The 55611-nt window shown below is 67.4% G+C and carries 54 protein-coding genes and 1 tRNA gene (2 of these 55 only partly in view); 26 read left to right on the forward strand and 29 right to left on the reverse strand.

The annotated features are described in order from the left end of the window. Together AC3ANU_RS00540 and AC3ANU_RS00545 are read left to right on the forward strand one after the other, a co-directional pair. On the forward strand, window positions 1-473 hold the 3' portion of the coding sequence (locus tag AC3ANU_RS00540; RefSeq protein WP_488315234.1) for a M23 family metallopeptidase. Its footprint begins 145 nt before the window's first position; 473 of the gene's 618 nt are visible here — the last part of the coding sequence; its start codon lies off the left edge, out of view; it ends in the stop codon at window positions 471-473. Between the two features lie 129 nt (window positions 474-602). Next, complete coding sequence (locus AC3ANU_RS00545) at window positions 603-989, forward strand: VOC family protein (protein ID WP_488316003.1); 387 nt, start codon at window positions 603-605, stop codon at window positions 987-989. Between the two features lie 110 nt (window positions 990-1099). Here the strand turns inward: AC3ANU_RS00545 and AC3ANU_RS00550 are convergent. Further along, a tRNA-Lys gene (locus AC3ANU_RS00550) sits at window positions 1100-1172 on the reverse strand. A gap of 210 nt (window positions 1173-1382) precedes the next feature. On the opposite strand from AC3ANU_RS00550, the gene AC3ANU_RS00555 reads away from it, so the two are divergent. The 4 genes from AC3ANU_RS00555 to AC3ANU_RS00570 all read left to right on the forward strand — a co-directional run bounded on the left by AC3ANU_RS00555 (window position 1383) and on the right by AC3ANU_RS00570 (window position 4651). Next, window positions 1383-2042, forward strand: a complete 660-nt coding sequence (locus tag AC3ANU_RS00555) for a hypothetical protein (RefSeq protein WP_018770922.1) — start codon at window positions 1383-1385, stop codon at window positions 2040-2042. Between the two features lie 361 nt (window positions 2043-2403). Beyond that, window positions 2404-3021 (forward strand): DUF47 domain-containing protein, encoded by a 618-nt coding sequence (locus tag AC3ANU_RS00560; protein ID WP_018770923.1) that lies wholly within the window; start codon window positions 2404-2406, stop codon window positions 3019-3021. Between the two features lies 1 nt (window position 3022). Further along, a complete protein-coding gene (locus AC3ANU_RS00565; RefSeq protein ID WP_018770924.1) occupies window positions 3023-4033 on the forward strand; it encodes an inorganic phosphate transporter in 1011 nt (336 codons plus the stop codon). Window positions 4034-4243: 210 nt separating this feature from the next. Then, window positions 4244-4651 (forward strand): hypothetical protein, encoded by a 408-nt coding sequence (locus tag AC3ANU_RS00570; protein ID WP_488315235.1) that lies wholly within the window; start codon window positions 4244-4246, stop codon window positions 4649-4651. A 27-nt stretch (window positions 4652-4678) separates the two neighbouring features. Here AC3ANU_RS00570 and AC3ANU_RS00575 read toward each other — a convergent pair whose 3' ends face one another. The 5 genes from AC3ANU_RS00575 to pstS all read right to left on the reverse strand — a co-directional run bounded on the left by AC3ANU_RS00575 (window position 4679) and on the right by pstS (window position 9312). Then, complete coding sequence (locus AC3ANU_RS00575) at window positions 4679-5098, reverse strand: hypothetical protein (protein ID WP_018770926.1); 420 nt, start codon at window positions 5096-5098, stop codon at window positions 4679-4681. Between the two features lie 92 nt (window positions 5099-5190). After that, the gene (gene pstB, locus AC3ANU_RS00580; protein WP_018770927.1) at window positions 5191-5970 is read right to left on the reverse strand and encodes a phosphate ABC transporter ATP-binding protein PstB; all 780 of its coding nucleotides are present in this window, start codon (window positions 5968-5970) and stop codon (window positions 5191-5193) included. 72 nt (window positions 5971-6042) lie between these two features. Further along, window positions 6043-7155, reverse strand: a complete 1113-nt coding sequence (pstA, locus tag AC3ANU_RS00585; protein ID WP_018770928.1) for a phosphate ABC transporter permease PstA — start codon at window positions 7153-7155, stop codon at window positions 6043-6045. Continuing rightward, the gene (gene pstC / locus AC3ANU_RS00590; protein WP_018770929.1) at window positions 7156-8088 is read right to left on the reverse strand and encodes a phosphate ABC transporter permease subunit PstC; all 933 of its coding nucleotides are present in this window, start codon (window positions 8086-8088) and stop codon (window positions 7156-7158) included. Between the two features lie 102 nt (window positions 8089-8190). Next, window positions 8191-9312: a phosphate ABC transporter substrate-binding protein PstS gene (pstS, locus tag AC3ANU_RS00595; RefSeq protein ID WP_018770930.1), complete on the reverse strand. Its 1122-nt coding sequence runs from the start codon at window positions 9310-9312 to the stop codon at window positions 8191-8193. 250 nt (window positions 9313-9562) lie between these two features. Here pstS and AC3ANU_RS00600 point away from each other — a divergent pair, with 250 nt between their 5' ends. The 3 genes from AC3ANU_RS00600 (at window position 9563) to AC3ANU_RS00610 (ending at window position 13941) form a co-directional block, all read left to right on the forward strand. After that, entirely contained in the window at window positions 9563-10690 is a 1128-nt protein-coding gene (locus AC3ANU_RS00600) for an FUSC family protein (RefSeq protein WP_018770931.1), read from the forward strand. Window positions 10691-10755: 65 nt separating this feature from the next. Next, the gene (gene radA / locus AC3ANU_RS00605) at window positions 10756-12129 is read left to right on the forward strand and encodes a DNA repair protein RadA (protein WP_018770932.1); all 1374 of its coding nucleotides are present in this window, start codon (window positions 10756-10758) and stop codon (window positions 12127-12129) included. 123 nt (window positions 12130-12252) lie between these two features. After that, a complete protein-coding gene (locus tag AC3ANU_RS00610) occupies window positions 12253-13941 on the forward strand; it encodes a sensor histidine kinase (RefSeq protein ID WP_488315236.1) in 1689 nt (562 codons plus the stop codon). Between the two features lie 67 nt (window positions 13942-14008). On the opposite strand, the gene AC3ANU_RS00615 is transcribed toward AC3ANU_RS00610, so the two are convergent. Continuing rightward, entirely contained in the window at window positions 14009-14248 is a 240-nt protein-coding gene (locus tag AC3ANU_RS00615; protein WP_018770934.1) for a hypothetical protein, read from the reverse strand. A gap of 135 nt (window positions 14249-14383) precedes the next feature. Here AC3ANU_RS00615 and AC3ANU_RS00620 point away from each other — a divergent pair, with 135 nt between their 5' ends. Next, window positions 14384-14872, forward strand: coding sequence for an NUDIX hydrolase (locus tag AC3ANU_RS00620; RefSeq protein ID WP_018770935.1), 489 nt, complete (start codon window positions 14384-14386; stop codon window positions 14870-14872). A 12-nt stretch (window positions 14873-14884) separates the two neighbouring features. Here the strand turns inward: AC3ANU_RS00620 and AC3ANU_RS00625 are convergent, their stop codons facing one another. Genes AC3ANU_RS00625 through AC3ANU_RS00640 form a run of 4 tightly spaced genes read right to left on the reverse strand, consistent with a single transcriptional unit; the run spans window position 14885 to window position 18428 of the window. Further along, window positions 14885-15286 (reverse strand): universal stress protein, encoded by a 402-nt coding sequence (locus tag AC3ANU_RS00625; protein WP_488315237.1) that lies wholly within the window; start codon window positions 15284-15286, stop codon window positions 14885-14887. Then, on the reverse strand, window positions 15283-16827 hold the full coding sequence (locus tag AC3ANU_RS00630; protein WP_377204388.1) for a tripartite tricarboxylate transporter permease: 1545 nt from the start codon (window positions 16825-16827) through the stop codon (window positions 15283-15285). Before AC3ANU_RS00630 ends, AC3ANU_RS00625 begins: the two co-directional genes overlap by 4 nt. A gap of 9 nt (window positions 16828-16836) precedes the next feature. Then, window positions 16837-17412, reverse strand: coding sequence for a tripartite tricarboxylate transporter TctB family protein (locus AC3ANU_RS00635; RefSeq protein WP_051081421.1), 576 nt, complete (start codon window positions 17410-17412; stop codon window positions 16837-16839). A gap of 5 nt (window positions 17413-17417) precedes the next feature. After that, window positions 17418-18428 carry a tripartite tricarboxylate transporter substrate binding protein gene (locus tag AC3ANU_RS00640; protein ID WP_018770939.1) on the reverse strand — a complete coding sequence of 337 codons (1011 nt, stop codon included), beginning with the start codon at window positions 18426-18428 and terminating at the stop codon, window positions 17418-17420. Window positions 18429-18578: 150 nt separating this feature from the next. Here AC3ANU_RS00640 and AC3ANU_RS00645 point away from each other — a divergent pair, with 150 nt between their 5' ends. The 5 genes from AC3ANU_RS00645 (at window position 18579) to AC3ANU_RS00665 (ending at window position 24948) form a co-directional block, all read left to right on the forward strand. After that, complete coding sequence (locus tag AC3ANU_RS00645) at window positions 18579-19463, forward strand: LysR family transcriptional regulator (protein WP_377204386.1); 885 nt, start codon at window positions 18579-18581, stop codon at window positions 19461-19463. Between the two features lie 141 nt (window positions 19464-19604). After that, window positions 19605-20519, forward strand: coding sequence for a 5-dehydro-4-deoxyglucarate dehydratase (kdgD, locus tag AC3ANU_RS00650; RefSeq protein WP_377204385.1), 915 nt, complete (start codon window positions 19605-19607; stop codon window positions 20517-20519). A gap of 28 nt (window positions 20520-20547) precedes the next feature. After that, complete coding sequence (locus tag AC3ANU_RS00655) at window positions 20548-22152, forward strand: aldehyde dehydrogenase (NADP(+)) (protein WP_377204384.1); 1605 nt, start codon at window positions 20548-20550, stop codon at window positions 22150-22152. After that, window positions 22149-23477 (forward strand): enolase C-terminal domain-like protein, encoded by a 1329-nt coding sequence (locus AC3ANU_RS00660; protein ID WP_488315238.1) that lies wholly within the window; start codon window positions 22149-22151, stop codon window positions 23475-23477. The genes AC3ANU_RS00655 and AC3ANU_RS00660 overlap by 4 nt, the downstream gene beginning before the upstream one ends. Before the next feature lie 118 nt (window positions 23478-23595). Further along, the gene (locus AC3ANU_RS00665) at window positions 23596-24948 is read left to right on the forward strand and encodes an MFS transporter (RefSeq protein ID WP_134165293.1); all 1353 of its coding nucleotides are present in this window, start codon (window positions 23596-23598) and stop codon (window positions 24946-24948) included. On the opposite strand, the gene AC3ANU_RS00670 is transcribed toward AC3ANU_RS00665, so the two are convergent. Then, entirely contained in the window at window positions 24945-26174 is a 1230-nt protein-coding gene (locus tag AC3ANU_RS00670) for a beta-ketoacyl-[acyl-carrier-protein] synthase family protein (protein ID WP_488315239.1), read from the reverse strand. The two genes, AC3ANU_RS00665 and AC3ANU_RS00670, sit on opposite strands and share 4 nt — an antisense overlap. A 6-nt stretch (window positions 26175-26180) precedes the next feature. Continuing rightward, entirely contained in the window at window positions 26181-27794 is a 1614-nt protein-coding gene (locus tag AC3ANU_RS00675; RefSeq protein ID WP_134165294.1) for a peptide chain release factor 3, read from the reverse strand. A 195-nt stretch (window positions 27795-27989) separates the two neighbouring features. On the opposite strand from AC3ANU_RS00675, the gene AC3ANU_RS00680 reads away from it, so the two are divergent. The 3 genes from AC3ANU_RS00680 (at window position 27990) to disA (ending at window position 30181) form a co-directional block, all read left to right on the forward strand. Further along, window positions 27990-28232 carry a hypothetical protein gene (locus tag AC3ANU_RS00680; RefSeq protein WP_056388374.1) on the forward strand — a complete coding sequence of 81 codons (243 nt, stop codon included), beginning with the start codon at window positions 27990-27992 and terminating at the stop codon, window positions 28230-28232. A 75-nt stretch (window positions 28233-28307) separates the two neighbouring features. After that, window positions 28308-28808 (forward strand): 2'-5' RNA ligase family protein, encoded by a 501-nt coding sequence (locus AC3ANU_RS00685; protein ID WP_018770948.1) that lies wholly within the window; start codon window positions 28308-28310, stop codon window positions 28806-28808. 296 nt (window positions 28809-29104) lie between these two features. Further along, window positions 29105-30181: a DNA integrity scanning diadenylate cyclase DisA gene (gene disA, locus AC3ANU_RS00690; RefSeq protein ID WP_018770949.1), complete on the forward strand. Its 1077-nt coding sequence runs from the start codon at window positions 29105-29107 to the stop codon at window positions 30179-30181. A 49-nt stretch (window positions 30182-30230) separates the two neighbouring features. Here disA and AC3ANU_RS00695 read toward each other — a convergent pair whose 3' ends face one another. After that, the gene (locus AC3ANU_RS00695) at window positions 30231-30935 is read right to left on the reverse strand and encodes a hypothetical protein (RefSeq protein ID WP_056388599.1); all 705 of its coding nucleotides are present in this window, start codon (window positions 30933-30935) and stop codon (window positions 30231-30233) included. A gap of 177 nt (window positions 30936-31112) precedes the next feature. Between AC3ANU_RS00695 and AC3ANU_RS00700 the strand changes: the two genes are divergently transcribed. From AC3ANU_RS00700 to AC3ANU_RS00710, 3 genes are all read left to right on the forward strand, one after another. Next, window positions 31113-32039: an HhH-GPD family protein gene (locus AC3ANU_RS00700; RefSeq protein ID WP_056388601.1), complete on the forward strand. Its 927-nt coding sequence runs from the start codon at window positions 31113-31115 to the stop codon at window positions 32037-32039. Between the two features lie 65 nt (window positions 32040-32104). Then, window positions 32105-32536, forward strand: coding sequence for a DUF3592 domain-containing protein (locus tag AC3ANU_RS00705; RefSeq protein WP_488315240.1), 432 nt, complete (start codon window positions 32105-32107; stop codon window positions 32534-32536). Between the two features lie 78 nt (window positions 32537-32614). Beyond that, a complete protein-coding gene (locus AC3ANU_RS00710) occupies window positions 32615-33115 on the forward strand; it encodes a hypothetical protein (RefSeq protein WP_488315241.1) in 501 nt (166 codons plus the stop codon). Window positions 33116-33135: 20 nt separating this feature from the next. On the opposite strand, the gene AC3ANU_RS00715 is transcribed toward AC3ANU_RS00710, so the two are convergent. The 7 genes from AC3ANU_RS00715 to AC3ANU_RS00745 all read right to left on the reverse strand — a co-directional run bounded on the left by AC3ANU_RS00715 (window position 33136) and on the right by AC3ANU_RS00745 (window position 41506). Beyond that, window positions 33136-33309 (reverse strand): hypothetical protein, encoded by a 174-nt coding sequence (locus AC3ANU_RS00715; protein WP_018770954.1) that lies wholly within the window; start codon window positions 33307-33309, stop codon window positions 33136-33138. 36 nt (window positions 33310-33345) lie between these two features. Continuing rightward, window positions 33346-34095: an HPr family phosphocarrier protein gene (locus AC3ANU_RS00720; protein ID WP_018770955.1), complete on the reverse strand. Its 750-nt coding sequence runs from the start codon at window positions 34093-34095 to the stop codon at window positions 33346-33348. Continuing rightward, window positions 34092-34724: a dihydroxyacetone kinase subunit DhaL gene (gene dhaL / locus AC3ANU_RS00725; RefSeq protein WP_026266016.1), complete on the reverse strand. Its 633-nt coding sequence runs from the start codon at window positions 34722-34724 to the stop codon at window positions 34092-34094. Before dhaL ends, AC3ANU_RS00720 begins: the two co-directional genes overlap by 4 nt. Window positions 34725-34726: 2 nt before the next feature. Next, the gene (gene dhaK / locus AC3ANU_RS00730) at window positions 34727-35728 is read right to left on the reverse strand and encodes a dihydroxyacetone kinase subunit DhaK (protein WP_134165299.1); all 1002 of its coding nucleotides are present in this window, start codon (window positions 35726-35728) and stop codon (window positions 34727-34729) included. 270 nt (window positions 35729-35998) lie between these two features. Further along, window positions 35999-36508 (reverse strand): amino-acid N-acetyltransferase, encoded by a 510-nt coding sequence (locus tag AC3ANU_RS00735; protein ID WP_018770958.1) that lies wholly within the window; start codon window positions 36506-36508, stop codon window positions 35999-36001. A 169-nt stretch (window positions 36509-36677) separates the two neighbouring features. Then, the gene (locus tag AC3ANU_RS00740; RefSeq protein ID WP_488315242.1) at window positions 36678-38801 is read right to left on the reverse strand and encodes a S9 family peptidase; all 2124 of its coding nucleotides are present in this window, start codon (window positions 38799-38801) and stop codon (window positions 36678-36680) included. A 212-nt stretch (window positions 38802-39013) separates the two neighbouring features. Then, entirely contained in the window at window positions 39014-41506 is a 2493-nt protein-coding gene (locus AC3ANU_RS00745; RefSeq protein WP_026266017.1) for an ATP-dependent Clp protease ATP-binding subunit, read from the reverse strand. 272 nt (window positions 41507-41778) lie between these two features. On the opposite strand from AC3ANU_RS00745, the gene AC3ANU_RS00750 reads away from it, so the two are divergent. Continuing rightward, window positions 41779-42396 (forward strand): hypothetical protein, encoded by a 618-nt coding sequence (locus AC3ANU_RS00750; RefSeq protein ID WP_142069538.1) that lies wholly within the window; start codon window positions 41779-41781, stop codon window positions 42394-42396. Window positions 42397-42488: 92 nt separating this feature from the next. Here the strand turns inward: AC3ANU_RS00750 and AC3ANU_RS00755 are convergent, their stop codons facing one another. The 3 genes from AC3ANU_RS00755 to lysS all read right to left on the reverse strand — a co-directional run bounded on the left by AC3ANU_RS00755 (window position 42489) and on the right by lysS (window position 44667). Then, window positions 42489-42821: a histone-like nucleoid-structuring protein Lsr2 gene (locus AC3ANU_RS00755; protein ID WP_018770962.1), complete on the reverse strand. Its 333-nt coding sequence runs from the start codon at window positions 42819-42821 to the stop codon at window positions 42489-42491. Between the two features lie 128 nt (window positions 42822-42949). Next, window positions 42950-43126, reverse strand: a complete 177-nt coding sequence (locus AC3ANU_RS00760; RefSeq protein WP_018770963.1) for a hypothetical protein — start codon at window positions 43124-43126, stop codon at window positions 42950-42952. A gap of 2 nt (window positions 43127-43128) precedes the next feature. Further along, entirely contained in the window at window positions 43129-44667 is a 1539-nt protein-coding gene (lysS, locus tag AC3ANU_RS00765; protein WP_056388386.1) for a lysine--tRNA ligase, read from the reverse strand. Window positions 44668-44735: 68 nt separating this feature from the next. Here lysS and AC3ANU_RS00770 point away from each other — a divergent pair, with 68 nt between their 5' ends. After that, window positions 44736-44927 carry a hypothetical protein gene (locus tag AC3ANU_RS00770; RefSeq protein ID WP_235509717.1) on the forward strand — a complete coding sequence of 64 codons (192 nt, stop codon included), beginning with the start codon at window positions 44736-44738 and terminating at the stop codon, window positions 44925-44927. After that, a complete protein-coding gene (locus AC3ANU_RS00775; protein ID WP_488315243.1) occupies window positions 44918-45085 on the forward strand; it encodes a hypothetical protein in 168 nt (55 codons plus the stop codon). The genes AC3ANU_RS00770 and AC3ANU_RS00775 overlap by 10 nt, the downstream gene beginning before the upstream one ends. Before the next feature lie 197 nt (window positions 45086-45282). Here AC3ANU_RS00775 and atzF read toward each other — a convergent pair whose 3' ends face one another. The 5 genes from atzF to AC3ANU_RS00800 form a co-directional block, all read right to left on the reverse strand. Continuing rightward, a complete protein-coding gene (gene atzF, locus AC3ANU_RS00780; protein WP_488315244.1) occupies window positions 45283-47130 on the reverse strand; it encodes an allophanate hydrolase in 1848 nt (615 codons plus the stop codon). Then, window positions 47127-50894: an urea carboxylase gene (gene uca / locus AC3ANU_RS00785; RefSeq protein WP_488315245.1), complete on the reverse strand. Its 3768-nt coding sequence runs from the start codon at window positions 50892-50894 to the stop codon at window positions 47127-47129. Before uca ends, atzF begins: the two co-directional genes overlap by 4 nt. After that, a complete protein-coding gene (locus AC3ANU_RS00790; RefSeq protein ID WP_488315246.1) occupies window positions 50891-51568 on the reverse strand; it encodes an urea amidolyase associated protein UAAP2 in 678 nt (225 codons plus the stop codon). Before AC3ANU_RS00790 ends, uca begins: the two co-directional genes overlap by 4 nt. Further along, window positions 51565-52455 carry an urea amidolyase associated protein UAAP1 gene (locus tag AC3ANU_RS00795; RefSeq protein ID WP_488315247.1) on the reverse strand — a complete coding sequence of 297 codons (891 nt, stop codon included), beginning with the start codon at window positions 52453-52455 and terminating at the stop codon, window positions 51565-51567. The genes AC3ANU_RS00790 and AC3ANU_RS00795 overlap by 4 nt, the downstream gene beginning before the upstream one ends. 66 nt (window positions 52456-52521) lie before the next feature. Next, window positions 52522-54024: an amino acid permease gene (locus AC3ANU_RS00800; protein WP_134165306.1), complete on the reverse strand. Its 1503-nt coding sequence runs from the start codon at window positions 54022-54024 to the stop codon at window positions 52522-52524. A 229-nt stretch (window positions 54025-54253) separates the two neighbouring features. On the opposite strand from AC3ANU_RS00800, the gene AC3ANU_RS00805 reads away from it, so the two are divergent. Then, a complete protein-coding gene (locus tag AC3ANU_RS00805) occupies window positions 54254-54925 on the forward strand; it encodes a TetR/AcrR family transcriptional regulator (RefSeq protein WP_018770970.1) in 672 nt (223 codons plus the stop codon). Window positions 54926-54983: 58 nt separating this feature from the next. Beyond that, on the forward strand, window positions 54984-55611 hold the 5' portion of the coding sequence (locus AC3ANU_RS00810) for an alpha/beta fold hydrolase (protein WP_488315248.1). 209 nt of this gene lie beyond the right edge of the window; only the first 628 of its 837 coding nucleotides appear in the window; the start codon lies at window positions 54984-54986; its stop codon lies off the right edge, out of view.

Below are 55611 nucleotides of genomic sequence, written 5' to 3' on the forward strand. Positions count from 1 at the left end.
ACGGGCGGTCTGCGCCGGTCACCCTGGCGTCGCTGTTCCGGCCCGAGCCGCCGGAGCAGTTCGTGGGGTTTGGCAGGGCTGTGACAGCCCCGGCCTCCGGTATTGTCCTCGCCGCCCATGACGGGGAGCCGGACCATGCCGCCTTCCGCGGCCTTCCATCCATTCGTTACGCCGCTTCGCAGGCCAGGCGGGCGCGGGAGGGATGGCCGGGCCTTGCAGGCAACCACGTGATTATCGGGAGCGGCGCGGTGTTCATCGCCCTGTGCCATCTGCAGCGCGGGAGCGTCCGCGTCCGGCCCGGCCAGCCGGTTGAGTGCGGGGAGATGGTGGGCCGCTGCGGCAACTCCGGCAACAGCACGGAACCGCATCTGCATGTGCAGGCCATGGATTCCGCCGATCCAGCCCGGGCTTCCGGCGTTCCCCTCTCGTTCCCCGGCGGACTGCCACGCAACGGGACCATCGTGCATGCCTGAGGCGGGGGTTACCAAGGGCCGGAGCAATGGATGGGACCGGTCAGGGCCCGGCGGTGTGGGATCCCTTGCCCGCACACGTGCTACACGAGCAGGATGGACGCATCGAACGGTTGGGAAAAGGCGGGGGTCATGCGCTTGGTTCAGGTCGCTCAACACGCCAGTGATCTGCAGCGGGCAGCGGAGTTTTACAGCGCCTTGCTTTCGGCAAGATACACGGCCGTGTTCGATCCGCCCGGGTTGCTGTTCTTCGACCTCGACGGCGTACGGCTGTTGCTGGAGCAGGGCGCGCCGAGTTCGCTTCTCCATCTTGGCGTTCCCGATGTGAAGCGCACTGTGGAGCAACTCAAGGGCCGGGGAGTGGAAATAGTGGCCGAACCGCGGGTGATCTTCAGCCACGACGACGGCCTGCTGGGGCCCGCCGGCACGGAGGAGTGGATGGCATTCATCCGGGACAGCGAGGGAAACACCCTGGGGCTGGTCAGCCAGATTCCCCCGGCATCGCCATCCCGGCCGTGAGGCACCCAAACGCTTGCAGGCCGGGCCCGCGGACGCCCGCGCAATAGTTGGCCACGGCCCTGAAACCACCGGCAGGCCAGAGGCTGGATGCCTCTGGCCTGCGTAAACGGTGGGCCCTGTGGGGCTCGAACCCACGACCCACGGATTAAAAGTCCGATGCTCTACCAACTGAGCTAAAGGCCCCTGCCGGCCAGCCAAACACGCTGTGTCTGCCCATCCGGCCCAATCCATTTCTGGACGTTAATACTCTAACCCATGGTTCCGGCGGCTTCGCACATGGCCCAGGCGCCGTCGTCGGACGCTTTCATCCCCCTTTTGAAGCCTCTTCCCGCAGGTGAAGCCGGGCGCCGCAGACGCTCGATTTCCGCCGCGGCACAGGAGTAGCGTGGGGGCATGAGCGAGCAAGCAGGAACCAGTCCTTACGGCGGCAGCAACCGGCACCACAAGCCCAAGCCTTTCGCCCCGATGGATTTCGAGCCCTTCGCCGGCGGGGCCGATCCCGCCCGCGTCTCGGAGGCCGCCCACCTCGCCGCGCAGGCCCTGGTCCGCCACGGCCGGGACAGCGATGATCCGGTGGTCACCGAACGCCTCGTGAAGCTTGCCGACGAACAGGGCCTGGAGGCCATCGCCGAGATGTGGGCCGAGAGCCCGGCCCGCTCCCTTCCCGGCGCCCTGTGGCGGCTTTACGCGCTGCGCGCTGCCACGGTCCAGGATCCGGAACGCATCTCCGTGTATTTCCGCGCGGGCCGGGACACCGCGCAGGTCTCCAACGTGGTGGCCGGCGCGGCTGAACCACCCGGCGCGGAGGAAATGCGCACCATGGCCGACGCAATCCTTTCCGGCGCGTTCGACGGCGATTTCGACGTCGCGCTGGAACGGTCCGCCGCCTTCTGCCGGGTGGTGGCGCTGGGCCAGGCCACCCTTGCCGACGGCGCCGAACACGCCAACGAGGCACACGCCAGCAAGCTGACCCGCAACTCCCACCAGTTGGTCAAGACCGCCGAGGACCTGGAGCACGCCGCCAACGCGTGGCGCCTGGGCGAACTGGACTGAGTGGCCGCCGGGACCGGGTAACCGGCCGTACAGGGCTGGTTGCTCGAGCCTGCCCGGCACCCTCTGGCCCTTATTTTCGGGACGAACAAGGGCGCCGCTGTCAAGATTGACTTGGGCCGGGTGAAGTAGAAGACTGAAACCGGTGCCGAGCCGCGAAACCCCCGGGCTTCAACAATTAGCCGCCTAGAGCGGCCTACCGCCGAGAGGCGTATCCGGTTCGGCACCATTTTTCTGCCCTCTTCCGGGTGGACAATTCAGAGGTGCTCTTTCGGGCCGGTAGAGTAGGCGACAGTTGCGCGCCGGAGTCAAGTCACACGGCAGCGACCCCCGCCTTGATAAGTCCCCGGAGACCGGTAAACACGTGAAGCTGCGCCTTTTCCCCCAGGAGCCCGCAGGGCTGAACCTGCTCTCGCAGATGGCACAACAGATCGTGCTGGCCACCGCCACCCTGGCCGAAATCCTTGGCGTACCCGCGGACGAGCACGGCAACCTCGTGGAGGACATGCACAACCTCGAGGCCAAGTCCGCCGAACTGCATTTCGCCCTGCTGACCCACATGCGCACCAGCTTCGTGAACCCGCTCCCCCGCGAGGACATGTACGCCCTCTCCCGGTACCTCAACGAGGCCATGGAGAAAATGGATGCCGCCGCGGAACTGGTGGCGCTGTACAAGCTGGACCGCCTGCCCAAGCGCGCCGCGGACCAGCTGGAGATCATCAGCCGGCAGGCCGAGCTGACGGTCGACGCCATGTGCAGGCTCAACAACCTGGATGACCTTGAGGACTACTGGATCGAGATCCTGCGCCTGGCCAAGCGTGCCGAGCGGACCCACCGGGTTTGGGTGGCGGACATGATCGCGGACATGAAATGGGCGCAGTACTCGCGCAACCGGGACATCGCCAACCAGCTGGTGGAGGTCACCAAGGACATGCGGCGGGTGGCCACCCAGGTAGGCAGCATCATCGTCAAGGAATCCTGAGGTGGCGGCAGTCATCTTCGCGGCGGTGGTCCTGCTGGCGGCGGCGTTTGCCTTCCTCAACGGCTTCCGCGATGCGTCCACCTCAGTGGCCCTTGCCGTCCGGAACCGGGCCCTCACCCCCAGCGTGGGCGTGCTCCTTGCCGCGTTCTTCAACTTTGTCGGCGCCCTGGTGAGCGCCCTGCTTGCCGTCGCCGCCAGCCAGACCTGGATCCATCTTCCCGCCGGGGCCGACGGGCTCACCATCCTGGTGGCCGGCCTGGCCAGCGCCTGCGCCTGGGGGCTGCTGATGTGGCGGCGGGGCATCCCCGCGTCCTCCACCCACGCCCTTGTTGGTGGTCTTGCCGGCGCAGGCCTTGCCAGCCTTGCCATCGGCGGCCCGGGGGTTGCCGGGGTGGACCAGTCGCTGCTGTTCCAAGTGGTGCTGCCCCTGGTGCTGTCCCCGCTTGTGGCCTACAGCGGTTCCTTCCTGCTGGTGTATCCGGCCACGTGGGTGGCCCGGTACACGCAGCCCAATGTGGTGAACCAACGCTTTCGCAGGGGCCAGGCCGTTGCGGCCGGCGCGGTGGCCTTTGGCCACGGCCTGCAGGACGGCCAGCGCGTCAGCGCGGTACTGCTGCTGGCCCTCCTGGCGGCAGGCTATTCCGACGGCGGGATCCCCGTGTGGGTGGCAGGACTCTCCGCAGTAATGATGACCGCCGGGACGCTCTTCGGAGGTTGGCGGATCTCGCACACCATCGGCTACAAACTCACCAGGATCGACCCCCTGCGCGGATCGGTGGCCCAGACCTTCAGCGCACTGATGCTCTTTGTGGGCGCCATCGGGCTCCACTGGCCGCTCTCCACCACCCATACCGTCACCGCCGGGGCCCTGGGCGCCGGGGAGAACCAGAATTTTTCGGTAACGAACCGGAAGCTGGTGATCAGGATCCTGTGGCTCTGGGCCCTGACGCCCCTGGCCACCTGCGCCCTGGCCTTCGTGCTGGCCCTGGCCCTGTCCCCCGTTTCTGCCTAGCCCACCCCTGTCGAATCCACCCCCGGTGGGCCCTGGCAGCGGAGGGTGGAGCTCCCCTGTACAGGGGCACCCCCGTGACGTAGATTCGAAAAAAGCGCCCCGGGCCAAAGGTGCGGGGACCGGCGTCCGGGCCGCGTGCAGGGCCGCGGACGGGCAACCGCTGCAGCAACACGGCGGCTTGGATGCACACAGCGGAAAAGAGCAGGCGTCATGTCTTCCCCGTATTTCCGGCGCCCCCTGCCACAGCCACGGCAACTTCAGTGCGAGGCCTGCGGAACCGGGCACCAGCTGACCATTCATGCCATCACGTCCATCGGCGCCGCCGGCGGGGACCTTGTCACGGTTTCCTACACCTGCAACGACTGCAACCTGTTCCAGGAACACAGTGCCTTCGCTGCCTACGTGGCGGCCGCCCTGAACCAGGTCCGCTGGATGGCGAAAGTGATCCTCTTCGGGGACGAGTACATCCACTGCGGCTGCCCCATGGAGGAAGCGGAACACGAGGTTGAGCGGCTCTGCTATCGCAGCAGCAACACGGGCAGTGGCCTCAACGCGGTGTCCCTGCCCACCCGGGTCCTGCGCTGCCATTGCGGATTCCAGCTGGAAGTTCCGGAATAAGCCCGCCCGGGCCCGGGCGGGCGCCGGTCAGAGCTGGATGGCGGCCGGGCCATCGGTTTCGGCCATCAGGACGGCCGCGAGCTCCTCGGCGGTCAGGTTCGCCGCGGTGCAGAGTTCGTGGTGTGCCACTCCGGCCGCGGAAGCGTTGCGGACCGCCTGGTGCAGGGACTGCAGGGCGTTGTCCAGTTCCCACTGCATGCTTTCGAGGTGGGAGCTGGTGCGCCACACCTCCGACAGGACATCGCCCTCTTCCTCAAGGCCGGCCGCAGCCAGCCCGAGGTGTGGTTGAAGCTCAGGGGCCAGGGGGCCGGCGGCAAGGGGTCCTGCCAGGCCGGCGGCTGCGGCAAAGCCCTCCACGGGCAGCACGGCATCCCGGGCCGGTGCGCCCGGCCCGGGGACGGACACCGTAAGCTGTGGGCCCAGGGCGTTGCTGGCCGTCTGCGTCATGGCGAAACTCCTTTAGCTGACTTACTACTAGATTCAAAAGTATCTAGATGAGCGTACTAAACCGGCCAGTAGATCGCCAACGCTGGAGTGCCCTATCCGAAGCGGCCGGACACGTAGTCCTCAGTAGCCTTCTGGACGGGGTTGCTGAAGATCGTGTGGGTGTCGCCGTATTCGATCAGCTTGCCCGGCTTGCCGGTGCCCGCGATGTTGAAGAACGCCGTCCGGTCGGAAACCCGCGCGGCCTGCTGCATGTTGTGGGTAACGATCACCACCGTGTACTGGTCCTTGAGCTCATTGATGAGGTCCTCAATGGCCAGCGTGGAAATGGGGTCCAGGGCGGAGCACGGCTCGTCCATGAGGATCACCTGCGGCTCCACGGCGATGGCGCGGGCAATGCAGAGCCGCTGCTGCTGGCCGCCCGAAAGGCCGGAACCGGGCTTCTCCAGCCGGTCCTTGACCTCGTTCCAGAGGTTGGCGCCCTTGAGCGAGCGCTCCACCAGGACGTCGGCCTCACCCTTGGAGATCTTCTTGTTGTTCAGCTTGACGCCGGCCAGCACATTGTCGCGGATGGACATGGTGGGGAACGGGTTGGGGCGCTGGAAGACCATGCCGATCTGGGAGCGCACGGTGACGGGGTCCACGCCGGGGCCGTAGAGGTTGTCGCCGTCCAGCAGGACCTCACCCTCGACGCGCGCGCCGGGGATGACCTCGTGCATGCGGTTCAGGGTGCGGAGGAAGGTGGACTTTCCGCAGCCGGAGGGGCCAATGAACGCGGTGACGGACTTGGCCTCGATGTTGATGCTGACGTCCTCCACGGCAAGGAAATCGCCGTAGTACACGTTCAGGTCCTTGACGTCGATGCGCTTAGACATGGAGTTCCTTCACTTACTGGGTATGGATTGAAGTCTAGGATCCGCCGCGGTATGGCGGAAGGGAGGGCCTGGTTACCGGCCGGCTTTGGGGGCGAAGATCCTGGCGATCAGGCGGGCCACCAGGTTCAGGACCATCACCAGGATGATCAGCACCAGCGCCGCGCCCCAGGCCCGCTGCGAGGACGGGTCCGGGTTGGAGGGCGAGGTGGGGTTGAGGATCTGGGTGTAGATGAACGTGGGCAGCGATGCCATCCAGCCGCCAAAGACGTTCGAGTTGATGCTGGTGGCAAAACCGGCGGTGACCAGGATGGGCGCCGTCTCGCCGATGACCCGGGCAATCGCCAGGGTGACGCCGGACGCGATGCCTGAAATCGCCGTCGGAATAACCACCTTGAGGATGGTGCGCCACTTGCGCACGCCCAGGGCGTAGGCGGCCTCGCGGAGTTCGTTGGGGACGATCTTGAGCATTTCCTCGCTGGAGCGGACCACCACGGGGATCATCAGCACCGACAGCGCGACGGCGGCCACCGCACCGGTCTTGGTGCCCGGGCCCACCACCACGAAGAAGAACGCGGCAGCGAACAGGCCCGCCACGATGGAGGGGATGCCGGTCATGACGTCCACGAAGAACGTGATGGCCCTGGCCAGGCGGCCGTCGTGGCCGTACTCCACCAGGTAGATGGCGGTGAGCAGCCCCACCGGAACGGAAATCATGGTGGCAAGCAAGGTGATCTGCACCGTGCCCAGGAGGGCGTGGTAGATGCCGCCCATCACCGGGCCGCCGCTTTCCACGGCCTTGTTGTCATAGGCGCCCGTGACGCCGTTCATGGAGGTGGTGAGGAACCCGGGGTCCATAAGACCCGGGATGCCGTTCACCAGCACCGTCCAGATCACCGAAACCAGGGGCAGGAGGGCCACCAGGAACGAGCCCACCACCAGGCAGGTGGCCAGCTTGTCCTTGGCCTTGCGGGACCCTTCCACCACTGCGCTCCAGGACACCAGGCCGATGGCGAACAGGATCGCGGAGACCAGTCCCCAGCCGAACGCATTGAAGCCGACCAGGGCCAGGATGGCGGCGCCAACAATCAGGGCCGCAGCCAGGACGGCGTAGGGGGCATACTTGGGCAGTTGGCCCTTGGTGAGCGCCGACCGCTTGCTGCGGACGGGCGTAAGCGTGGAGGTCATTTAGTTGGCTCCCGAGAATTCTTTGTGCCGGGTGATGACCCAGCGGGCGATCATGTTCACGGCCAGGGTGATGACGAACAGGACCAGGCCGGCGGCGATCAGCGTGCTGACCCTGATGCCGCTGGCTTCCGGGAAGTTCAGGGCGATCTCGGCAGCGATGGTTTGGTTGCCGGACTGGATCAGGCTGGCCGTCAAAGCGCCGGAGGACAGGACCAGGGCAACGGCCATGGTTTCGCCCAGCGCGCGGCCCAGGCCCAGCATGACGGCGCTGATGATGCCCGGCCTGCCGAAGGGCAGCACTGCCATCTTGATCATTTCCCAGCGGGTAGCGCCCAGGGCCAACGCGGCTTCTTCATGCAGCTTGGGGGTCTGCAGGAAAATCTCGCGCGACAGCGAGGTGATGATCGGCAGGACCATGACCGCCAGGACGATGCCTGCGGTGAGGATTGTCTTGCCGGTGGTGGAGGCCGGACCCTGGAAGATGGGAAGCCAGCCCATGTTGGCCGCCAGCCAGACGTACGCCGGAGAAATTTCCTTTGCCAGGAACGCTGCACCCCATGCACCGTAGACCACGGACGGAATGGCGGCGAGCAGGTCAACCACATAGCCCAGTCCGGAGGCAAGGCGGCGCGGTGCGAAGTGTGAGATGAACAGCGCCACGCCAATGGCGATGGGGGTGGCGATGACCAGTGCGATGACGGCCGCGATGAGAGTGCCGATCACGATGGGCCAGATGTAGGCGAAAAAGCCCTGGCCGCCCTGGATCTTGTCGGCGGGCGCGGTCAGGGCGGGAACTGCCTGGACAACCAGGAACAGTGCGACGCCGAAGAGGACGGCAAGGATCAGGCACCCGGCTGCCAGCGTGGCGCCGGAAAAGACTTTATCCCCGGCGCGTCCGGCGCCTTGGGTACTTGTCAGGGGGGTGGCGGTCATTCGACGGCCCTTCGAGTCGTTGCTGGATTGGGAATGCAGGGTGCAAAGCCAAGTTCCCCGCACTGCCTTCCGGCAGGCGGGGAACCCGGTTCGCAGCGATGGCTAGGACTTGGCCTTGATCGAGTCGATCGCCTTGACAGCCTTGGCTGCGAGGTCCGAGGACAGCGGAGCGGACTTGGCCGAGTCTGCTGCGGCCTTCTGGCCTTCAGCGGAAACTACGTAGTGCTCGAAGGCCTTGACCAGGTCCACGGTCTCCTGCTTGTCGTACGTGGTGCACAGGACGTGGAAGGACACCAGGACGATCGGGTAGGCGCCTTCGATGGTGGTCTTGCGGTCCAGCTTGATGGACAGGTCGTTGGCGGCGCGGCCTTCAACCGGCTTGCCGGCGTCCACTGCCTTGGCGGCAGCATCGGCGGAGATCTTGGTGAAGGACTCGCCCACCTTGATCTGGGCCACGCCCAGCTTGCCGCTCACGGCGGAGTCGTCGGCGTAGGTCACGGCACCGGGGGTGTCCGTCACGGTCTTGACCACGCCGGAGGTTCCCTTGGCGTTCTCACCCTGCAGGCTGGCAGGCCAGACACCGGCGGCCTTGTCGGTCCAGACGTCGGAGGCAGCGGCGGCCAGGTAGTCGGTGAAGTTCTGGGTGGTGCCCGAGTCGTCGGAGCGGTTCACCGGGGTGACCTTGAGGTCGGGCAGGGAGACGCCGGCGTTCAGGGCGGCGATGGCGGGGTCGTTCCACTTGGTGATCTGGCCGCGGAAGATCTTGGCTACGGTGGTGGCGTCAAGCTTCAGGTCCGTGACGCCGGGAACGTTGAAGGCCACAGCGATCGGGGAGATGTAGACCGGGACGTTGATGGCGCCGTCGGGGCCGCAGACGGACTTGGAGGAGGCGTATTCGTCATCCTTCAGGTACGCGTCGGAGCCGGCGAACTGGGCCGAGCCGTCCAGGATGGCTTTGCGGCCTGCTCCGGAGCCGTCCGGGGAGTACTGCACGGTGGCGCCGGAGTTGGCGGAGGCAAAGTTGGTCTTCCAGGCGTCCATGGCGGCGCCCTGGGCGGAGGAGCCGATGCCGGTCAGCGTGCCGGTGACCTTGGTGCCGCCGGCGGACTGGCTGCCGGCAGGAGCGGTGCCCGTGGCATTGTCTGAACCGCAGGCGCTGAGCGCGAGTGCGCCGGCTGCGATGACAGCGATAGCCGCGTGGCGGCCGAAGCGGAGTGCCTTCACTTAGATGTACCCCTTCCAGGGTTATTCAGGTGCGGGACAGGGCCGGAGAACCCTGCTGCGCGATGCGTACGGTGTGTACCTTTCAGTAAGTTATGGGCTGCAGGTAACGGGATGGGCTGTTCAAAGTGAACGGAGGATTAACGACGGCGGGATATTGGCTGACAAATGCCGGGTCACCATTGCGCGGATCACAGGTCCGGCCGTAGTGGCCTGCCCGGGTGCTCCACCGCCACTGAATAGACTTGAACCCATGGCAATCGAAGCAGGACTCTCGGCAACCCAACGGTTCCTGCGCAGCCGCGTCCGGACCGGCCTGATCCGGAGCCGCAACTCGTTCGTCCCTGCCATCCAGATGACCGTCTGCGCGGTGGGCGCCTACGCCTTCGCGGAATACGTCCTGGGCCACTCCGGCCCGCTGTTTGCCGCCACCTCCTCGCTGATCGCGCTCGGGTTTTCGCGGGAACCGCGGCTGCGGCGCGTGATGGAAGTGGGCCTGGGCTGCACCATCGGGATCGCCGTTGGTGACCTGCTCCTGCACTGGCTGGGCGGGGAAATCTGGGTGGCCGCCGTCGTTCTTCTCTTCTCCATCCTGCTGGCGCGGTTCCTTGACAGCGGGAACATCTTCACCACCCAACTGGCCCTGCAGTCGCTGCTGGTGGTGCTGCTTCCGGCGCCGTCGGGCGGACCGTTCACCCGGAGCATCGATGCGGTGGTGGGCGGCCTGTGCGCCCTGCTGGTGACCATCCTCATGCCCAAGGACCCACGGCGGGAACCACGCCGCGACGTCCAGAAACTGCTGCACGAACTGGCGGAAGTGCTGCGGGAATGCGCCTCCGCGCTGGCCAACAGCGACTCTACCCAAGCGTGGCATGCGCTGATCCGCGGCAGGAACTGCCAGCCCCTGGTCGATGCCATGCGGCAGTCGCTGCGGGCCTCCGGGGAAGTTGCCACGCTGGCGCCCGCCTACCGCCGGCACCGGGATGAACTGGACCGGCTCAAGCAGTCGCTGGACTTCATCGACCTGGCCCTGCGCAACAGCCGAGTCTTTGCGCGGCGGCTCACCAGCGCCATCAACCACGCCGCCCTCTCGGACGAGGCCACGGACAGCATCGCGGAGGTGCTGCAGGAGACCGCTGCCGCGATTGATGAGCTTTCGCTGGGCCTTGCGGAATCGCACGACGGCGTCCGCCGCGCCCACCTGCGTACGGCCCGGCGCGACCTGAGCGAAATCGCCCTTCGCCTGCACCCCAAACTCCTGGAGGTGCAGCGGCTGGAGGGCGAAACGGTGGTGATGCTGTTCCGGCCACTGATGGTGGATCTGCTGGAGGCCACGGGCATGGACGCGGACGAGGCCAGGGACGTACTGCCCGCACTGTAGGCGGGATGGGCCCGGGCCCAGCGCGGGTGGGCCCGATGTCGGTGCCCGCCACTAGGGTTGGACGCATGGCAACAAAGACTTCCCGGGCCTCCAAGGCGCCCGCATACAAATGCGCCGAATGCGGCTGGACCACCGTGAAGTGGGTGGGCCGCTGCGGCGAGTGCCAGGCGTGGGGCACGGTTGAGGAAACAGGCACGGCGGTGGCGCGGACCACCGCGGCCACAACAGTCGTGGAGCCGGCGCGGCGGATCGCGGACGTGGACGCCACCACCGCGGCGTTCCTCCCAACAGGGGTGGATGAACTGGACAGGGTGCTGGGCGGCGGACTGGTTCCCGGCGCCGTCATCCTGCTGGCGGGTGAGCCCGGAGTCGGCAAGTCCACCCTGCTGCTGGACGTTGCCGCCAAGTTCGCGCGGACAGCCCAGGACGTCCTGTATGTCACCGGCGAAGAGTCGGCCGCCCAGGTGAAGCTGCGGGCGGAGCGGATCGACGCCGTCGCCGAATCCCTCTACCTGTCCGCGGAGACGGACCTTGGGCAGGCGCTGGGGCAGGTGGAGAAGATCGAACCGCGGCTGCTGATCGTGGACTCGGTGCAGACGCTCAGCAGCGCGGACGTGGACGGCAGTGCCGGTGGCGTGTCCCAGGTCCGGGAAGTGGCGGCTTCCATCATTGCCGCAGCCAAGCGGCGGAACATGACAACCCTGCTGGTGGGCCACGTCACGAAGGACGGTTCCATTGCCGGACCGCGGCTGCTGGAACACCTGGTGGACGTGGTGTGCCAGTTCGAAGGTGAGCGGCACTCCCGGCTGCGGCTGCTCCGTGCCGTGAAGAACCGGTACGGGCCGACGGATGACGTGGGCTGCTTCGACCTGAATGAAAACGGCATCGACGGCCTGGCCGATCCCAGCGGGCTGTTCGTCAGCCGCACCAAGGATCCGGTTTCCGGGACCTGCATCACCGTCACCATGGAGGGGCGCCGCCCCCTGCTGGCGGAGGTGCAGTCGCTGCTGGCGGAAAGCCCCAACTCTCAGCCGCGGCGGGCCACCAGCGGGCTGGACAGTTCCCGGGTTTCCATGCTCCTGGCCGTGCTGCAGCAGCGCGCAGGGACCCAGCTGCACAAGGACGATTCGTACGTTGCCACCGTGGGCGGGGTGAAGCTCAGCGAACCGGCAACGGACCTTGCGGTGGCCCTCGCCGTGGCGTCAGCCAAGGCCCGCAAGCCCCTGCCTGTCCGGCTGATCGCCTTCGGCGAGGTGGGGCTGGCAGGTGAAGTCCGGCCAGTACCGGGCATCAACCAGCGCATCCAGGAGGCACACCGGCTGGGATTCACCCACGCCGTGGTTCCGGCCAGCCACACCGGCCCGGGCCCTGTGCCTGCAGGGTTTTCGGTCCGGGAAGTGGAACACCTCACGGAAGCGCTCAGCCTCCTGATCGGGTAGCGGCAGGAGATTGCCGGCGCCCACGGAACGCCCTGCCCTGGTTTCTGCAGGGCTTTCGGCGGGTACTGTTGGTGCAAAACCTTCTTGCAGACGGAGGCTTTTGGTTTCTGCGCTGGGGGAAGCATGGCAATCAAGGAACAGCAGGGCACCGCCGACCGTGCGGGCCGCGTACGCATGGCGCCTGTGCAGCCGGTTGTGTCGGACCGGATTGACGGACTGCTCGAAGGCCTGAGCATCCGGAAGCGCGTGGCCGCAAGCCAGCTGCCGGTCACGGCCACGGTTGCACTCGTGGTGATCGCCACGGCAATCTTCAGCCCGAAGACGTTCGACGACAACCTGTTCGTGGCGGCGCTGCTCTTCCATCTGGCAATTGCCGCGGCGTGCTTTGCAACACCCTGGGGCCGGCTCCCTGCAGGTGCGTTCGCCGTCATCCCGCTGCTCGACTGCCTGGCCATCGGGTTCACCCGTGAGGCGGGAGGCCCGCCCTTCAACGTCCTCAGCATCATGCTCGTGTTCCCCGTCATCTGGCTCTCCGTCCACGACCGGCCGTACATGCCTGTCCTGGCCATGGCCGGGGCAGTCCTCAGTACCGTGGTTCCGTCTGTTGTCCAGGGCTCCCCGGTGCTGGGGGGATCGATGATCAGGACCCTGATCCTTCCCCTGGTCCTGTCAGTCATAGCGGTGACCGCGCATGTGATGGCCACAACCATCCGGCGCCAGCGGATCAAGCTCATGGAAAACGAACTGCACCTGGGCCGAACACTCGGTGAAAGCGTCCGCCGGCAGGCCCTGCTCGACGCAGTGCTCAGGGCGGTTGGCGTGGGCGTTTGGGTGGTGGACGCCAAAGGGAACACGGTGCTGGCAAACAGGGCAATGCACGCGGACCCTGCCCTTGCCGGCGTCATCAGCCCGGCAGGGGGCCAGGCACCCCTGATGTCCGCCGACCGCTCCACTCCAGTGCCGGCAAACCTGCTTCCCGCTGCCCGCGCCGCAGCGGGAGAAGCCTTCATTGACGAGCTGTACTGGGCCGGCCCGGCGGACCGGCAGCGCGCCTATTCCGTGAGCTCGCACGGGTTTCCTCCGGCGGGCGGGCAGGAAGGCGGCGCCGTCATCACGTTTGTGGACGTCACCAGCCTGATCGGTGCGCTGGCGGCCAAGGACAACTTCGTTGCCACGGTTTCGCACGAGCTGCGGACCCCCCTGACATCCATCCTCGGCTACCTGGAACTGGTCCTGGACGAACCCGGGCATGAGGACATCCGCGACGAGCTCCTGGTGGTGCGCCGGAATGCCGAACACCTGCTGGGACTCGTCAACGACCTCATTGCGGTCGCCTCGGAACGCGTGGACCTCGCGCTGGAGCAGGCGGACCTTGCCCGGCTGGTGGCCCGGGAGGTGGACGCAGCTTCGCCCAAGGCTGCCGGCAACGGACTGCAGCTGGTGCTCGATGTGGAGCAGCCGCTTCATGCCAGGATGGATCCGGCACGGATCGGCCAGGTGATCCGGAACCTGCTTTCGAACGCCATCAAGTACTCCCCCAACGGCGGCCTGATCACCGCCCGGGCCTTCCGGACCCGGGAGGGCCTGGCCTGCTCCATCACGGACACCGGCTTGGGGATGACCGTGGAGGAGCAGGAACAGGCCTTCAGCAAGTTCTTCCGTTCGGCCCGGTCGCGTGAAACCGCCATTCCCGGCGCCGGACTGGGCCTGCCGGTGAGCAAGACCATTGTTGAGGGCCACGGCGGATCAATCAGCCTGGAGAGTGAACCCGGCCGGGGTACCAGGGCAACATTCATCCTGCCGGAATCCTGACCCCCCATCGCAGGGAGCTCCCGTGCTGCCCCTCGGGAGGAACCGCGCCGTCGGCAGGCGACGTGGGTCAGGAACCCGTGCCGGCCAGCCAGCTGGAAACGTCGCTGCGCAGCACGAGGAGGGGGCCGCCGGTGGCGCTCACGTTGCCGTTCACCACGTAATAGCCGCGGCCCGATCCGGCTCCCCCGGCGGCACGGTCCAGGGCATCCACCAGATGCCGCGGCAGGTGGCCCTGCGGCCCAAGGCTGCGGAGTTCATCGACTTCTTCGGGCGTAAGCCGCCCCAAAACCTCGGCAATGTTGGCCATGAGTGGTCCCGTCCCTTTCGACCAGAGTGCCTGGCAGAGTGCCTGAAGGAATAACCTAAAGCAGGGCCGTGAACTCCACGTTAACGGCGGACGGCAACTTCCTTTCCTGTTCCCAGCGGCTTTCTTGGAGGATCAATGCCCATTCGAAGCGCCGGCATCCTGCTGTACCGGCAGGACCCGGCCATGCCCGCCGGCGCCCGGGAGGGCCTGCAGGTGTGGATCGCCCACATGGGCGGCCCGTTCTGGGCCCGCAAGGACGCGCATGCCTGGTCGATTCCGAAAGGCGAATACAGCGAGGGCGAAGACCCACGCGCTGCCGCGCTGCGCGAGTTCGCCGAGGAAATGGGCACCGCGGCCCCGGACGCCGAGTACCGGCTTCTGGGCGATTTCCGGCAACCGTCCGGAAAGCTCATCACGGTCTTCGCGGCCCAGGCCGACTTCGCCCCGGCCGTGATCAGCAGCAACACGTTTCCGCTGGAATGGCCCAAGGGGTCCGGCAGGATCCAGCATTACCCCGAAATCGACGACGCCCGCTGGTTCCCCGAGCAGGAGGCGCGGCTCAAGCTCGTGAAGGGCCAGCTGCCCATCCTTAGTGCCCTGGTCAGCGACGCCGCGCTGGCGTGAAGCCCCGACCCATTAAGAACGCACCCCTGCCTTCACGGCCAGCACCGGCCGGTCCGCCTGCATCAGGATCTGCTGGGCGTGGCTGCCGAGGATGAACTTGCCCACCTGGGTGCGGTGGCGGAGGCCGATCACGATCAGCGAAGCATCAACTTCCCTGGCCACGTCCAGGAACTCGTCCGCCAGGTCGTGCTCGTACGGCGGCTGGATGACGGTGGCATTGACTCCGGCGTCGGCCGCCTTTTTCGCGGCCTGGGCCAGGACGTCCTCCGGGGCCACGGACTTGTCCACCAGCGCCCCATGGCGGGCGGAGTTCACGATGTACAGGTCCTTTTGCCGGAGCCGCGCTTCGGCGATCCCGGCGGCGAGGGCTGCCTCGCCGGCAGGCGTGGGGACGAACCCAACGATGATGCTCATACCTTCTCCTTGATGTTGTTGGTGCTGTCCGTGGCGGAGGCGACTGCCGCCGTCGAGCCCTTGCGCTTGGCCAGCATGCTGCGGAGGCCCGGCAGCACGGCCACCAGCACGAAGACCACCAGCAGTGTTGCCGAGATGGGGCGGGTGAAGAAGCCGGTGGCGTCGCCGCCGAAGACCAGCAGGGAGCGGCGCAGTGAGCTTTCCAGCAGCTCGCCGAGGACGAAGGCCAGAACCAGCGGACCGGGCTCGAAGCCGAACTTCTTCATCAGGTAGCCCACCACGCCGAAGAACACCACCAGGGTCACGTCGAACATGCTGTTGTTGATGGTGTAGGCCCCCAGCAGGGTGATCAGGGCGGTGACCGGCGCCAGGATGGCTGCCCGGACGCGGAGGATGCGGACGAAGATCCCCACCAGGGGCAGGCTCATGATCAGCAGCAGGATGTTGCCGATGTACATGGAGTTGACCACGCCCCAGAAGAGCTCCGGGTTCTGTTCCACCAGCTGCGGGCCAGGCGTCACACCCTGGATCAGCAGCGCGCCGAACATCAGCGCCATGGTGGCGTTGGCGGGGATGCCAAGGGTCAGCAGCGGGATGAACGACGACGTTGCCGCCGCGTTGTTCGCGGTTTCCGGGCCGGCCACGCCTTCCGGTGCGCCCTTGCCGAACCGCTCCGGCTGCTTGGCCCGTTTCTTCTCCATGGCATACGAGGCCATGGAAGCGATGGTGGCGCCGCCGCCGGGCAGAATGCCCAGGAAGAAGCCCAGGACCGAGCCGCGGGTAATGGCTCCCGATGCCTGCTTGAGGTCGGACCTGGAGGGCCAGACATTCGAGACCTTCGACGGCGCCTTGGCAGCCCGGTGCCGCTCCTCGAGGTTGTAGAGGATCTCGCCCAGTCCGAAGAGGCCCATGGCGATGGGCACGAAGTCGATCCCGTCCGCGAGCTGCAGGCTGCCGAAGGTGAAGCGGCTTTCGCCGGTAAAGATATCGCGGCCGACGGTAGCGAGCAGGAGGCCGACGGCGGCCGCGATGAGTGCCTTGGCCTTGGCGCCTCCGCTGATGGTTGCCACCAGCAGGATGCCCAGCAGCGCCAGCGCGGAGTACTCCGCGGGTCCGAAGTCGAGCGCGAAGCCCGCCACCACGGGAGCCAGGAAGGTCAGGCCGATAATCGAGGCGGTTCCGCCGATGAAGGACCCAATGGCCGCCAGGCCCAGGGCCGTGCCGGCCTTGCCCTGCCTGGCCATCTGGTACCCGTCGAAGACGGTGACCACGGAGGATGCCTCACCGGGAAGCCGGAGCAGGACGGACGTGATGGTGCCACCGTACTGGGCGCCGTAGAAGATGCCGGCGAGCATGATGATGGCGGTGACCGGCTCCACGCTGTAGGTCAGCGGAAGCAGGATGGCGATGGTGGCGGCCGGGCCCAGCCCGGGCAGCACGCCGATCAGCATGCCGATCACCACGCCAATCAGGCAGTAGAGAAGGTTCATTGGTTCCAGGACGACGGAAAAACCGTTGATCACAGGATTGAGGAAATCCACGGCGGTCTCCTAGAAGAGGTGGGGGATGGAAGTGCCCAGCGCCAGCACGAAGATCCCGTAGAAGGACGCGACGACGATGGCACTGATCACGAGGGTGGAACGCCAGGTCTCGCTGCCCAGGAACTTCATCCAGATGATGCACAGGATGAGGGCGGGAATCTCGAACCCGATCAACGGCATCAGCGCCACCATGGCGGCCAGCGTGGCCAGGCCAGTGAGGGGCGCGAAGGACATCCGGGTGAACTTCTCCGCGTCCCGGTTGTGCCGGCCCCACACCAGCTGGAAGATGGCCAGGGCCACCATCACGCAGCTGGTCAGGAAGGGCCACAGCCCCGGTTCGGGCTTCTCCGGAGTGCCAAGGCCCATGGAAACTGACAGCGCCAGGGCGGCGGTTCCGACGGCGAGCACCACCAGGGATGAGGCCGCGTTGGCGAGCGGGCCTGCAGCAGGAGGCTTTTCCTCCTCCCACTGCGCAGCCAGTTCTTCGGGGGTCAGGGCCTCGGGCAGGTCTTCCGGGCCGTCACTGCCCGGCGGAAGGGCGGAGCTGCCGCCCCGCCCGGCAGCCACTGCTGGAGTAGTCCCCATGGCCGTTACTTGTTCCCGTTGAGGCTGATGCCGTACTTCTCCACCAGGGACTTGTACTTCGCGGCGTAGTCCTTCCACTGCGTTACCACTTCCTCGCCGGAGATCTCCTTGGGCGTCAGGAGGTTCTTCTTGTTGAACTCCTGGTAGGCGTCGGTCTTGAACGTGTCCTTGAATGCCGCGGCGAGCTTGTCCTTGACCTCCTGGGGAGTGCCCTTGGGAGCCGCGACCGCACGGTACTGTGCCACGGGAACGTCGTAGCCGGCTTCCTTGGCGGACGGAACGTCAGGCAGGAAGCTGTTGCGCCCTTCGGAGAAGACCAGCAGAGGGGTGACTTTTCCGGCCTGGATCTGCGCCATGGCTTCGCCCAGCTGGACAGTGGCCAGCTCCACCTGGTTGCCCAGGACGGCGGTCAGTGCCGGCTTACCACTGTCGAACGGCACATCGGTGCCCTGCACGTTGGCCTGCTTGAACAGGACGGTCTGGGCCAGCTGGCTGCCCGTGCCCACGCCGGTGGTCCCGAACGTGACGTTCCGGCCGGCGGCGGTGACGTCCTTGAAGCTCCTGAACCCGGAGCCCTGGCTGGCCACCAGCACGTAGTCGTCCTGCGAAAGTCCAGTGATGATGTCCAGGTCGTCGAGGTTCACTGCCTCGTCCTTGCTCACGGCAAGGGGGGTGATGGTGACCAGGGAGGCTGTGAGGAGTACCAGCTCCTGGCCGTCGGCCGTCTTGCCGGCAACTTCCTTGGTGGCGAGGGCGCCGTTGGCGCCCGGCTTGTTCACCACGGGCATCGGGGCTCCGAGGGTCTTGGCGGCGCCGTCTGCAAGCGCCCTGGCGATCAGGTCCGTGCTGCCGCCGGCGGCCTGTCCCACGGTCATTGTTACGGGCCCGGCCGGGTACTTGGACGGGTTGCCGGCTGCGGCTCCGCCGGCAACGTTGCCGCCGCAGGCTGTCAGTGCCAGCAGGGTGAAGGCCGACGCCGTTCCGAGAACGGCGCGGCGGGACGGGAAGTGCATCATTGGGACTCCTAGGTGCAAGCGCAGGTGCGGGCTGGGACGCCCGGTACATCTGTGAAGCGGGTCACCCCCGCCTCGCTGTGTTGAGTGTAGGGAGCAGTTATGATGCCTGTCTAAGCCCATATCTGCATCATTTGATACCCGGAAGGCATCATGTTCACTTTCGACCAACTGGCCGGATTCATCGCCGTAGCGGAGGAACTCCACTTCGGCAGGGCGGCAGAACGCCTGAATATGACGCAGCCGCCACTGAGCCGGCAAATCCAGAAACTCGAAAAGGCCGTGGGCGCCGAACTGCTGGAGCGGGACAACAGAAGAGTGGAGCTGACATCTGCCGGCCGGACGTTCCTGGACGAGGCCCGCCGGCTCATGGCACTCGCGGAGCGGGCACCTGTCACCGCACGCCGCATCGCTTCCGGCAAATCCGGCGTCCTGCGGATAGGCTTCACCGCGGCCAGCGGCTTCAGCATCCTGGGTCCGCTGCTGGAGGAACTCGCGGGCATCATCCCCGATGTGGACATCGAGCTGCAGGAACTGGTGACCGGAGACCAGTTGGCCGGGCTGCTGACGGGCGAACTGGACCTGGGGCTGGCACGGCCGCCGTTCGACCGGGAGACCTTTGACTCGCATCTCCTCTACCGCGAGTCCATGATGCTGGCCGTCCCCGATGGGCACCCGCTGACGAAGCTGGAACGGAGCATTGCCGCGGACGATTTCAGCGATGAGCCCCTGATCATGCACTCGGCCACCCAGGCCCGCTACTTCTATGACCTGGTGGTGCGCATGCTCCCCATCCGCCACACCAACGTGGTGCACACGGTGAGCCAGATCCTCACCATGGTGTCGCTGGTGGCGGCCAAGCGCGGGCTGGCCTTCGTGCCCCACTCGGCCACCATGCTAGGTATCCGCGGCGTTGAATTCCTCCCGCTGGAGGGTGGCGACCACGAACAGGTGGAGCTGCATGCGCTGTGGAACCGGAGGGTCACCAATCCTGCGCTGTCGCGCCTCCTTCGGGACCTTGAGTTCGCCATGGAGTAATTGGCACTCCCGAGACGGTAATGCAGCAAAGGTATCAACGCATATAAAAATGCACTTAGACAGGCATCGAGGGCGCTCCTACTGTGGGAACGGAATCATCAGCCTGCCGCCCGCGGCGCACACACCCGGAGGACCCACACCGTGGCAAAGTACACACCCCAGGAACTGGCGGACACGCTCAAGGAAGGCCTGCTGTCCTTTCCCGTGACCCCGTTCGATGCCCAGCTCCAGGTCGATGAGGAGAACTACCGCAAGCACCTGGCGTGGCAGGCGAGCTTTCCGGTGGCGGGCCTGTTCGCGGCCGGCGGCACCGGCGAAGGGTTCTCCCTGACTCCTGCCGAGTCGGAGCACGTGGTGCGGACAGCCGTCGACGAGGTGGGCAGCCGCATCCCCGTCCTTGCCTCCGCCGGTGGCTCCACGGCGCAGGCCATCGAAAATGCGAAGGCTGCCGAGGCTGCCGGCGCAGAAGGCATCCTCCTCCTGCCCCCGTACCTCACGGAGGCAGACCAGGACGGGCTCGTGGAACACGTCAGCGCGGTCTGCCGGGCCACCTCCCTGGGCGTCATCATCTACAACCGGGCCAACGCCATCTACCGGGACACCACGGTGGCAACCCTCGCCGAGCGGCACCAGAACCTGATCGGCTTCAAGGACGGTGTGGGCGACCTGGAACACGATGCCCGCGTTTACGCCAAGCTCGGCGACCGCCTCTTCTACCTGGGCGGCCTCCCGACCGCCGAGACCTTCGCCCTTCCCCTCCTGCAGCTCGGCATGAGCACGTACTCCAGCGCCATGTACAACTTCGTCCCCCAGTTCGCACTGGACTTCTACCAGGACGTCCGCAACCAGGACCGGGCCGCGGTGAACAGGAAGCTCAACGACTTCGTCATCCCCTACCTGGACATCCGCGACCGCGTGAAGGGCTACTCTGTTTCCATCGTCAAAGCCGGCCTTGATGCCGTGGGCCGTCCCGCCGGCCCGGTGCGGCCGCCGCTGCAGAACCTCAACGATCAGGACTTCGCGGACCTCAAAGCCCTGATCGCCACCGTTTCCTAGCCGTCGCTGCAGACACAGGAGCCCCACCATGACCCTTAACGGACATTCACTCATCGCCGGCCGGCCCGTTACCGGCGAAGGCAAAACCACCAGCGGGTTCAACCCGGCCACCAACCAGGCCCTGGAGCCCGCCTACTCGCTGATCACGGAAGAACAGTTGAAAGCCGCCACGGCAGCGGCCGCCGAGGCCTTCCCGTCCTTCAGCACCCTTGACCCGGAAACCCACGCGTCCTTCCTCGAAGCGATCGCGGACAACATCGACGCCCTGGGCGAGGAACTGATCATCCGCGCCGGCCAGGAAACAGGGCTCCCGGCGGCGCGGCTCACCGGTGAGCGGGCCCGCACCACCGGCCAGCTTCGCCTCTTCGCGGACGTGGTGCGGCAAGGCGACTTCCGCGGCGTCCGCATCGACCCCGCCCTCCCGGACCGGACCCCGCTCCCCCGGGCTGACATCCGGCAGCGGCAGCTCCCCCTGGGTCCCGTCGCCGTGTTCGGCGCCAGCAACTTCCCGCTGGCGTTCTCGACGGCGGGCGGAGACACCGCCTCGGCCCTCGCCGCAGGCTGCCCGGTGGTCTTCAAGGCCCACAACGCCCATCCCGGCACCAGCGAACTGGTGGGCCAGGCGGTGACCCAGGCCGTCAAGGACGCAGGGCTGCACCCCGGCGTGTTCTCCCTGATCTACGGTCCCGGTTCCAGCATCGGCCAGGCCCTCGTGGCGGACCCCGCCATCAAGGCGGTCGGCTTCACCGGCTCCCAGGCTGCAGGCATCGCCCTGATGAAAACCGCGGCCGCCCGCCCCGAGCCGATTCCCGTGTACGCGGAGATGTCGTCACTGAACCCGGTCTTTGTCTTCGAGGGCGCCCTCGAGGGCGACGTCGACGCCCTTGCACAGCAGTACGTCACCGCCGTCACCGGAAGTTCCGGCCAGCTCTGCACCTCCCCCGGACTCCTGTTCGCCCCCGAAGGCGAGGCAGGGGACAAACTCGCTGCCGCCGTCGGACGTGCCGTGTCCGCCTGCGCCGGTCAGACCATGCTCACCGAAGGCATTGCCAAGTCCTGGAACGCCGGGACGGAAAACCTTGGCGCGGCAGCCGGCGTCGAACTCATCGGCCAGGGCACTCCCGGCCCCACCGAGAACGCCCCGGCGCCCACCATCTTCGGCACGGGCGTCACCGAATTCACCAGCAACCACGTCCTGCATGAGGAAATCTTCGGCGCCGCGTCCCTGGTGATCCGCTACAGCTCCATCCAGGACCTCCTCCAGGCAGCCGGCCGGATGGAAGGCCAGCTCACCGCGTCCCTGCAGCTCACCGAACAGGACTATCCAACAGCGGCGCCGCTTATCCCCGTCCTGGAGCAAAAAGTGGGACGTATCATTGTCAACGGCTGGCCCACCGGCGTCGAAGTCGGCCACGCCATGGTCCACGGCGGCCCCTTCCCTGCCACCTCGGACTCGCGCACCACCTCCGTTGGAACCCTGGCGATCAACCGCTTCCTGCGTCCCGTGGCCTACCAGAACCTCCCCCAGGAACTGCTCCCGGCAGCCCTGCAGGACGCCAACCCCTGGCACCTCAACCGGCGCATCGACGGCGAAGTGGTTTCCGCCGCAGAGAAAGCAGAGAGCAACGCATGAGCAACCAGCCCACCATTGCCGCCATCGAAGTTGTACCGGTAGCCGGCTACGACAGCATGCTGATGAACCTCAGCGGCGCCCACGGCCCTTTCTTCACCCGCAATGTGGTGATCATTACCGACTCGGACGGCCGCACCGGCCTCGGTGAGGTTCCCGGCGGCGAAAAAATCCGCAGCACCATCCAGGAAGCCGGCGTCCTGATCAAGGGCAAGCCCGTGGCCCGGTACCGCTCCCTGCTGCGGGAAATCGCCGCGGGATTCGCGGACCGGGACGCCGGCGGGCGCGGGCTGCAGACGTTCGACCTGCGCACCACCGTCCACGCCGTCACCGCCGTCGAGTCCGCCCTGCTGGACCTGCACGGCCAGTTCCTCGGCGTTCCCGTCGCGGAACTGCTCGGCGACGGGCAGCAGCGGACGTCAGTGCCGATGCTCGGGTACCTGTTCTTCATCGGCGACCACACGCGAACCGACCTGCCTTACCTGGTGGAGGAGTCGCCGTCGGACCGCTGGGAAATACTCCGGCGCCAGGAGGCCATGACTCCGGAAGCCGTCGTTGCGCTGGCCGAAGCCGCCCAGGAACGCTATGGCTTCTCCGACTTCAAGCTCAAGGGCGGCGTGCTGTCCGGCGACGACGAAGTGGACGTGGTCACGGCACTCGCCAAGCGGTTCCCGGAGGCCAGGGTCACGCTCGACCCGAACGGCGGCTGGCTGCTGGAGGAGGCAATCCGGTTGGGCAAGCGGATGCAGGGCGTGGTGGCGTATGCAGAGGACCCCTGCGGCGCCGAAGGTCGGTTCTCCGGCCGCGAAGTGATGGCCGAGTTCCGCCGGGCCACCGGACTGAAGACCGCCACCAACATGATCGCGACGGACTGGCGCGAAATGTCGCATGCCATCCGCAGCAACGCCGTGGACATCCCGCTGGCCGATCCGCACTTCTGGACCATGCACGGCTCGGTCCGGGTGGCCCAGCTGTGCAACGAGTTCGGCCTCACCTGGGGCTCGCACTCCAACAACCACTTCGACATCTCGCTGGCCATGTTCACCCACACCGGAGCCGCCGCCCCCGGTGGGATCACGGCACTGGACACGCACTGGATCTGGCAGGACGGACAGGGCCTCACCAAGGAGCCGCTGCAGATCAAGGGCGGCGCCATCGAAGTCCCGGCGACTCCCGGCCTGGGGATCGAGCTGGACCGGGACGCGCTGGACAAAGCGCACCAGCTGTACCTTGAGCACGGCCTGGATGCCCGTGACGACAGCATCGGCATGCAGTACTACATCGACGGCTGGTCCTTCGACCCCAAGCGGCCGTGCCTGGTCAGGTAATGGGCCAGGCCACGACAGCCAAGTCGCGACAGCAGGTAACGAAAGCCGGCAACCGCAAGTCCGGTAAGTTTCTCCAAGGCCCCCGCCTTGCCAACACCCCTCCCAAAGGAAACATTTAATGAAGTCTGTGGACAACGCCGTCCTGGACCTGGCATCTGCCACCAGGAAATTCTTCAAGCGCGTGCTCCCGGTCATGCTGGTCATGCTGGTCTGCAACCAGCTGAACCGCTCAAACATCGGCTACGCCCAGGACCACCTCCAGGCTGACGTGGGAATCGGCGCCGCCGCTTATGGTTTCGGTGCCGGCCTGTTCTTTATCGCCTATGCCATCTTTGAGCTCCCCAGCAACGTGATGATGGAAAAATACGGCGCCAAGGTCTGGCTGACCAGGATCATGGTCAGCTGGGGCATCGTCTCCTTCCTGATGGCGTTCGTGCAGAACGAGACCATGTTCTACGTCCTGCGGTTCCTCCTGGGCGCCGCAGAGGCCGGCTTCTTCCCGGCCGTCATCTTCTACTTCGCCCGCTGGGTTCCTGCCGGCCAGCGCGGAAAGGCAACGGCGGTCTTCATCGCCGGTTCCTCGGTTGCCGCGGCGATTTCCGGCCCCATCGCCGGCATGCTGCTGAGCCTCAACGGCGCCCTGGGAATGCGCGGCTGGCAGTGGCTCTTCGGGTTCGAAGGCATTCTGTCCGTCCTGGTGGGCGTCACTGTGTTCTTCCTGCTGGACGCGAAAATCGCCGATGCCAGGTGGCTCTCCCCCGCCGAAAAGGACGCGCTGTCCCAGGCCATCGATGCGGAGGACGCCGGGCACGCCAAGGCGGAGAGCGGAAAGGTCAACCGCTGGAAGATGCTGCTGAACCCGCAGATCCTGCTCCTGTGCGGCATCTACTTCGCCATCCAGCTGTCCATCTACGCCAACACCTTCTGGCTGCCAAGCATCATCAAGCGGATCCCCGGGACCACCGACCTCTCCGCAGGTTTCCTCTCCTCCATCCCCTGGATCTGCGCCGTGTTCGCGATGTACTTCGCGGCGAAGTGGCAGGACAAGGCCAGGTCCAGGAAGCCCCTGCTGGTGGTCGCGCTCCTGGTGGCAGCCATCGGTACCTACGCGGCGGCCGTGGCCTCGCCCGGGCTGGCGCTGGTGTTCCTGGCCGTAGCAGCCATGGGGTTCAAGAGCGCCTCACCGCTGTTCTGGACCATCCCGCAGTCCGGACTGCACCCGCTGGTGCTGGCTCCGGCCATCGCCATCATCAACTCGCTGGGCAACCTGGGCGGGTTCGTGGCACCTTTCGGTTTCGGCATCATCAAGGAGCAGACCGGCAGCGTCATTCCGGGACTATTCGCCCTGGCTGCGGCTTCGGCGGCGGCAGCCGGGCTGGTCTACTTCCTGAAGGAACGCCGCAGCGGGGCTGAGGCGTCGCCCGAGACGCCGGAACTGCCCAACACGGCGCCGCTCCCCAGCAGGGCCTAACCCGCGGTAAGCACCAGCGCCACGCTGTGGCCGCCAAAACCGAAGGCATTCACCAGCCCGGCCGGGGCATAACCCGGCGGAAGCTGGTGGGTGCCTTCGGTGAGGACGTTAAGGTCCACTTCCGGGTCCAGCGCTTCCACGTTCAGCGTCCCGGGGACCTTCCCGGTCCGCAGCGCTTCGAGGACCACGACGGCGGCCAGGGAACCGGCGCCGCCCAGCAGGTGGCCGGTATGCCCCTTGGTGGAAGTGACCGGCACGTCAGCGCCGAAGACGGCGTTGATCGCCTGGCCCTCCAGCCGGTCCCCCACAGGGGTGGAGGTGGCGTGCGCGTGGACGAATCCGATATCAGCCGGCCGCATGCCCGCCGAGTCCAGCGCCTTCTGCATGACCCGCCGCTGCATGGCGGGGTCCGCGGCCACGATGTCGTTCGCGTCGGAGGTCACGGCTCCGCCTGCCACGGCACCAAGGACGGCGGCGCCGCGGGCACGGGCGTGCTCCTCGCTCTCCAGCACCACCACGCCGGCGCCCTCTGCCAGCACAAACCCGTCGCGGCCGCCGTCGAACGGGCGCGAGGCCAGCTTGGGGTCATCCGACCGGGTGGACAGGGCACGGATCTGGGAGAAGCCGGTGATCACAAGGTCGTTGACGGAGGCGTCCACGCCGCCGGCAATCACGACGTCGGCAGCACCGGAGCGGATCATCTCGGCTGCCTGGACAATCGCCTCAGCCCCGGAGGCGCAGGCGCTGACAGGCGTCCGGGCGCCGCCACGGGCGCCAAGGTCGATGGACACCCACGCGGCCGGACCGTTGACCATGAGGCGGGTGAGGGTATGCGGCGAAACCTTCCGGGGGCCCGATTCGGCCAGCACCCGGTCCTGCTCGATGGTGGAACCGAGCCCGCCGTAAGCGGAGCCGATCACCACGGCGAACCGCTCCGGATCCACCTCGTTGGCGCCGGCCTGCGCCCATGCCTCGCGCGCCGCGATCAGCGCCAACTGGCCGCACCGGTCCATCCGCTTCATCTCGCGGGTACTGAGGTGCTCCGAAAGGTCTGCGGTGACCTGCCCTGCGATTTTGACGGGCAACTGCCCTGCCCAGTCCTGCTCCAGCGGCCCGATCCCGGACCGGCCCTCAAGCAGGGCCTCCCAGGTTTCCTTGACGCTGGAACCCAGCGGGTTGATGGTGCCGGCGCCGGTGACCAGCGCGCGTGGTTGTACTGCCGTCATGGTTGGCTACTTTGCGGGGTTATGGGTGCCGATGGGCACGAGCGTCAGGTCGGGGTGGTTCTTCTCGATCCGCCGGAGCGCCCAGACGTCGTTGAACAGGGCGAGGTATTCGCCGTCGGACCGCAGCAGCACCTCCGCGCCCGGGACGTTTGCCAGCGCGGGCATGGCATCCGCAGTCGAAATCCTGGCCAGGGAGTAGGGCAGGCGTTCCAGGCGCATGGGTGCGCTGAAGTCGTGCGCCATGCGGTCCTCCACCACTTCGAACTGCATGGGCCCGACGGCGGCAAGCACCGGAGCCTGGTCACCGCGGACGTCGGAGCGGAGCACCTGGATGACGCCCTCGTGTTCCAGCTGCTCAATGCCGCGGCGGAACTGCTTGAACTTGCTGGGGTCCTTGGACCGGGCCACCTGGAAGTGCTCGGGGGCAAACAGCGGGATGGCCGGGTATTCCACCGGGTTCTCAAGGAACAGGCTGTCGCCCACGCGCAGCGAGGACGCGTTGACCAGGCCCACCACGTCACCGGGGTAGGCCTCGTCAATGACTTCGCGTTCGCGGCCGAACACCTGCTGTGCGTACTTGGTGGCGAAGGACTTGCCGGTGCGGGTCTGGGTGACCACCATGCCGCGCTCGAAGACGCCCGAGCAGACGCGGATGAAGGCCACGTGGTCGCGGTGCGCCTTGTTCATGCCGGCCTGGACCTTGAAGACGAACCCGGAGAACGGGGATTCCACGGGACGGGGGTTTCCGTCCACGTCGGGGCGGGGCGCTGCCGGCGGGGCGAAGTCCACCAGCGCGTCCAGCAGTTCCTTGACGCCGAAGTTCAGCGCAGCGGAACTGAACAGGATGGGGGTTGCCCTGCCGGCATGGAAGGCGTCGACGTCGAACTCCAGGTTGGACTCAATCACCAGCCCGGCCTCGTCCACCGCATCAGACCAGTTGCTGCCCTGGTTTTCCGCCGCTTCCTCGGGAGTGAAGTACTCGGTGATGGCGATCTGTGCTCCGGCGTTGTTGCGCTGGAACCGGGCGAAGCGGTCGTTGCGGAGGTCCCAGACGCCGCGGAAGTCACCGGAGATGCCCACGGCCCAGGTCAGCGGCATGGGCTGCAGCCCGGTGCGCTCGGTGATCTCGTCCATCAATGCCAGGGCGTCCAGGCCCGGGCGGTCCCACTTGTTGATGACCGTGATGATGGGCAGGTTGCGCTGCTTGCAGACCTCGAAGAGTTTCATGGTCTGGGTTTCCAGGCCCTTGGCGGCGTCCACCAGCATCACGGCGCAGTCGACGGCGGCGAGCACGCGGTAGGTGTCCTCGGAGAAGTCGGCGTGGCCGGGGGTGTCCAGAAGGTTGATGACGGTGTCCCGGTAGGAGAACTGCAGGGCCGCGGAGCTGATGGAGATGCCGCGGTCCTTTTCCATCTGCATCCAGTCCGAGACTGTTTCCTTGCGGTTGGCCTTGCCACTGGAAGCGCCCGCGGTGCCGATCACCTTTGCGTGCAGCGCCAGCGCTTCGGTGAGCGTTGACTTGCCCGCGTCAGGGTGGGAGATGACAGCGAAGGTCCTGCGGCGGCCAGCCTCTTTGTGGATACCGGAGATCCGGGCGGGGGTCAGGACATCTTGGGACACGGTGCTACTTTCGCTGCGGTTGTGGCTGCCCAGGTGTCTTTCGGGTACTGCGCTGCGACTCGAGGGCGGGGAAGGTGATTGGCAAACGGCCAAAGTACAGTTTATCGCAGGGCTGCAAACCGGACGGGTTCCGCTTAACGCGGGCGAAACCGGACGTTCAAGGCGGCGAAATGCGGGGCAGTTAGCTTTGGGCGCATGATGCATGGCGCCACTTTCACCGGCAACCTTTTTTTCGACCCCCTGGCCACCAACCTGGGCGCCAACGCGGGTGCGGTCCTTGGCACCGCCGCGGCCCAGCCGCCGGGTTCGGCCCTTCCTACCGGCCCGTCCCGGAAACGGGGAGTGCAAACAGCGGCTGAACACAAAGCACTCCGTGCCGCTTCACTGTCGAAAGTCAGCCGGGATTTGGAGCGGATGCTCAGGGACCGGAAGCGCTGACGTCCCCGCGGCGGCAAAACCTGGCAGGCGTGGGGGTGCCCGGCAACGGATACCCGGCAACGGCATGATGGGTTCATGCGCAGCATCGAGTTGGTCTTTGACGGCCCCACCGAATCCCTGGTCAGGGCTGACTGGGCGCGGCTCGCGGCCGCCGGCCTCCCCAGCCTGGCAGGGCATACCTCCCCCAGCAACAGCCCGCACATCACCCTTGCGGCAGGCACGGACCTGGTTGCCGCCCGGGAAGGTCCCTGGGAGGTGCTGCCCGTGGATGTCACCTTCTCCGGAGCGGTCGTCTTTCCCGCCGGCGCAGGAAAATATGTCCTTGCCCGCGCGGTGCTGCCGACTGCTCCCCTGCTGGACCTGCACGGAATCCTGCACCAGGGCCTGTCAGGGGCGCTGCCGCTGACGTGTCCGGGGGCGTGGACACCGCACGTCACCATCTCCCGGCGTATTCCCGGCCATCAGCTCGGAACGGCGGTGGACCTGCTGGACCTGCGCCTCGAGGGCCGCTGCACGGGAGCGCGGCTCTGGGACAGCAGCACCAGAACGGTCACACCCCTGGGAGCCTCCGCCTGAGCAACCCGCTGAAAGGCAGAGCTAAGGCCGGGCAGGGTCAAAGCCGGGGCAGGGTTGAAAATGGCGGGGGCCCAAAGCGGCGAAAGTGGCCGCCCCGCAATGCCCCCAACCAGCGTTTTTGCCGCCGTTCCGGGCACCCCCTAATGGGGCACTTTGGGGCTTGCCCGTGCGGAAGTTGGGTTTCTTACCCCTATCATTGAGCTTGCGGGAATCAGTGCACTTTTTGATCCTGCCGGCAAACTGCGGACGCCGGCATTCCTGCGGGTGGCGGTCCGCACCTTTGAAGGGAAAAACCTATGGCGCGGAGCCCCGAAGAATCGCTGAGGGCCACTCTGGGCAGGGTTGCACCCGGAACGCCCCTCCGCGACGGCCTGGAACGGATCCTCCGCGGACGCACCGGCGCACTGATCGTCCTCGGCTCCGACCGCACCATCGATTCCATCTGCTCCGGCGGATTCGATATCGGCATCGAATTCTCGCCCACCCGGCTGCGCGAACTGGCCAAGATGGACGGCGCCATCATCTGCGACAAGGATGCCGGCAACATCCTGCGTGCCGCGGTCCAGCTGGTCCCGGACTCAAGCATCGAAACGCAGGAATCGGGCACCCGCCACCGCACGGCGGAACGGGTGGCCAAGCAGACCGGGGTCCCGGTCATATCCGTGAGCCAGTCCATGCAGATCATCGCCCTGTACGTCAACGGGTTGCGGCACGTCCTGGAGGGCTCGGAAAACGTCCTTGCCCGCGCCAACCAGGCCCTGGCCACCCTGGAGCGCTATGTTGCCCGCCTGGACCAGGTCACCAGTTCGCTCTCGGCCCTGGAAATCGAGGCAATGGTGACGGTGCGCGATGTGGCCGTGACCCTGCAGCGGCAGGAGATGGTGCGCCGCATCTCGGAGGAAATCTCGCAGTACGTCCTGGAACTTGGCGAAGACGGCCGGCTCCTCTCGCTCCAGCTTGACGAGCTCACCGTGGGCCGTGGACCGGGCAGCGACGTGATCATCCGCGACTACGCCAGCCCCAACGCCTCCGCGGAGGACATCGAAAAGGCCGTCAATGAACTGGTCAGCCTGGGCCCGACAGAGCTGATCGATCTCGGCAAGATCTCCGCGATCGTGGGGTTCGCGGGCGGCGAGGCAAACCTCGATGCCGTCGTCCAGCCCCGCGGATACCGGCTCCTGTCCGGCCTGAAGGCGGTTCCCAAGGCGGTAGCGGACCGGCTGGTGGACCATTTCGGTGGCCTGCAGTTCCTCATGGCGGCCACCATTGACGACCTCATGACCGTTGACGGCATCGGCGACCAGCGCGCCCGCACCGTGCGTGAGGGGCTCAGCCGGATGGCCGAAGCAAGCCTCCTGGACCGCTTCCTGTAACCCCAAGCCCCAACCCCACGGCCCGCTCCCACCATGCCGGCGGGATGCGTCAGTTCAGCTGGAAGACGGCCTTTGGACTGGCCCGCGAGCCAAGCTTGGCGGTGAAGATGTAGTAAGCGCCACCGCCGCCGGGTGCCGCCGCCACGGCCTTGCAGCCATCGGCACTGCGGGTCCGGTTCCATGGAAAGTTCGCGGTTTCGCTGGCGCCGGGCGCGATCACCTTCACCAGGTCCTCGCTGGACGCCTGGCAGTCCTTGGACGAGAAGATCCGGTCGGAACCGCTGGTCACCAGGAATTCCATTTGCGAGGTACCGATGTTGACCTCACAGGGGACGGTGCCGCCGTTGGTCACCTTCAGGGTGAGCATCGGGTTTTCCCCCGGCCCATAGGCGGGCTTGTCAGTGGACGCCGAAACAGTCACCAGGTTCTGGTTGCAGGAGGGGGCAGCGGAGGCAGTGGGCGACGGCGTGGCGGACGGGGTTGCCGAGGCGGACGCAGAGGGACTGGCGGCAGCAGACGGGGAAGCCTGGGAGGTGGCCGGATCGGCGGAAGACGGCTGCGTGGAGGACGCCTGCTGCGAACCGCCCTTGAAGGCACCGGCCAAGGCGAAACCACTGATCACGAGCGCAATCACCAGCAGGAGCGCGCCGCCAACAACCAGGCGGCGGCGGCGGTACACGGCGGCGCTGGGCTTCCGGACGCTGCTGGAACCGGATGCCGTGCCGCGTGCTGGTGAATCGCCTTGCCTGCCCATCCTCCTAGGCTAGGGAACGCCGCCGGATCTGCACTGCCACCACGCCGCCGGAGGCCCATCGCACTGGTCAGACCCCTGTTTTTCAGCCCGCCCGAACCTATCCACTACAGTGTTGGCATCGACACTGAAACCTCCACCGCCGCCCGCTCCGCGGTCGCTCCCACCGGTCCTGCAGACCTGGAGTTGCTCCATCGCCGGATCAACTCCTGGTTCGCCGGAATCGCCCGGGACCTGCCCTGGCGCGAACCTGGCTGCTCGCCGTGGGGTGTGCTGGTCAGCGAGATCATGCTGCAGCAGACCCCCGTGGTCCGGGTCCTCCCGGTCTGGCACGAGTGGCTCAAGCGGTGGCCCACGCCGGCCGGCCTGGCCGGCGAACCGGCAGGTGAAGCGGTCCGTTCATGGGGCCGGCTGGGCTACCCCCGGCGTGCCCTTCGCCTGCACGCCGCAGCCACAGCAATCGTCGAGGACCACGGCGGCCATGTCCCCGGCACCTACACGGAACTGCTGGCCTTGCCCGGAGTGGGCAGCTACACGGCCGCCGCGGTGGCCGCCTTCGCATATGGCCGCCGCGAGACTGTGGTGGACACCAACATCCGGCGGGTGCACGCCCGCCTGGTGTCCGGCGTCGCGCTCCCCGCGCCTGCACTGACCGCTGCGGAGATGCGGTTGGCCGCCGCCCTGTTGCCGGACGACGACGAAACCTCCGTGCGCTGGAACGCTGCGGTCATGGAACTGGGGGCGCTGGTGTGCACGGCCCGGGCACCCAAGTGCGCTGCCTGCCCGGTGAAAGACTCCTGTGCGTGGCTCGCCGCGGGTGAGCCCCCGCCGTCGTACGTTCCCAAAGGCCAGGCGTGGCACGGCACTGACCGCCAGGTCCGCGGTGCGGTGCTGGCCGTGCTGCGGCTGGCCGAAACTCCCGTGCCGGCCGACATGTTCCAGCGCGAGCCCGCCGACCTTGGGTTCACCGCCGAGGGCATCGGCGTGCCCCTCGCCGCGCTGCACCGGCTCAACTCCGCCCCCGAGCAGCTGGAGCGGGCGCTGGCGGGACTGCTGGCGGACGGCCTCGCCGAGATCCACGACGGCGGCTACCGGCTCCCCGCCTGACCTGCCGCACCCTCAAGGGCCAGGCCGGGATGGCATACTTCTTGGTGACCGGAACCGGGGGAGCCATGAAAACCATTCTGTACATCGTGTGGGCATTGTTCGTTGCCGCCGCGATATTTTCGCTGGTCCGTGCGGCCCGCAGGACCAGGCGCCAGGAACAGCAGATGGCGGCCTGGCCCAAGGTACAGGCGACCGTCACCGGCAGCACCACCGGCTGGACCAGCGGCGTGGGCGGCGCCAACCGGAACCTCCGCCACTACCCCACCTACCAGTTCACCGATCCGCAGGGCACCCTCTTCATGGGCAAGTCGGAGATCTCCGGGGTGGAGCAGCCTGTGCCGGGAGCCCTCATCGAGGTGGCCTACAACCCGCAGAACCCCAACGAATCCCTGCAGGTTTCCCCGGAGCCGCGCACCGCCATGGGCTGCCTGATCGCGTTTTTCTCGGTCTTTGCCATCGCGCTCTTCTGGTTCATCGGCATCTTCCCGCTGGGTTAGGCCGTGGAGGCATAACAATGCTGCCTTCAATTGACGCCGATCCGGCCCTGCGCGGGGCCGCCGACGTAGCCTGAAAGCATGCACAAGCCCGGACTGCTCCTGGCATTGACGACCGCGCTCATCTCCGCCCTTATCTCCGCCTGCGGGCCTGCCGGCAGCGCCTGCCCCGCGATCGCGCAGGCCACCGCCGTTTCCATCACCGTCAGCGCCGGCTACTCGCCGAAGGTGGCGGCGCTGCACGTCCGCGCCTGCCAGGACGGCACCTGCAAGGAGGCCGACGTCGAACTCCGCCCGGGCAGCACTTCCGTGGACGCGGGGTGCAGCCGCGAGGGCGCCTGTTCGGCCACTGCCTCGCCCGATGGCACCAAGACCGCTGTGCTGATGCTGGATACCCTGACCGAATCGCCCATGACGGTGACCGTGTCCGGTGCAGCGCCGGAGGGAACCGCACTGCCGGTACGCACCCTGGAATTCAGGCCGCAGGTGGCCTACCCCTTCGGTGAACAATGCGGCAAGGTCCTGTCTGCGTCCGTCGTCCTGGACGACGCCGGACTGCACCAGCAGCCTGCATACCGGTAACTGGACCGGGCGGCACCGGACTAGAACAGCACGGGCTGGGTGAAGGTTTCGCCTTCGGCGGTTCCGGCCGCCGGACCGCCACCCACGGGCTGGGCGCTCCAATCGAAGCCGAGTTCGGCGAGCAGTTCCTCCACGGAGATTTGGCCGTCCAGCACTTCGATTTCCTGGGGGTTCTCTGCAAGCGGCCGTTCCATGCCATCGAGCTTATTCGCAGGAACCCGCCATCGGGCTTAGGGCTCGCCGAAGCCGGCCTGCACCAGGCCGCCGACGTACTCCACTGCCCGTTCCGCATCCGTCCCCCACGCTTCCACGTGCAGCACGGTGCCCTTGCCGGCGCCGAGGGTCATCAACCCCGTCATGGACGCGCCATCCACCCCGTTGATGGTGACCTCGGCATCCAGCGAGGCCAGGCCCCCTGCCACTTTCGCGGCCGGCCGGGCGTGCATCCCGGCCTGGTTCACAAGTTCAAAGTCGCCGGTGGAATCCGGTGCGGCGCTGCTGACAGGTCCCTGCCCCGCTCCCCCGGCCCGTGCGGGTTCGGGCCGGCGGGCCGGACCGCCTGCCGCTTCAGCCGCCGCCCGGACCGCCTGCACATCTGCTCCGCCCTGGGCGGCAACCGCAGCGGCCACCAGCCCTTCCACCAGCGGCGCGTCGGCGAGCAGGACGCCGGCGGCATCCTCCAGGAACTCCAGCGCCGCTTCGGCCGTCATCACCGCTGATCCAAGGTCCGTCAGGATCACCGTGCCGTTCCCGCCGGGCTGCACTCCGGGCTGTTCCGCGCCGGCCTCTTGTGCATTGCGCTGTTTATCGCCGGCCTGTTCAAGGGCTGCCAGCACCTTCTCCAGGCTGGTGCCGATCCTGCCGTCGTCGGTGCCGCCGGCGGGCAGGATCACCACGTCGGGAGCCATCTGGGCGGCAAGCTCCACGGCGCCGTCGGCGATCTTTTCGCTGTGGGACACCACCACGATGCTTACGGTCACGCAGCCGCCCCAACGGCCGCACGCAGGATCAGCGCACTGGACACAGCGCCGGGGTCCCGGTGGCCGGCGCTGCGTTCGCCAAGGTAGCTGGCCCGGCCTTTCCTTGCGATGAGGGGATCGGTGGCCACTGCCCCGGCCTCGGCGGCTTCCGCGGCTGCCACCAGGACGCCAAGGACGTCCGTGCCGTCGCCGTCAGCCGCGGCCCGGGCCGCATCAACTGCCGGCGTCCACGCATCCACCATGGTCTTGTCGCCGCTCTCCGCCTTCCCGCGCGCCACGATCCCGTCCCGGGCAGCCTCCAGGGCAGAGGCCAGCCCTGCCGGATCAATCTCGGGCGCGTCGCCGAAGGCGGTGGCGGCGCGAAGGAACGCGGTGCCGTAGAGGGGACCGGCGGCTCCGCCCACCTTGGACATCAGGGTCATGGCCGTCATCTTCAACGCCGCCCCGGGCGTCTCCGGCGTGGATTCGCCCAGCTTGGCCAGGACGGCCTGGAAGCCGCGGTCCATGTTCTCGCCGTGGTCCGAGTCCCCGATTGCACGGTCCAGTTCGATCAGTTCAACGCGGTGTTCAGCCATGGCCTGCGCGCACAGGGTCAGCCATTTCACGGCCCAATTGGCGTCCAGGACCACGGTCACACGCCCCAGCGGAGGGCGGCGGTGTGCACGGGTGCATCCCACAGTTCCGTGAGCTCGTCGTCCAGCCGGAGGACCGAAATGGAGCAGCCCTGCATCTCCAGGGCCGTGATGTAGTTGCCCACCAGCGACCGTTCCACCGTGGCACCTGCTTCGGCGAGCACCTGCACGGCCCGCCGGTACACGATGTACAGTTCGCTCAGCGGTGTGCCGCCCATGCCGTTGACGAACAGCATCACCCTGTCCCCCGAACTGATCTTCAAATCAGCCAGGACCGGTTCCAGCAGGCGGTTGGTGATGCTGTCCGCGTTTTCCATGGGGATGCGGTGCCTGCCCGGCTCGCCGTGGATGCCAATGCCGATCTCGATCTCATCCTCTGCGAGGTCGAAACTGGGCGTGCCCGCGTGGGGCACGGTGCACGCGGACAGGGCCACGCCCATGGTCCTGACATTGGCGTTGACCCGTTCGCCGATGGCAGCGACGGCGTCCAGGTCGTCTCCGCGCTCGGCGGCGGCTCCTGCGATCTTCTCCACCAGCACTGTGCCGCCCACCCCGCGGCGGCCGGCCGTGTACAGGGAGTCCTCCACGGCGACGTCGTCATTGACCAGGACGGTGCGGACGCTCACGCCCTCCGCCTCGGCCAGTTCGGCCGCCGTCTCAAAATTCAGGACGTCGCCGGTGTAGTTCTTGACGATGTGCACGACGCCGGCACCTGAGTCGACTGCCAGGGTGGCGGGAAGGATCTGGTCCGGCGTGGGTGAGGTGAACACCGCCCCCGGCACCGCGGCGTCGAGCATTCCCTTCCCCACGTAGCCGGCATGCAGCGGCTCGTGGCCGCTTCCGCCGCCGGAAACCAGCCCCACCTTGCCCGCCACCGGCGCGTCCTTGCGCGTGATGTAGATGGGGTCTTCGCTGACCGTCACCAGTCCGGCGTACGCCATGCCGAAGCCCTGGACAGCTTCCTGGACAACGGATTTTGGATCGTTGATGAGTTTCTTCACGGCGTTGCTCCTGGCTGTGCTCCTGAAGGGTGTGTTTTCCGACCCTACTACCGTCATCGCAGGTGGCGGTAGGTTCTTCCTGCCCGGGTTTGCCGCCCGCTTCCCGGAACCGCCGGCCCGGGACGCAGCAAAGGGACAGCCCCCAATGACTGTCCCTTTCCTGAGGCCCCCCACATACCGGCCTGCAGTAGTTTATCCATCAATTCGAGTAAAGCCAATACGGCAGTCCCCCGTGCTCCCGCGGTTGGCTTTGAAGGGTGCGGAACAGCGTTAGAGGGTGCGGATCATCCGGGTGTTGCCCAGGGTGTTGGGCTTGACCCGGGCCAGGTCCAGGAACTCCGCCACGCCTTCGTCATGGGAGCGCAGCAGCTCGGAGTACACTTCCGGGTCCACCGCCGACTGGTCCGCCATCACTTCGAAGCCGTGGCGCTTGAAGAAGTCCACTTCGAAGGTGAGGCAGAAGACCCGGGAGACACCAAGGGCACGGGCCTCCTCCAGCAGGCTTTCCACCAGGACGTGCCCCACCCCTTTGCCGCGCCATTCGCCCGAAGCCGCGAGGGTGCGGATTTCCGCAAGGTCCTCCCACATCACGTGCAGGGCGCCGCAGCCGATCATTTCGCCGTCGCTGGACTCGGCAATGCGGAACTCCTGGAGGCTCTCGTAGTACGCCACCGTCTCCTTTGCCATCAGGATGCGCTCCTCTGCCAGGGGCGCCACCAGCTTCTTGATGGCAGGGACGTCGCTGGTGCGTGCTGGGCGGATGTGGAAGGAGTCGGTCACAGAGCTATCCTACGAGGCGAAGGAGGCTGGGACATTTGCGTAGCTCGCATCAAAGCTGGGCCCACGCTGGTGAGGGTCCCCGGCCGAGCTTGCGAGGCAGGGGGCCAGCGGGGAGGAACGAGCAGCAAGCGGCAAATGCCCCAGCCTCCGAGCCGGAGTATCCAACAGCTTAGAGGCCGAGTTCTGCCGGCAGTTCGATGTCCTTGCCCAGGACGTTCCGTGCCAGGAACCACTCCACCACCTGGTACCAGACCTTGGCGTGCTGCGGCTGGAGGACCCAGTGGTTTTCGTCCGGGAAGTACAGGAACCGGTGCGGGGTCTGCCGGTCCTGGTCCGCCGCGAGCCGGGACTTGGACAGCAGCTCGTACCAAAGCCGCAGGCCCTCGCCGATGGGCACCCTGTAGTCCTTGTCCCCATGGATCACCAGCATGGGCGTGCCGATGTTCTCCGCATGCAGGTGCGGCGAGTTCTCGAGTGCCATCTCCTCGGTCATTTCCTTCAGCCAGTACTGGGAGGCGTCCGTGGTGGGCCCGAACTGGTCCAGGGCCCACAGACTGGCATGGGTGACAACTGCCTTGAACCGGTCCGTGTTGCCTGCAACCCAGTTGGCCATGTACCCGCCAAAGGAGCCGCCCATCGCCGCGGTCCGGGACTCATCGACGTCGGGCCGTTCCACCGCCGCATCGGTCACGGCCATCAGGTCGGTGAAGGGCGCCTTCCCCCATGAGCCCCAGCCCCGCTGGATGTACGACTGCCCGTATCCCGTGGACAACGCGGGATCCGGCAGCAGCACCGCATATCCCCGGGCAGCCAGAAGCCACGGGTTCCAGCGCCACGTCCAGGCGTTCCAGGATCCCAGTGGACCGCCGTGGATCCACAGGAGCAGCGGCGCCGGCTCACTTGCGGAGGCGCCCTCCGGCAGGGCCAGGTAGGCAGGCACCCGGGACCCATCGGCCGCGGTGGCCGCGGTGCGTTCCAGCCGCCCCGGGAGGCTGGGACGTTCCGCAGGAGCCGGGAGGCGGGTTGTTTCCCCTGTGGCCAGGTCGATCCGGACGGCTTCGGCCGGAAATTCGTAGGAGCTGCGCAGGGCATACGCGCTCCGCCCCTCTGGAGAAATGACGACGTCGGAATATGCCGCGGCGTCCTGCGTCACCCGGGTGACGCCAACCTCAGCGGCAGCCGACGGAATGCTGACCCGGAAAACCGGCGACGCGCCGTCGTCGTCCGCTGTGACCAGGAGGGCAGAGCCATCGGGGAGCCACGCTGCAGGCTTGGGCCAACGGTCCCAGTCGTGGGCCAGGGGCTGCAGGCCCGCGGCGTTCCCGGCGGCCCCGCCGGAGACGTCCAGGAGGTGCATCTTGATGTCGGGGGCCTGCTGCGGGGTGGAGTCGCTTTCGCTGACCACCACCAGGGTCCGGCCGTCAGGGCTGACCGGACCCGGGAAGTAGCTCATTCCCTCCTGGTCCAACAGCACCTTGAGCCCGCCGGATGCCACATCCACCGCCACCAGGACGGACCTGCTGTCCGCCTTGGCCAGTGGTTTGGTGTAACTGCTGTAGATGGTCTTGCCGTCAGGGCTGACCACGGTCTCCGCTTCCCGCAGCCGGGGCCCGGCGTCCGGCGTCAGGTTACGCAGGACCAGCGGGGCGGTGGCGTCAACAGTTGCCGGTTTGCCGGGCGCCTTGTCCTCCCCCGCTTCCACCGCAAAGATCCGCGGCTGGCCCGGCCCCAGGTCCGCGTCCCAGTATCGGACCGGATATTCGCTGTGCAGGATGGCAGAGACTTTCCGGTCCTTGCGCGTCTTGCGCCGGTCGGCGTCGTCTTCCTCGTCCGTTGACCCTGCCAGGACCTCGGCGGTGACGAACGCTGCGTCCGCGCCCCTGGCCGTCAGCACTTTGCTGATGCCGCCGGGCCGGCTGAGGGCCACCCTGGCTTCCCCGCCGTCCGCCGGAAGCACCCACAGGGCGTTCACCGGCTCCTCGTCGGGGCTGTCCGGGTCGGGACGCGCGGACGTGAAGTAGACGTCGCCGTTGGCCGAGAAAGCGGCACCGGCTTCGCCCTTGGCACTGCGCGTAATTCGCCGCGCATGCTTCTGCCCGGCCGGGTCCAGCTCCCACAGTGCAGTGGCGAACTCGGTGCCTTTGCCGTTCAGGGTGCTGACGGTGGTGACCAGCCGCGAGCCGTCCGGGCTCAGGGCCAGGCCGCTTACCCGGGGGATGGACAGGTAGTGGTCGAGGTCGTGGAAAGGGGTCAGTGATTGCTCATCCGGGATCGCCGGTTCCAAGTTAGCCATGCCACCGATTCAACACGTTTTGTGTCCTGGAGCACAGCCGCCACGCACTGCCCGGCTGCGCGCCCGGGTGCGTTTTCCGTGGCTGGGTTCGCTCCGGCCGCGGCCCCGGACCCAGCCAGGGATGAAAGCGCCGGACCCAACCGGCGGAGGGGTGGTTAACAAGCGGAAGCCCCGCTGCTCCTTGCGGAGTGGCGGGGCTTTGGCTGTGGAGACTAGACGCTCGGGGCGATCTCCGGGATGCGCGGCTTGGCGTTGCCGGCGAAGGTGAACTTCGCGTCGTCGCCTTCGCCTTCGACATCCACCACGACGATGTCGCCGGGGTGGATCTCGCCGAAGAGGATCTTCTCGGAGAGCTGGTCCTCGATCTCGCGCTGGATGGTGCGGCGCAGCGGCCGGGCACCCATGGCGGGATCGTAGCCGCGGGTTGCGAGGAGCACCTTTGCGGCCTTGGTGAGCTCGATGCCCATGTCCTTGTCCTTGAGGCGCTTCTCCAGGCGGGTGACGAACAGGTCCACGATCTCGATGATCTCGTCCTGGGTCAGCTGCGGGAACACCACGACGTCGTCAACACGGTTCAGGAACTCGGGACGGAAGTGCTGCTTGAGCTCCTCCGTCACACGGGCACGCATGCGGTTGTAGCCGGTCTGCGTGTCGGTGCCGGACTGGAAGCCGGTGGCAACGCTCTTGGAGATGTCCCGGGTACCCAGGTTGGTGGTCATGATGATCACGGTGTTCTTGAAGTCCACCACGCGGCCCTGGGAGTCAGTCAGGCGGCCGTCTTCCAGGATCTGCAGCAGCGAGTTGAAGAGGTCCGCGTGGGCCTTTTCCACTTCGTCGAACAGCACCACGGAGAACGGACGGCGGCGGACCTTCTCGGTCAGCTGGCCACCCTCTTCGTAGCCGACGTAGCCCGGAGGGGCACCGAAGAGCCGCGAGACGGTGTGCTTCTCGGAGTACTCGGACATGTCCAGGGTGATGAGGGCGTCCTCTTCACCGAACAGGAACTCCGCGAGTGCCTTTGCGAGCTCGGTCTTGCCGACGCCGGTGGGGCCGGCGAAGATGAACGAGCCACCGGGGCGCTTGGGGTCCTTGAGCCCTGCACGGGTACGGCGGATGGCCTGCGACAGTGCCTTGATGGCCTCGTCCTGGCCCACCACGCGCTTGTGCAGTTCGTCTTCCATCTTGAGCAGCCGCGAGGACTCTTCCTCGGTCAGCTTGAAGACGGGGATGCCGGTGGAGTTGGCCAGCACCTCGGCGATGAGATCCTCATCCACCTCGGAGATGTCGTCCATGCCGCCGGACTTCCAGTGGCGTTCCTTCTCCGCGCGCTCGGAAATCATCTTCTGTTCCTTGTCGCGGAGCGAAGCGGCGCCTTCGAAGTCCTGCGCGTCGATGGCGGATTCCTTCTCCATCTTCAGCTTGGCGATGCGCTCGTCCATGGCCTTGAGCTCCGGCGGAGCGGTCATGCGGCGGATGCGCAGCCGGGCGCCGGCTTCGTCGATCAGGTCGATCGCCTTGTCCGGCAGGAAGCGGTCCGAGATGTAGCGCTCGGCCAGGCTTGCAGCGGAGGCCAGGGCGCCGTCGGTGATGGTGACCCGGTGGTGCGCCTCGTAGCGGTCGCGCAGGCCCTTGAGGATCTCAATGGCGTGCGCCACGGAGGGTTCCTTGACCTGGATCGGCTGGAAGCGGCGCTCCAGGGCGGCGTCCTTCTCGATGTGCTTGCGGTACTCATCCAGAGTGGTGGCGCCGATGGTCTGCAGCTCGCCGCGGGCCAGCATGGGCTTCAGGATCGAGGCTGCGTCGATGGCGCCTTCGGCGGCACCGGCACCCACCAGCGTGTGGATCTCATCGATGAACAGGATGATGTCGCCGCGCGTGCGGATCTCCTTGAGGACCTTCTTGAGGCGCTCTTCAAAGTCACCGCGGTAACGGGAACCTGCCACCAGCGAACCGAGGTCCAGGGTGTACAGCTGCTTGTCCCGGATGGTCTCCGGAACGTCGCCGCGGACAATCGCCTGGGCCAGGCCTTCGACGACGGCCGTCTTGCCGACGCCGGGCTCACCGATGAGGACCGGGTTGTTCTTGGTGCGGCGGGAAAGGACCTGCATGACGCGTTCCATTTCCTGCTCGCGGCCGATGACCGGGTCCAGCTTGTTCTCGCGCGCAGCCTGGGTCAGGTTGCGGCCGAACTGGTCCAGGACCACGGAACCGGCGGGTGCGCCTTCTGGCTGTCCGCCGCCGACGCCTGCGCCGGTGGTTTCCTTGCCCTGGTAGCCGGAGAGGAGCTGGATGACCTGCTGGCGGACCCGGTTGAGGTCGGCGCCGAGCTTGACCAGCACCTGGGCGGCGACGCCTTCACCCTCGCGGATCAGGCCAAGCAGGATGTGCTCCGTGCCGATGTAGTTGTGGCCCAGCTGCAGGGCTTCGCGCAGCGAGAGCTCCAGCACCTTCTTGGCGCGGGGGGTGAAGGGGATGTGGCCGGAGGGGGCCTGCTGGCCCTGCCCGATGATCTCCTGCACCTGCTCGCGCACGCCGTCGAGCGAAATGCTCAAGGACTCAAGAGCTTTGGCGGCAACGCCCTCACCCTCATGGATCAGACCCAAGAGGATGTGTTCGGTACCGATGTAATTGTGGTTCAGCATGCGTGCCTCTTCTTGGGCAAGCACAACTACGCGACGGGCACGGTCCGTAAATCGCTCAAACATTTCGCCACACTCCTAGCTACGACGTACTTTGATGCTACGTGGCCGGTCCGAAGTTGTGGAGCGTGTTCGCCACAGGGGAAACATGGGTCTTCCGGGAATATTGCCGCGCCCCCTTCCACGGACTTCGGCCGCCGGGCAGCAGCGGGCAAAGGAGCCCTCCAAGAAGCCCTTGTCCCGCGCCGGGTGATGGGCCATTCTTGGCCCTAACGGTGGCCTTGGCCGCTCCAGCGGGAGCAACATGGGCAGCGTCAATCAGCGGGGAGGGCGGGAACATGTCGCAGGTGGACCTGGAACGCGTAAGGCGCCCGGCGGGGGTTGCCCTCGCGGCCGGCGCGGTTTGGCTGGCCGGCATCAGCCCGGTGCCGGGGGTCTACCTGGAGCCCGACGCTGCGCGGCGGCTGGACATGCTCCGGAAAGGGCAGCGCTGGTGGGTGGCCGGACAGCATGTGGCCGCGGCGGGGACGGCTGCCATGCCCGCGGCGTTTGCCCGGCTGGCCCTGGCCCTCCCGCCCGGAAGGAGCAGGGCACTCGCCGGCACAGCCGCCGTCGCACTTGCCGCCGGGGCGCCGTTATTTGTGTCCGAACTCGCAATGCGTGCGTCGGACCTGGAGCGCTTCGCGGCGCGCCGCTTCCCGGCGTGGCCGTTCCACGCCTATGCGTGGCTGCATGTGCTCGCGCTCGGGTCCCTGTCCGGCACCCTGGCAACCTTGCCGCACCGGAAAAAGGAAGCGGCAGCGCTGGCCCTCGCCAGTGCCGGGTGTGGAGTGGTACTGGCGAAAACAGGCGATATTCCGCCTTTCGTGTTCTATGTCGCCGAGCAGTTTGCTGCCGGCAGCCTGCTGCGCCGTGAATCGCACAGCGGTGAATCCCCGGCTGCGGCGCGGGAGTAATTACGCCCGTACCGCTAAATACCTGCACCCAGCCAAAAGCCCTGCCTCCCGAAGGTGGGAAGCAGGGCTTTTTAGTCAGGCCACGCGCGTACCTAGGAATTTGCCTTTTGGTAGGCTTCCTGGATTTCAGCTTGAATTCGGCCGCGGCTGTTAACGGTGTAGCCGTTATCCCGGGCCCATTGCCGGATTTGCGCCGAATCGTGGCTGCGGCCACCGGCCGGAGCCTTCGCCCGCTGGGCGGTGCGGCCTCCGGAAGCCTTGCGTGCAGCGTTGATGAACCTCTCCAGTGAAGACCGAAGTTCAGCGGCATTGGCTGCCGACAGGTCAATCTCGTAGTTGACCCCATCGAGGCCGAACTTAACATTCTCGTCTGCGGATCCCCCATCCAGATCATCAACGAGGATGATGTTTACTTTCTGTGCCATTAAAGGTCTTCCTCTTGGGTTTTCAGAAAAGCAGGATGTTTCCCAAAAAAATTATGACTCTTATCTTGGCAACGCGTCAAAGCGCCTATTGGTTCCTTGGGGATAAAACCGGAAAGAAGGGGGTTTATCTATTTGGATTCGGGGCCCGGGCGGTCCGTGGGCTGCACCGGGAGGGAATCCGCCTCGGCCTGCGCACGGGCCTCCGCCTGGCGCTCGGCCTTGTCCGCGTTGAAGATTGCCTTCATGGCGAACCAGAACAGCAGGCCCACCACCAGGGAGGGCAGGATAACCGCTACGTATTCCATGATCAGTGCCCTTCGGGCTTCAGCAGGGGGAACAGGATGGTTTCGCGGATGCCGGCGCCCGTGAAGAGCATGACCAGCCGGTCGATGCCCAGGCCGATGCCGCCCATGGGAGGGGCGCCGTATTCCAGGGCGCGCAGGAAGTCCTCGTCCAGCTGCATTGCCTCCACGTCACCGGCGGCTGCGTGCAGGGACTGCTCGGTGAGCCGTTCGCGCTGGATGACGGGGTCGATCAGCTCGGAGAAGGCGGTGCCGCGCTCCATGCCGCCGATGATCAGGTCCCAGGCCTCAATCAGGCGGCCGTCCTCGCGGTGCGGGCGGGCCAGCGGCTGGGCGGAGGGCGGGTAGTCGTAGACGAAGGTGGGGTTCAGCAGGGTGGGCTCCACGATTTCGCCGAAGAGTTCCACCGCCAGCTTTTCGGCGTCCCACTTGGGGTCCGCCTTGACGTCGTGCTTTTCCGCGATCTCCCGAAGCACCTCAACGGGCGTCTCCGGCGTGATCTCCTGCCCCACGGCGTCGGAAAGTCCGGGGTAGACGGCCAGCCAGGCCCACTCGCCGTCGAGGTTGATCTCCCCCGCCTCGGTCTGAAGGACGCGTCCGGCACCCACGGCGTCGGCGGCGTCGAGGATGATCTCCTTGATCCGCTCTGCCATCACGAACTGGTCCGCCCAGGCCTCGTAGCACTCAAGGGTGGTGAATTCGGGGCTGTGGGTGGAGTCCACGCCCTCGTTGCGGAACACGCGGCCCATGTCATACACGCGGTCGATGCCGCCAACAACGGCGCGCTTGAGGTACAGCTCGGTGGCGATGCGCAGCGTCATCTTCTGGTCGAAGGCGTTCATGTGGGTTTCGAACGGCCGGGCCAGGGCTCCGCCGTGGACCAGGTTCAGGATGGGGGTTTCCACTTCCACGTAGCGGTGCCGGAACAGCGTTTCGCGGATGGAGCGGGTGATGGCGGCACGGGTGTAGACCATTTCGCGGGCTTCGTCGCGGACCATCAGGTCGACGTAGCGCTGGCGGACGCGGGTTTCCTCGTTCAGGTCCGCGTGCAGGACCGGAAGCGGGCGCAGGGCCTTGGAGGCCATGGACCAGGAGTCCGCCATGATGGACAGCTCGCCGCGGCGGGAGGAGATGACCTCGCCCTTGATGAACACGTGGTCGCCGAGGTCAACCAGGGCCTTCCAGTCGGCGAGCGCCTCCTCACCCACGTTGGCCAGGCTCAGCATGGCCTGCAGGCGGGTGGCTTTGCCGTCGGTGCCGCCTTCCTGCAGGGTGGCGAAGCAGAGCTTGCCGGTGTTGCGGATGAAGACAACGCGGCCGGTGACGCCCACGGTGTCGCCGGTGGTGTCGTCGGCTTCGAGGTGGGCGTACTTTTCCCGGATCTCGGCGAGCGAATGCGTCCGCTCCACCCCCACGGGGTACGCCTCCGTGCCGCGCTCAAGAAGTTTGGCGCGCTTTTCCATGCGGATCCGCATCTGCTCGCTGGCATCAACGGGCTCCGGGGCGTTCTTGGGCGAGGGGGTGTTTTGGGAAGTCACAATCATCAAGTTTACCGGGCATTGGGTGCCAGGACTTGCAGCTGGCCCGCAGGCTCACACCCTGGGATGGGCGGGTGAAAGAACGGGTACTTCCAGCGCACGACGGCGGCAGGCTGGCTTTGTACAGCTACGGCACCGAAGACGCGCCCGGGCAAAAGCGGGTGCTGCTGATCGGCGGCGCGTTCCTCACGGCCCTGATCTACCGCCCGTTCTCCATCGCACTGGCGAAAGGCCTGGGAGAGGGCTGGGCGGAGCGGTGGCGCTGAACGCCGTGCAGGAGTTCACCGGAACCGCAAAGGTCCCGGACAGGCTTGCGGTGTACGACGCAGCGGTGAACATCGACGGCACATCGACACCGCGTGGCTGGACGGATTCGAGGACGCCGTCAACGGCGGCAAGGTGGGCCACGCCCTGGCGCACATGAAGAAGGCCACCAGCCCGGGCTCAAGGAAACGGCGGAGCGGCTGCACCAGGCAGTTCCAGGCAGCACTTTCCAGCTCTCCCCCAAGTGCTTCCACGGGTCCATTCCGGCGGCCGTCAAGAAGCTTGTGACTGACATCGCGGCGTATTCCACGGGCGGGCATCCGGACGGCGGAACCCGCCCGGATGCTGCCGACGGCACTATCCCCGCTCGCCGCGGCTGAACCCGGCCAGGGCCGCCTCCCCCAGGTCCCGCCACACGGTCCGCGGCTTCGGTTCCACGCTCCGGTCCGCCAGCCAGTCACCCCAGGCCGTGATGTCCTTCCCGCCCGCAGCGGCAACCGCATCACAGGCGAACCCGACGGCGCTGGAACCGTCCGAAAGCTCCACGGATCCCAGGAGCATGGGTTCCGGGAGGGCGGCCAGGAACGTCCCCAGGGCCGCAGGGGACAGCAGCCACCGCTCCCCCACCAGTTCCGCGCCGTCGTCGGACCGGTAGACGCCTGGCTTTGCCGGCACCGTGTCCAGCGCCACCATGCGGTAGCGTGCGGCGGTCCGGACCGGACCATCCCACGAGGCCCCGAGTTCCTCCAGCTGCGGTGCCAGCGGCTGGCCTTTGCGGTGCGCACCCACCACCACCAGCGGCACGGCCGTTGCGCCCGCCGCCAAAGGCCAGGGCGTGGACGACGACGGGTGGGCGCCGGCGCGGCCAACCTCCGCTGCTGCGCCCGGAGCGAAGAGGGCGGGAGCGTCCGGGGTTAGCTCCAGGCGGCGGGCGATATCGGCCGCCACGGCATCGTCGAAGGTCCGGCCGACCACCGTGAGGCCGAACTGCGCGCCGTCCACTTCCCCGGCAGGGACAGCCACGGCACAGAGGTCGAACAGGTTACAGAAATTGGTGTAGGTGCCCATCAGCGAATTCACGCCTACCGGGTCCGCGGCCACCTCAGCCAGCGTGGGGTGGAAGGGCGCCGTGGGAACCAGGAGGGCATCGAAGCCGGCGATCCGGGCCAGCGCCCTGGTCCGCAGTTCCTCCAGCCGGGCGGTATCGGCAACGTACCGGGAGGCGGAAACGGTACCGGCCGCCCGGATGATGCCCGCCACGGTGGGATCGATGCCCGCCTGGCCGTCAGTGCCGGCGTCGTGCTTTGCCAGGAAGGCACCCACCGCAGCGTGGCGTTCGGCCACCAGCGCGCCGTCGTACAGCAGCCGTGCTGCCTGCAGGAAGTCGTCGAATTCGATTGCTTCGGCATCCACCCCGCTGGACCGCAGGCGGTCAACCTGCCGCTTGAATTCCGCCGCCCACTCAGGGGGCAATGCGGGCAGGCTGGCGGGATATGCCACGCGGGGACGTGCCGGCGCGGCCAGTCTGATGTCCGCGGGCCAGGACCGGGAGTTGCCGGCCATGAAGCCCATGGCCAGCTCGGCGGTGGACAGGTGCCGGGCAAAGATGGTGACGGCGTCCCAGGACCGGCAGGCGGGCACCACCCCCTCCGTGGAGACGGCGTTCAGCGTTGCCTTGATGCCCACGATGCCCTGCAGCCCGGCGGGGACCCGGCCGGAGCCCGCCGTGTCCGTGCCGATCGCGATGTCCACCAGTCCCAGTGCCACCGCCACCGCGGAGCCGGAGCTGGAACCGCCGGAAATGTACTCCGGCCGGCGCGAATCCCGGACGGCGCCGTAGGGGCTGCGCGTCCCCACCAGCCCGGTGGCGAACTGGTCCAGGTTGGTGGCGCCCAGGACCAGGGCACCGGCGGCGCGGAGGCGGGCCACGGCTTCCGCATCCTTTTCCGGCGTGTAGGCAAAGCCAGGGCAGGCTGCCGTGGTGGGGATGCCCGCCACGTCAACATTGTTCTTGACGGCCAAAAGCAGCCCGGCCAACGGCAGATCCGCGCCACCTGCCACGGCGGCGTCGATCGCTGCAGCCTCCGCCAGGAGGTCCTCGCCGCTGCGGACCGTGATCCAGATTTCAGGCCGGTTTACTGATTCCAGCGCCGCTAGTGCCGCCTTGGCGCGACTGGTGGCACTGCTGTTGGTTGCCGGGCTCATACTGCTGCCTCTTCCAGTTCCTGGGCGTCGTCTGCCGGTTCAAGGCCCAAGTCGGCGCCGAGGACCACTACCGCCTCGCCGGCCACCACCTGGGAGCCGGCGGCCGGCAGGACGCGGAGCACCACGCCCTCGCACGGCGCTTCGAGGACCGTTTCCATCTTCATTGCTTCCAGCGAGACCAGCGGCTGGCCCTTGGCGACACGGTCGCCGGCCTTGACGTCCACCTTCCAGACGCTGGCGGCGAACGGTGCGGAGATGAGCGATCCGCCGTCGGGAACCACCACGTCGTCAACAGCGGGGGCCACGACGGCGGCGAGCGCGTCCGCCCGGTCGAACTCGCCGGCGTCGGCCCAGGCCTGCCGTTCCACCGCGAACGCTGCGCCCTGCTTCTCCCGGAACGCGTCGATGGACTGGCTGTTGTCGGCAAGGAACTGTTCGTGCTCGGCGAGGGAGAACGTGCCCTCCTCGATCTCCACGCCGCGGCCGCGTCCTGCTGCCATGTCCGCGCGCAGGTCCAGGAGTTCCTCGGGGCTGACGGGGTACCAGGAGATGCGGTCGAAGAACCGGAGCAGCCAGGGCGAACCGGGTTCGAACGGCGCGGAACCGGCGTACCGCGACCACACCTGGGTGGTGCGGCCGACGAACTGGTAGCCGCCGGGGCCCTCCATGCCGTAGATGCACATGTAGGCGCCGCCGATGCCCACCGCGTTCTCGGGCGTCCAGGTCCGGGCGGGGTTGTACTTGGTGGTGACCAGGCGGTGGCGGGGGTCCAGCGGGGTGGCCACGGGGGCGCCGAGGTAGACGTCGCCCAAGCCCAGGACCAGGTACTCGGCGTTGAAGACGGTGTCGAAGACGTCGCTGACGGAGTCCAGGCCGTTGATCCGCCGAATGAATTCGATGTTCCACGGGCACCAAGGGGCGTCGTCGCGGACGCCTGCCATGTAGCGTTCGATCGCTTCGCGGGTGGCCGGATCGTCCCAGGACAGTGGCAGCCGGACGGTGCGGCTGGGGACCGCCAGTTCTGAGCTGGCGGGCAGGGCGGCCTCGATTTCCTGGACCAGGTCCAGCAGCCGCCCGGTGGACAGGACGGACGGGTCCACCTTGATCTGCAGCGACCGGATACCCGGGGTGAGGTCCACGATGCCGGGTACCCGGAGCGCTTCGATGTGCTGGTGCAGGGCGTGGACCCGGGCGCGCAGGCCCAGGTCCAGCACCATCTCGCCGTATTCCACCAGCAGGTTGTCGTCTCCGGAGCGGCGGTACGTGACCGCGGGCCGGCCGGAACCTTCCGGCACCCGGCCCAGCACGCCGTCGTCGCCGTCGCCGCGTACCGTGCGTGCGGGACGGCCGGCTGCCGGGCTCACCGCCGGGAGGTGCGCTGAAAGATTGCCGGACCAGCCGGCGTCGCCCGGGAGCACCAGCTGGCGGCCGGGTCCCAGGTCCCTGGCCGACGGCGCCTGGCTGGCTTTGATGGGCACGAAGCGGACTTTGTCCCCCGGGCGCAGCTGGCCGAGCTTCCAGCGTTCGGCCGTCACCACGGTGACGGGGCAAACGAAACCGCCCAGGCTGGGTCCGTCCGGGCCGAGCAGGATGGGGGTGTCGCCGGTGAAGTCCAGGGCACCCACCGAGTAGGCGGTGTCGTGGATGTTGGAGGGGTGCAGGCCTGCTTCGCCGCCGTCGGTGCGTGCCCAGCGGGGCTTGGGGCCGGTGAGGCGCACGCCGGTGCGGGCGGAGTTGAAGTGGACCTCGTACTCCGCGCCGTACAGTTCCTCGATGTCCTCACGCTGGAAGAATTCCGGGGCGCCGTGCGGGCCCTCGGCCACGGCCAGTTCCCAGGTGGAGGTGAGGGCGGGACGGCTGTCGAGGGGCACCGCTGCCGCGGCGGCTTCCTCGGGTGCGCCGGCGGCAGGCTTGACCGTCCGCAGCACATCGCCCGCGCGCAGGACCCGTCCGGCGTGGCCACCGAACTGGCCAAGGGTGAAGGTGGAGGCGCTGCCCAGGTACTCGGGAATGTCCAGGCCGCCCTGGAACAGGATGTAGCCGCGCAGGCCCTTGCCGGCTGCGGTGCCGGCGTCGAGCGTTCCGCCTGCCGGGACCGTCACGGGCGTCCAGGCGGGCACCTCCGTTCCGTCAACTGTCACAGCCACTTCGGCGCCGGTAACGCAGACGGTGGTGGCGTGGGTGAAGGTCAGGCTGGGGCCGGTCATGGTGAACTCGAGGCCCGGGGCGCCTTCGGGGTTGCCCAGCGCGGTGTTGCCAAGCCGGAATGAGAGATCGTCCATGGGGCCGCTGGGCGGAACGCCGATCTGCCAGAGGCCGGTGCGGCCGGGCCAGTCCTGCACGCTGGTCTGCAGGCCGGGCCGGCCCACGGTGATGCGCGGCTCCGGGTCCCCCACGTTGTCCAGGGTGCTGGTGGAGTGCTGAACGCTGCGAACCACCTCCAGGCCGGTGGCGGCGCGGAGCAGCCCTAAGTTGGTCTCGATGCCGTCAATCCGGGTGTTGCCCAGCGCTGCGGCGAGGAGGTCGAAAGCTTCGGTGCGGTCAGTGCCGGAGGTGATGATCTTGCCCAGGAGGGGGTCGTAGTTGGTGGAAACGTCGGTGCCGGTTTCCACCCAGGCGTCCACGCGTGCTTCTGCCGCCGTGGGGTAGGCGGCGTTGGTGACGGTTCCGGCGCTGGGCTGGAAGCCCCGGGCCGGATCCTCGGCGTAAACGCGGGCCTCCACGGCGTGGCCGGTCACGGGCAGGCTGTCCGGCACGTCCGCAAGGACTGCCTGGGCCTGGCTGCCGCCCTGGGCCAGGCGGAGCATCCATGCCACCAGGTCCACCCCGGTGACGGCTTCGGTGACGGGGTGCTCCACCTGGAGCCGGGCGTTGACTTCCAGGAAGGAGGCTTCCTTGCGGGCGGAGTCGTAGACGAACTCGACGGTGCCGGCGGAGCGGTAGTTAAGGGAGGCGCAGAGGGCCCGGGAGCTGCGGTGCAGTTCTTCGCGCAGTTCGTCCGGAAGGTCGGGTGCGGGTGCCTCTTCGAGGACTTTCTGGTGGCGGCGCTGCAGGGAGCAGTCGCGGTCCCCCAGGCTGACCACGCGGCCTTCGCCATCGCCAAAGATCTGCACCTCGACGTGCCGGGCGTTCTCCACGTACCGCTCGGCGAAAACCCCTGCGGTGCCGAAGCTGGCGCCTGCCAGGCGGGCCACGCGGGGGAAGCTGTCCACAAGCTCGGCCTCGTTGCGGCAGACCGTCATGCCGATCCCGCCGCCACCGCCGGTGGCCTTGAGCATCAGCGGGAAGCCAATCGCGGTGCTGGCCGCAACGGCGTCGTCCACGTCCCCAAGCAGCCCTGAACCGGCGATCATCGGCACCCCGGCTGCCCGGGCGGCGTCGCGCGCTGTGTGCTTGGTGCCGAAGATGCGCAGTTGCTCGGCGGTGGGGCCCACGAAGACCAGTCCTGCCGCTTCCACGGCCTCGGCGAAGGCCGCATCCTCGGAGAGGAAGCCGTAGCCGGGGTGGATGGCGCCGGCGCCGGTTTCCTTTGCCGCCGCCAGGATTGCGTCCACCCGGAGGTAGGATTCCTTGGCCGGCGCGGGCCCCAGCAGTACAGCCTCGTCGGCGAGCCGGACGTGCTTGGCGCCGCGGTCCGCCTCGGAGAAGACGGCAACGGTGCGCAGGCCCAGCCTGCGGGCGGATTCGATGATGCGGCACGCGATCTCGCCGCGGTTGGCGATCAACAGTGTGTCGAAGGTGTTCGGCGTGTCAAAGGGGTTCACAGCGCAGCCTCCGGCCGGGTGACGATCATGCGGACGGGGGTGGGGTTGAAGCCGTTGCACGGGTTGTTGATCTGCGGGCAGTTGGAGACCAGGACCAGGGTGTCCACCTCCGCCTTCAGTGCCACGCGCTTTCCGGGGGCGGACAGGCCGTCAACGATGCCCAAGGCGCCGTCCGGGTCCACCGGGACGTTCATGAACCAGTTGATGTTGGACACCAGGTCCCGTTTGCCCAGGCCCCAGCGCGAGCCCTCGATCAGGAAGTTCTCCACGCAGGCGTGCTGTTCGCGGGTGTGCTGGCCATAGCGGAGGGTATTGGATTCCTGTGAGCAGGCGCCCCCGATGGTGTCGTGCACGCCCACTTCGTCTGCAACGACGGTCATCAGGGCAGCGCCGGTGTCGGCGCGCAGGACCGAACCGGTGGTAAGGACGATGGACTGCTGGGCGGCGATGGTGGCTGCCGCCGAGTAGCGCACCGTGGTGTCGGCCGCGTCGTACAGCAGGCAGTCAACCGCCTGGTTGCCTTCCAGGTCCACGATGGTCAGCACGTCGCCTGCTGCCACCACGGCAGACCAGGGGCCGCGGGCTTCGACGAACTCATCAAGTACAACGGCGCCAGGGGCCAGCGCGGTGGCGGCGGCGTCCGGGATGGGCGTGGTGTCAACGGCAGTGTTCATCGGGCGTTCCTTGCGGCGAGGTCGTGTTCGGTGTTGCGGAGGGCCTGCAGGTGTTCCGGGGCCAATGGTCCGGCCAGGTGGCCGGCCTCCAGTGCTGCCAGGTCCTGCGGCGCGTGCCAGGCGACGATGTCGACGGCGGTCCCCGCAAAGTCAGCGCGCGGGTCCAGGGGGTGGGCGGTGTTGGCCAGTACCAGCACGGTGTCCAGCTGGAGCAGGAGTTCGACGGCGGCACCGGGCCCGGCGCTTCCGGCAAAGGTGATGCTGCCGGCAGGGTCGACCGTGATGCCTTTGAAGAAGGAGATGGACGGCGCCACGTCGCGGGTGCCCAGGCCGTTCTTGAGGGCGCCCAGGGTGAGCAGTTCGCGTGCTGCCGGGGAGGGGCTGTGGGCGGTTCCGGCGCCGTACTTGGCGGTGTTGCCGGCGAGGGTTGTGGCGCCGGTGAGTGCGTCATGCCGCGACGAGGTGTCCGCCACGATCGTTGCCATCAGTCGGCCGGCGTCGGACAGCAGCGGGTGCCCGGCGGCGGGGTAGGCCTGCCACGGGACCTTGACGGTGTCGGCGACGTTCAGTCGTTCGTGGGTGGCCCCGGCGCGGTACAGGAGGGCGTGCACGCAGGCGTCGCCTGCCGTGTCGGTGAGCCGGACCCGGGTGCCGCGCGCCAGGGACATGGTGGTGTAGCGGCCAAAGGCGACGGATTCCGCCCATGTGGGGGACGCGGCGTCGGCCCCGTCCACTCCGGGCAGTCCGGCCAGAAGGTGCGCGGGCGCGGACGCTGCCGGTACGTGGCGCATGGTCTCAGCGGTCCTGCCGTGCTGTTCCCGGGCATGGGCGCGGGCACCGGCCGTGGTGGCCGTCCCGGTGGCTGGCGTTTCGATGGTCTGTGTCATGTCAGTCCTGTAGGTCTTGGAAGCGTGGCTTGCGGAAGCGTGGTTTTTTGGATGCGGTGCCGCGGGTCAGGCCTTGGCGGCCAGGTTCCTGCTCCGGACCCAGATGCCCAGGAGCAGCACCGCGGTGACCATCAGCGGCGCGGACCAGAGAAGGAGGCCGTTCTCGCCTGTGGGGTCGTACACTTCGGGCCGGGGCCATGCCAGGTTGACCACCATGACACCGCCGTAGAGTACGGCGAGGATGTTGACTGGAAGGCCCCAGCGGCCCAGGGAGAAGAGGCCTGCCGGCATGGTCTGCCCCACCCGGTTCCAGTCGCCGCGGAGGCGGTTGACCAGCTGCGGGACGGTGACCAGGAGGTAGGCGAGGTAGACCATCACGATGCAGACGCTGCACAGGGTGGTGAACAGGGCGGCGTTGCCGACGTTGATGGCCAGCACGGCGACTGCAAGGGCGCCGATCACGATGGAGGGCCACATGGGGGTGCCGCGGGTGGGGTGCACGGAGGAGAGCAGGGCCGACGCCGGGAGCTTGCCGTCGCGGGCCATGGAGAAGACCAGGCGGGAACCGGCGGTCTGGATCGCCAGGGTGCAGACGAAGATGGCGATGGCGACATCCACCAGCAGGACCTTGCCCCAGAAGGTGCCCAGGACCGCGGTGAGGACGTAGGGCAGGCCTTCGGTGGCGAGGCGGCCGTCGTCGAGGCTGGGCGCTGCCATGAGGGCGGTGATGATCATCAGCGCGCCGCCGATGCCGGAGATGAGGAGGGCGGAAAGGATGGTCCGGGGTGCGGTGCGGCGCGGGTCCTTGGTTTCCTCGGACAGTTCACCGGCGGAGTTGAAGCCCACCATGACGTAGGCGGCCATCAGCCCCGAGACCAGGAAGGCTCCCACGGCGCCCAGGTCCGATCCCTGCAGCACGGTGGTGTCCGCAACCACGTCGGGTCCGCGCTGGGCGGCACTGACGAGGGCCAGGATGACGGCAGCGACGCCCACGATCTCGCAGGTGACACCCACGGAGTTGACGTGGGCCATCAGCTTCACGCCCAGGGAGTTGATGATGGTGGTGGCGACCAGGAGGACGGCGCCGAGGACCACGGCGTTGGAAGCGCCGGTCACCGTGTTGAGCGCGGAGTCGCCGCCCACCACCTGGAAACCGTCCCAGAGCTGGGGCAGGACTACCTGCAGGGCGATTGCGGCAGCAGCTGCGGTGACCACCTGTGCGATCGCCATGAACCAGCCGGCGAACCAGCCTACGCCTTCCCCGCCCACGCGCCGCGCCCACTGGTAGACGGCACCGGACAAGGGGTAGCGGGCCGCAAGTTCGGCGAAGTTCAGGGCCACGAGCAGCTGGCCCACCAGCACTACGGGCCAGGTCCAGAAGAAGGCCGGCCCGGCGAAGGAGTAGCCGAACGCGAAGAGCTGGAAGATGGTGGTGAGGATGGAAACGAAGGAGAAGCCTGCGGCAAACGAAGCGTAGCGGCCGAGCTTCCGGTGGAGGGTGGGCTGGTAGCCAAGGGACGTCAGGTCTGCATCGTCCTGGTGGACGGTAGGGAGAACGGTTGATGTCATCGGGAATCTCCGGGGCTGGAAAGGGATCTTGGGGGCGAAGCCTCCCGGCACTGCAGCGCTCGGCCGAAGGCTGCGGATTACCGGTCACTTGATAGTTTTCCAGCGGGATGTCCCCAAACAGTTTCGCCTCTGTAAAAGGCGGATAGACATCCTGTTTCCGGCAGATTTCCGTCCCCTCACAACGTCCGGGCGTCATTTCCGCCGCGCCTGGCAATGCAAGAATGGGGCCGTGACTTCAGCCGGACCGGGACGCCCCCGCCACCAGCAGCCCTCGCGGCCAGGTGCCACCGCCCGCGATGAAATCCTGGACGCCGCGGCGGAGCTTTTCACCACCCAGGGCTTTGCCAGCACCTCCACCCGGTCCATCGCGGACGCGGTGGGCATCCGGCAGTCGTCCCTGTACCACCACTTCAAAACCAAGGACGACATCCTCGAGGACCTCCTCGAGGGGACGGTGTCCGGTGGGCTGACGTTCGCACGCTCGGTGGCCGCGCTTCCTGCCGACGCACCTGGAACCGAAAGTCCGGCTGGAAGCCGGCTGCACGCCGTCGCGCTTTATGACGGCACCCAGCTGTGCAGCGCCCGGTGGAACCTTGGCGTGCTGTACCACCTGCCCGAGGTCCGGAGCACCCGCTTTGCCCGGTTCCTCAACAACCGCCAGGAACTCAGGCGGCTCTACGGGGAACTGGGCGCCGGGTTGTCAGCCTCCCCGCACGGACCCGACGGCGGCGACTTCACCTTCCGCCTGGTCGAATCCCTGATCTACCTCCGCGCGGACGGCGCGGCCAACGCCGAATCGGCACTGCAGGCCGCCGACGCCGGGCTGATCCTGTGCGGGCTCGGGGACCGGCTGCCGGCCATCCGCGCCGCGAGCCAGGCCATCATCGACCGCCTTGCCTGACCTCCGGGCCGCCGGTGGCCGGGATGCCCCGCCCGGCTTGCTCGGCTAGGCTCGGAACATGACGCGAGAGAACATCAGGACCCCCGACGGCGGCACTGTGGAGCTCTTCTCCACCGGCGCTGAGCTTGCTTCTGCCGGTTCGGGCGTGGTGGTCGTGCCGCCTTCCATGGTGACCGCCGCGGATTACACCAAGTTCGCCCAGAAACTGAGCGCCTCCCTGGGCCGTCCCGTGCACACCTTCAACCGGCGCGGCCGCGGCTCCTCGTCACCGCAGCCCGAGGACTACACGCTGGACGTGGACATCCGGGACCTGGACACGGTGATGAAGCACACCTCCAGCACGGACGTCTTTGGGCACAGTTTCGGCGGCGCCGTCGCACTGCACGCGGCCCGGACCCTTCCGGTGGAACGGCTGGCCGTCTACGACCCCGCGGTCTCGGTGTCCGGCAGCGTCACGGCCGACTGGATCGTGGAGTACGAGCGTGCCATCGCCGCAGGAGACCATGACCGCGCCCTCGCCGTGATCCAGCGCGGGCTGGAAGCCGGCGGCTCCTTCTCATCGCGCATGCCGCTGTCCATGCTGACCCTGGCCAACAAACTGACCGCCGGCACCAGCGAAGGCAAGCAGCAGCGCGAGCTGATGCGCACCGGAGTCCGCGAGATCAAAGCCATCATTGCCGCCGACA

The organism is Arthrobacter sp. SDR-2R (assembly GCF_057747955.1).

Excerpts from the sequence above, each read along its gene's own strand:
- AC3ANU_RS00545 (WP_488316003.1), top strand. The coding sequence starts at position 603 with ATGCGCTTGGTTCAGGTCGCTCAACACGCCAGTGATCTGCAGCGGGCA.
- AC3ANU_RS00555 (WP_018770922.1), top strand. The coding sequence starts at position 1,383 with ATGAGCGAGCAAGCAGGAACCAGTCCTTACGGCGGCAGCAACCGGCAC.
- AC3ANU_RS00570 (WP_488315235.1), top strand. The coding sequence starts at position 4,244 with ATGTCTTCCCCGTATTTCCGGCGCCCCCTGCCACAGCCACGGCAACTT.
- AC3ANU_RS00575 (WP_018770926.1), bottom strand. The coding sequence starts at position 5,098 with ATGACGCAGACGGCCAGCAACGCCCTGGGCCCACAGCTTACGGTGTCC.
- pstB (WP_018770927.1), bottom strand. The coding sequence starts at position 5,970 with ATGTCTAAGCGCATCGACGTCAAGGACCTGAACGTGTACTACGGCGAT.
- pstA (WP_018770928.1), bottom strand. The coding sequence starts at position 7,155 with ATGACCTCCACGCTTACGCCCGTCCGCAGCAAGCGGTCGGCGCTCACC.
- pstC (WP_018770929.1), bottom strand. The coding sequence starts at position 8,088 with ATGACCGCCACCCCCCTGACAAGTACCCAAGGCGCCGGACGCGCCGGG.
- AC3ANU_RS00600 (WP_018770931.1), top strand. The coding sequence starts at position 9,563 with ATGGCAATCGAAGCAGGACTCTCGGCAACCCAACGGTTCCTGCGCAGC.
- radA (WP_018770932.1), top strand. The coding sequence starts at position 10,756 with ATGGCAACAAAGACTTCCCGGGCCTCCAAGGCGCCCGCATACAAATGC.
- AC3ANU_RS00610 (WP_488315236.1), top strand. The coding sequence starts at position 12,253 with ATGGCAATCAAGGAACAGCAGGGCACCGCCGACCGTGCGGGCCGCGTA.
- AC3ANU_RS00615 (WP_018770934.1), bottom strand. The coding sequence starts at position 14,248 with ATGGCCAACATTGCCGAGGTTTTGGGGCGGCTTACGCCCGAAGAAGTC.
- AC3ANU_RS00620 (WP_018770935.1), top strand. The coding sequence starts at position 14,384 with ATGCCCATTCGAAGCGCCGGCATCCTGCTGTACCGGCAGGACCCGGCC.
- AC3ANU_RS00625 (WP_488315237.1), bottom strand. The coding sequence starts at position 15,286 with ATGAGCATCATCGTTGGGTTCGTCCCCACGCCTGCCGGCGAGGCAGCC.
- AC3ANU_RS00635 (WP_051081421.1), bottom strand. The coding sequence starts at position 17,412 with ATGGGGACTACTCCAGCAGTGGCTGCCGGGCGGGGCGGCAGCTCCGCC.
- AC3ANU_RS00640 (WP_018770939.1), bottom strand. The coding sequence starts at position 18,428 with ATGATGCACTTCCCGTCCCGCCGCGCCGTTCTCGGAACGGCGTCGGCC.
- AC3ANU_RS00645 (WP_377204386.1), top strand. The coding sequence starts at position 18,579 with ATGTTCACTTTCGACCAACTGGCCGGATTCATCGCCGTAGCGGAGGAA.
- AC3ANU_RS00655 (WP_377204384.1), top strand. The coding sequence starts at position 20,548 with ATGACCCTTAACGGACATTCACTCATCGCCGGCCGGCCCGTTACCGGC.
- AC3ANU_RS00660 (WP_488315238.1), top strand. The coding sequence starts at position 22,149 with ATGAGCAACCAGCCCACCATTGCCGCCATCGAAGTTGTACCGGTAGCC.
- AC3ANU_RS00665 (WP_134165293.1), top strand. The coding sequence starts at position 23,596 with ATGAAGTCTGTGGACAACGCCGTCCTGGACCTGGCATCTGCCACCAGG.
- AC3ANU_RS00670 (WP_488315239.1), bottom strand. The coding sequence starts at position 26,174 with ATGACGGCAGTACAACCACGCGCGCTGGTCACCGGCGCCGGCACCATC.
- AC3ANU_RS00680 (WP_056388374.1), top strand. The coding sequence starts at position 27,990 with ATGATGCATGGCGCCACTTTCACCGGCAACCTTTTTTTCGACCCCCTG.
- AC3ANU_RS00685 (WP_018770948.1), top strand. The coding sequence starts at position 28,308 with ATGCGCAGCATCGAGTTGGTCTTTGACGGCCCCACCGAATCCCTGGTC.
- disA (WP_018770949.1), top strand. The coding sequence starts at position 29,105 with ATGGCGCGGAGCCCCGAAGAATCGCTGAGGGCCACTCTGGGCAGGGTT.
- AC3ANU_RS00695 (WP_056388599.1), bottom strand. The coding sequence starts at position 30,935 with ATGGGCAGGCAAGGCGATTCACCAGCACGCGGCACGGCATCCGGTTCC.
- AC3ANU_RS00705 (WP_488315240.1), top strand. The coding sequence starts at position 32,105 with ATGAAAACCATTCTGTACATCGTGTGGGCATTGTTCGTTGCCGCCGCG.
- AC3ANU_RS00710 (WP_488315241.1), top strand. The coding sequence starts at position 32,615 with ATGCACAAGCCCGGACTGCTCCTGGCATTGACGACCGCGCTCATCTCC.
- AC3ANU_RS00715 (WP_018770954.1), bottom strand. The coding sequence starts at position 33,309 with ATGGAACGGCCGCTTGCAGAGAACCCCCAGGAAATCGAAGTGCTGGAC.
- AC3ANU_RS00740 (WP_488315242.1), bottom strand. The coding sequence starts at position 38,801 with ATGGCTAACTTGGAACCGGCGATCCCGGATGAGCAATCACTGACCCCT.
- AC3ANU_RS00745 (WP_026266017.1), bottom strand. The coding sequence starts at position 41,506 with ATGTTTGAGCGATTTACGGACCGTGCCCGTCGCGTAGTTGTGCTTGCC.
- AC3ANU_RS00750 (WP_142069538.1), top strand. The coding sequence starts at position 41,779 with ATGTCGCAGGTGGACCTGGAACGCGTAAGGCGCCCGGCGGGGGTTGCC.
- AC3ANU_RS00755 (WP_018770962.1), bottom strand. The coding sequence starts at position 42,821 with ATGGCACAGAAAGTAAACATCATCCTCGTTGATGATCTGGATGGGGGA.
- AC3ANU_RS00760 (WP_018770963.1), bottom strand. The coding sequence starts at position 43,126 with ATGGAATACGTAGCGGTTATCCTGCCCTCCCTGGTGGTGGGCCTGCTG.
- lysS (WP_056388386.1), bottom strand. The coding sequence starts at position 44,667 with ATGATTGTGACTTCCCAAAACACCCCCTCGCCCAAGAACGCCCCGGAG.
- atzF (WP_488315244.1), bottom strand. The coding sequence starts at position 47,130 with ATGAGCCCGGCAACCAACAGCAGTGCCACCAGTCGCGCCAAGGCGGCA.
- AC3ANU_RS00790 (WP_488315246.1), bottom strand. The coding sequence starts at position 51,568 with ATGAACACTGCCGTTGACACCACGCCCATCCCGGACGCCGCCGCCACC.
- AC3ANU_RS00795 (WP_488315247.1), bottom strand. The coding sequence starts at position 52,455 with ATGACACAGACCATCGAAACGCCAGCCACCGGGACGGCCACCACGGCC.
- AC3ANU_RS00800 (WP_134165306.1), bottom strand. The coding sequence starts at position 54,024 with ATGACATCAACCGTTCTCCCTACCGTCCACCAGGACGATGCAGACCTG.